General features: G+C 58.7%; 41 protein-coding genes and 3 pseudogenes (1 of these 44 running past the window's edge). 23 read left to right on the plus strand and 21 right to left on the minus strand.

Annotated elements, in window-relative coordinates:
• The first annotated feature begins 190 nt into the window (after nt 1-190).
• Nucleotides 191-1,066, plus strand: coding sequence for a carboxylate/amino acid/amine transporter (locus JZ00_RS20355; protein WP_039593158.1), 876 nt, complete (start codon nt 191-193; stop codon nt 1,064-1,066).
• Between the two features lie 59 nt (nt 1,067-1,125).
• Complete coding sequence (locus JZ00_RS20360; RefSeq protein ID WP_039593157.1) at nt 1,126-1,542, plus strand: Lrp/AsnC family transcriptional regulator; 417 nt, start codon at nt 1,126-1,128, stop codon at nt 1,540-1,542.
• Between the two features lie 18 nt (nt 1,543-1,560).
• On the opposite strand, the gene JZ00_RS20365 is transcribed toward JZ00_RS20360, so the two are convergent.
• The 6 genes from JZ00_RS20365 to JZ00_RS20390 form a co-directional block, all read right to left on the minus strand.
• Nucleotides 1,561-2,271, minus strand: coding sequence for a phenylalanine--tRNA ligase beta subunit-related protein (locus JZ00_RS20365; RefSeq protein WP_045155335.1), 711 nt, complete (start codon nt 2,269-2,271; stop codon nt 1,561-1,563).
• A gap of 4 nt (nt 2,272-2,275) precedes the next feature.
• Nucleotides 2,276-3,493, minus strand: coding sequence for an ATP-grasp domain-containing protein (locus tag JZ00_RS20370; protein ID WP_039593156.1), 1,218 nt, complete (start codon nt 3,491-3,493; stop codon nt 2,276-2,278).
• A 10-nt stretch (nt 3,494-3,503) separates the two neighbouring features.
• Nucleotides 3,504-4,685: an MFS transporter gene (locus JZ00_RS20375; protein ID WP_039593155.1), complete on the minus strand. Its 1,182-nt coding sequence runs from the start codon at nt 4,683-4,685 to the stop codon at nt 3,504-3,506.
• Nucleotides 4,682-5,008, minus strand: a complete 327-nt coding sequence (locus tag JZ00_RS20380; protein ID WP_039593154.1) for a Rieske 2Fe-2S domain-containing protein — start codon at nt 5,006-5,008, stop codon at nt 4,682-4,684. Before JZ00_RS20380 ends, JZ00_RS20375 begins: the two co-directional genes overlap by 4 nt.
• Nucleotides 5,009-5,018: 10 nt before the next feature.
• A complete protein-coding gene (locus JZ00_RS20385; protein ID WP_235433106.1) occupies nt 5,019-6,398 on the minus strand; it encodes an iron-containing redox enzyme family protein in 1,380 nt (459 codons plus the stop codon).
• A gap of 156 nt (nt 6,399-6,554) precedes the next feature.
• Nucleotides 6,555-7,844: a mechanosensitive ion channel family protein gene (locus JZ00_RS20390; RefSeq protein ID WP_046509959.1), complete on the minus strand. Its 1,290-nt coding sequence runs from the start codon at nt 7,842-7,844 to the stop codon at nt 6,555-6,557.
• A 192-nt stretch (nt 7,845-8,036) separates the two neighbouring features.
• On the opposite strand from JZ00_RS20390, the gene JZ00_RS20395 reads away from it, so the two are divergent.
• A complete protein-coding gene (locus JZ00_RS20395; protein WP_039593153.1) occupies nt 8,037-9,383 on the plus strand; it encodes a DEAD/DEAH box helicase in 1,347 nt (448 codons plus the stop codon).
• A 120-nt stretch (nt 9,384-9,503) separates the two neighbouring features.
• On the opposite strand, the gene JZ00_RS20400 is transcribed toward JZ00_RS20395, so the two are convergent.
• Entirely contained in the window at nt 9,504-9,779 is a 276-nt protein-coding gene (locus JZ00_RS20400) for a hypothetical protein (RefSeq protein WP_039593152.1), read from the minus strand.
• A 241-nt stretch (nt 9,780-10,020) separates the two neighbouring features.
• Here JZ00_RS20400 and JZ00_RS20405 point away from each other — a divergent pair, with 241 nt between their 5' ends.
• From JZ00_RS20405 to JZ00_RS30950, 12 genes and pseudogenes are all read left to right on the plus strand, one after another.
• The gene (locus JZ00_RS20405; RefSeq protein ID WP_039593151.1) at nt 10,021-11,727 is read left to right on the plus strand and encodes a ShlB/FhaC/HecB family hemolysin secretion/activation protein; all 1,707 of its coding nucleotides are present in this window, start codon (nt 10,021-10,023) and stop codon (nt 11,725-11,727) included.
• Between the two features lie 21 nt (nt 11,728-11,748).
• Nucleotides 11,749-22,395 (plus strand): two-partner secretion domain-containing protein, encoded by a 10,647-nt coding sequence (locus tag JZ00_RS20410; protein WP_052742364.1) that lies wholly within the window; start codon nt 11,749-11,751, stop codon nt 22,393-22,395.
• Nucleotides 22,396-22,405: 10 nt separating this feature from the next.
• The gene (locus JZ00_RS20415) at nt 22,406-22,603 is read left to right on the plus strand and encodes a DUF4926 domain-containing protein (RefSeq protein ID WP_039593150.1); all 198 of its coding nucleotides are present in this window, start codon (nt 22,406-22,408) and stop codon (nt 22,601-22,603) included.
• Nucleotides 22,604-22,962: 359 nt separating this feature from the next.
• A complete protein-coding gene (locus JZ00_RS20420; protein ID WP_039593149.1) occupies nt 22,963-23,346 on the plus strand; it encodes a hypothetical protein in 384 nt (127 codons plus the stop codon).
• Nucleotides 23,347-23,522: 176 nt separating this feature from the next.
• Nucleotides 23,523-24,136, plus strand: a pseudogene (locus JZ00_RS31570) (transposase).
• A 121-nt stretch (nt 24,137-24,257) separates the two neighbouring features.
• A complete protein-coding gene (locus JZ00_RS20430; RefSeq protein ID WP_152668458.1) occupies nt 24,258-24,632 on the plus strand; it encodes a hypothetical protein in 375 nt (124 codons plus the stop codon).
• Between the two features lie 93 nt (nt 24,633-24,725).
• Nucleotides 24,726-25,061, plus strand: coding sequence for a deaminase domain-containing protein (locus tag JZ00_RS30385; protein ID WP_082112115.1), 336 nt, complete (start codon nt 24,726-24,728; stop codon nt 25,059-25,061).
• A gap of 18 nt (nt 25,062-25,079) precedes the next feature.
• Nucleotides 25,080-25,442 carry a hypothetical protein gene (locus tag JZ00_RS20435; protein WP_039593148.1) on the plus strand — a complete coding sequence of 121 codons (363 nt, stop codon included), beginning with the start codon at nt 25,080-25,082 and terminating at the stop codon, nt 25,440-25,442.
• A gap of 246 nt (nt 25,443-25,688) precedes the next feature.
• Nucleotides 25,689-25,945, plus strand: a pseudogene (locus JZ00_RS20440) (BrnA antitoxin family protein).
• Nucleotides 25,946-26,184: 239 nt separating this feature from the next.
• Nucleotides 26,185-26,606 (plus strand): annotated as a pseudogene (locus JZ00_RS30390) (hypothetical protein).
• A gap of 564 nt (nt 26,607-27,170) precedes the next feature.
• Complete coding sequence (locus tag JZ00_RS20450) at nt 27,171-27,524, plus strand: DUF596 domain-containing protein (protein ID WP_039593147.1); 354 nt, start codon at nt 27,171-27,173, stop codon at nt 27,522-27,524.
• Nucleotides 27,525-28,291: 767 nt separating this feature from the next.
• Nucleotides 28,292-28,498: a hypothetical protein gene (locus tag JZ00_RS30950; RefSeq protein WP_152668459.1), complete on the plus strand. Its 207-nt coding sequence runs from the start codon at nt 28,292-28,294 to the stop codon at nt 28,496-28,498.
• Between the two features lie 215 nt (nt 28,499-28,713).
• On the opposite strand, the gene JZ00_RS20455 is transcribed toward JZ00_RS30950, so the two are convergent.
• Both JZ00_RS20455 and JZ00_RS20460 read right to left on the minus strand, forming a co-directional pair.
• Nucleotides 28,714-28,986, minus strand: a complete 273-nt coding sequence (locus JZ00_RS20455) for a hypothetical protein (protein ID WP_039593146.1) — start codon at nt 28,984-28,986, stop codon at nt 28,714-28,716.
• Between the two features lie 241 nt (nt 28,987-29,227).
• Nucleotides 29,228-29,959 (minus strand): DUF899 domain-containing protein, encoded by a 732-nt coding sequence (locus tag JZ00_RS20460; RefSeq protein WP_039593145.1) that lies wholly within the window; start codon nt 29,957-29,959, stop codon nt 29,228-29,230.
• Between the two features lie 187 nt (nt 29,960-30,146).
• Here JZ00_RS20460 and JZ00_RS20465 point away from each other — a divergent pair, with 187 nt between their 5' ends.
• Nucleotides 30,147-30,539, plus strand: coding sequence for a hypothetical protein (locus tag JZ00_RS20465; RefSeq protein WP_030141150.1), 393 nt, complete (start codon nt 30,147-30,149; stop codon nt 30,537-30,539).
• Between the two features lie 136 nt (nt 30,540-30,675).
• On the opposite strand, the gene JZ00_RS20470 is transcribed toward JZ00_RS20465, so the two are convergent.
• From JZ00_RS20470 to JZ00_RS20480, 3 genes are all read right to left on the minus strand, one after another.
• A complete protein-coding gene (locus JZ00_RS20470; protein ID WP_039593144.1) occupies nt 30,676-31,542 on the minus strand; it encodes a DUF6279 family lipoprotein in 867 nt (288 codons plus the stop codon).
• Between the two features lie 81 nt (nt 31,543-31,623).
• Nucleotides 31,624-32,334 (minus strand): TorF family putative porin, encoded by a 711-nt coding sequence (locus tag JZ00_RS20475; RefSeq protein WP_039593143.1) that lies wholly within the window; start codon nt 32,332-32,334, stop codon nt 31,624-31,626.
• A 196-nt stretch (nt 32,335-32,530) separates the two neighbouring features.
• A complete protein-coding gene (locus JZ00_RS20480) occupies nt 32,531-32,719 on the minus strand; it encodes a hypothetical protein (protein ID WP_018607615.1) in 189 nt (62 codons plus the stop codon).
• A 329-nt stretch (nt 32,720-33,048) separates the two neighbouring features.
• Here JZ00_RS20480 and JZ00_RS20485 point away from each other — a divergent pair, with 329 nt between their 5' ends.
• A complete protein-coding gene (locus JZ00_RS20485) occupies nt 33,049-33,885 on the plus strand; it encodes a CvfB family protein (protein ID WP_039593142.1) in 837 nt (278 codons plus the stop codon).
• A gap of 407 nt (nt 33,886-34,292) precedes the next feature.
• Complete coding sequence (locus JZ00_RS20490; RefSeq protein ID WP_039593141.1) at nt 34,293-35,747, plus strand: NCS1 family nucleobase:cation symporter-1; 1,455 nt, start codon at nt 34,293-34,295, stop codon at nt 35,745-35,747.
• On the opposite strand, the gene JZ00_RS20495 is transcribed toward JZ00_RS20490, so the two are convergent.
• A complete protein-coding gene (locus JZ00_RS20495; RefSeq protein WP_039593140.1) occupies nt 35,748-36,920 on the minus strand; it encodes an MFS transporter in 1,173 nt (390 codons plus the stop codon).
• A 103-nt stretch (nt 36,921-37,023) separates the two neighbouring features.
• Here JZ00_RS20495 and ptrR point away from each other — a divergent pair, with 103 nt between their 5' ends.
• Nucleotides 37,024-37,917: a putrescine utilization regulator PtrR gene (gene ptrR / locus JZ00_RS20500; RefSeq protein ID WP_039593165.1), complete on the plus strand. Its 894-nt coding sequence runs from the start codon at nt 37,024-37,026 to the stop codon at nt 37,915-37,917.
• A gap of 139 nt (nt 37,918-38,056) precedes the next feature.
• Nucleotides 38,057-38,185, plus strand: a complete 129-nt coding sequence (locus tag JZ00_RS31730) for a PA1414 family protein (protein WP_256222727.1) — start codon at nt 38,057-38,059, stop codon at nt 38,183-38,185.
• A 154-nt stretch (nt 38,186-38,339) separates the two neighbouring features.
• Here JZ00_RS31730 and JZ00_RS20505 read toward each other — a convergent pair whose 3' ends face one another.
• From JZ00_RS20505 to speB, 4 genes are all read right to left on the minus strand, one after another.
• Entirely contained in the window at nt 38,340-39,728 is a 1,389-nt protein-coding gene (locus JZ00_RS20505) for a sodium:solute symporter family protein (RefSeq protein ID WP_039593139.1), read from the minus strand.
• Nucleotides 39,729-39,800: 72 nt separating this feature from the next.
• Entirely contained in the window at nt 39,801-41,306 is a 1,506-nt protein-coding gene (locus JZ00_RS20510) for a purine-cytosine permease family protein (protein WP_162488973.1), read from the minus strand.
• Between the two features lie 49 nt (nt 41,307-41,355).
• Nucleotides 41,356-41,763, minus strand: a complete 408-nt coding sequence (locus JZ00_RS20515; RefSeq protein ID WP_039593137.1) for a YybH family protein — start codon at nt 41,761-41,763, stop codon at nt 41,356-41,358.
• Nucleotides 41,764-41,772: 9 nt separating this feature from the next.
• Entirely contained in the window at nt 41,773-42,723 is a 951-nt protein-coding gene (gene speB, locus JZ00_RS20520) for an agmatinase (protein WP_039593136.1), read from the minus strand.
• 207 nt (nt 42,724-42,930) lie between these two features.
• On the opposite strand from speB, the gene JZ00_RS20525 reads away from it, so the two are divergent.
• Together JZ00_RS20525 and JZ00_RS20530 are read left to right on the plus strand one after the other, a co-directional pair.
• A complete protein-coding gene (locus JZ00_RS20525) occupies nt 42,931-43,824 on the plus strand; it encodes a LysR family transcriptional regulator (protein ID WP_039593135.1) in 894 nt (297 codons plus the stop codon).
• 2 nt (nt 43,825-43,826) lie between these two features.
• Nucleotides 43,827-44,423 carry a tRNA-uridine aminocarboxypropyltransferase gene (locus JZ00_RS20530; RefSeq protein ID WP_039593134.1) on the plus strand — a complete coding sequence of 199 codons (597 nt, stop codon included), beginning with the start codon at nt 43,827-43,829 and terminating at the stop codon, nt 44,421-44,423.
• A 171-nt stretch (nt 44,424-44,594) separates the two neighbouring features.
• Here the strand turns inward: JZ00_RS20530 and JZ00_RS20535 are convergent, their stop codons facing one another.
• The 3 genes from JZ00_RS20535 to JZ00_RS20545 all read right to left on the minus strand — a co-directional run bounded on the left by JZ00_RS20535 (nt 44,595) and on the right by JZ00_RS20545 (nt 49,590).
• Complete coding sequence (locus JZ00_RS20535) at nt 44,595-45,959, minus strand: HlyD family type I secretion periplasmic adaptor subunit (protein ID WP_039593133.1); 1,365 nt, start codon at nt 45,957-45,959, stop codon at nt 44,595-44,597.
• A gap of 93 nt (nt 45,960-46,052) precedes the next feature.
• Complete coding sequence (locus JZ00_RS20540; protein WP_039593164.1) at nt 46,053-48,212, minus strand: type I secretion system permease/ATPase; 2,160 nt, start codon at nt 48,210-48,212, stop codon at nt 46,053-46,055.
• Between the two features lie 19 nt (nt 48,213-48,231).
• Complete coding sequence (locus JZ00_RS20545; protein WP_039593132.1) at nt 48,232-49,590, minus strand: TolC family outer membrane protein; 1,359 nt, start codon at nt 49,588-49,590, stop codon at nt 48,232-48,234.
• A gap of 450 nt (nt 49,591-50,040) precedes the next feature.
• On the opposite strand from JZ00_RS20545, the gene JZ00_RS20550 reads away from it, so the two are divergent.
• A complete protein-coding gene (locus JZ00_RS20550) occupies nt 50,041-56,406 on the plus strand; it encodes a retention module-containing protein (RefSeq protein WP_039593131.1) in 6,366 nt (2,121 codons plus the stop codon).
• A gap of 375 nt (nt 56,407-56,781) precedes the next feature.
• Here the strand turns inward: JZ00_RS20550 and JZ00_RS29775 are convergent, their stop codons facing one another.
• Nucleotides 56,782-57,671: the 3' portion of a hypothetical protein gene (locus tag JZ00_RS29775; protein ID WP_152668460.1), read on the minus strand. It continues 604 nt past the right edge of the window; only the last 890 of its 1,494 coding nucleotides appear in the window; the start codon falls outside the window, past its right edge; its stop codon occupies nt 56,782-56,784.

Raw genomic sequence — 57,671 nt, forward strand, 5'->3', positions numbered from 1 at the left:
GGGATTTGATGGGCGCCAAGGACCCTGTGGGAGCGAGCTTACTCGCGATAGCGGTGGATCAGCCATGTGGATGTCGACTGGCCGGCCGCCTTCGCGAGCAAGCCCGCTCCCACAGGGTTCCGTGTGTCGAGAGAGTCGCGACAACCACCAAAACCCGCTATCTTCGCCGCCATTCAAAATGAGAGGCGGTATGGGCTATCTACTGTTTGTGACTTTGATCCAGGCGTTTTCCTTCAGCCTGATCGGCGAGTACCTGGCGGGGCATGTCGACAGTTATTTCGCGGTGCTGGTGCGGGTCGTGCTGGCGGGACTGGTGTTCATCCCCCTGACGCGCTGGCGCCAGGTCGAGCCGTCGTTCATGCGCGGCATGTTGTTGATTGGTGCGTTGCAGTTCGGCGTGACCTACGTATGCCTGTACCTGAGTTTCCGGGTATTGACGGTGCCAGAAGTGCTGCTGTTCACCATCCTCACGCCGCTGCACGTGACCTTGATCGAAGACGCCCTCAATCGACGCTTCAACCCTTGGGCGTTGATCGCGGCACTGGTGGCCGTGGCCGGCGCGGCGGTGATTCGTTATGACAGGATCAACCCGGACTTCTTCATGGGCTTCTTGCTGCTGCAACTGGCCAACTTCACCTACGCGGCCGGCCAGGTGCTGTACAAGCACTTGGTGGCGCGTCACCCAAGCGACCTGCCGCATTACCGGCGTTTCGGTTATTTCTATCTCGGCGCGCTGATGGTGGCGTTGCCGGCGTTCCTGCTGTTCGGCAAGACAAATTTCTGGCCCGAAGCACCGTTGCAGTGGGGCGTGCTGGCCTTCCTCGGCCTGGTCTCCACCGCGCTGGGGCTGTACTGGTGGAACAAAGGTGCCTGCCTGGTCAACGGCGGCACGCTGGCGGTAATGAACAACCTGCACGTGCCGGTGGGGCTGCTGGTGAACCTGCTGATCTGGAACCAGCACGAGGCGTTGGGGCGACTGCTGCTGGGCGGGTCGGTGATATTGGCGGCGGTGTGGATCAGTCGGTTGGGTAACAGACCCGTGCCTGGCGTAAACTCCGCGGCATGATCAACATTGGCATCGGGCAAATGCCATGACGACGGAACGGATCAATAAGGGGTTGCGCAGTGGACAAGGTTGATGAGCTGATTATTGCTGCCTTGAAGGATGATTCCAGAGTCAGCCTGGCGCAGCTTGCCAGGCAAGTTCACAAATCCCGTACGGCGGTGGAATCGCGAGTTCAGAAGCTGATTGAAAAAGGCGTGATCCTGGGCTTTACGATCAACGTTGCCGAGGATGAGAAAGCCCAGCAGTCGGCATTCCTGATGTTGCGGCTTGACGGCAACAGTTGTCACCTGGTGTTCCCGAAGATCCACCACTACCCGGAAGTGATCCATGCCTACTCGCTCTTCGGCGATGTGGACATGATGCTCGAAGTCAAATACAGAAACTTCGAGGCGCTCATGGTGCTCAAGGACAGTTTCCTGAAAATCGAGCACGTCAACGAGGTAGTGGTCAATCCGGTGCTCAAGGCTTGGCGCTGAGATTATCAGTGAGCAGCGTCAATCGGCGCTGCTCACTAGGATCCCTTGCTGGAGGGGCTGGGCGAGCACGGTTTCAAGGAAGTAGTGGTCCAGGCTTGGCATTTTCTGACGAAGCAGTCCTACCAACTCCTCGATGACCGATTGATTGAACTTCCCTGGCGTTTCGTCGTGCCCCAGTACCACGACCAGCAGGCTGGACGAATCCTGGGTCAGACGAAAATCGTGGGCATCGGCGTCCACTTTGCCGATGCTCGCCAAAGGGACATCGCCGCAGCTGTAGATCAGGTCTCCGGTGGGGATGGTGATGTCTTTCTTGGCGAACAACGGGCGAAACTTCCTGGGCTCCTCCGAGCGCAATACGTGGATGTCCTCCCGACGATGGTAAGTGTGCACGCCGATGCTGACACCATGGCGAATCGCAACGGCGTTGTAAGCGTCGACGATGTTATTGATGGGTTGGGCACCCTTGGAAATGAATCGCCTGAGCAGTTTTTCGTTGGCACTCACGGTATTTTCATAGCCAAGCTTCTTGAGCTGTCGAGAGAACCCTTCGTAGACGCTGCTTGAGATCAGGCTGTTCAGGTGTGAGGCGACATGATTCAGGTTGTTTTGCAACACGCCCATGAAGCTTCGGTCGTCGGAAACGGTAATGTTGTCTATTACCGCCGCGCAGGCATTGTTGATGCCCAGGTCACTGGCTGATTTCTGGATAATCAAACGGGGTTTCATCAGATCATCCCCATAATTGCTTGCGTAGACTTTCAGTGCTGGCGTCCAGTTGGCTGATCTCGGGGTGATGCAGCCAGAACAAGCCAGGGCACGTGGCAAAGTCGATCGTCACCGGTGTGGTGTCGCCGGGGGTGATGAAGTATTTATGACCGCAATAGGCACTGTCCTGTGCGACGCTTTGCAGTGTCGACAAAGGAGGCGCATTGAACGTGCGGTTTTCGTTGGAGCAGAAAAAACCGATCCGTCCCTGGCTGATTGCGCCGGCTTCTGCTGTGTCAGGCCGCGAACGTCCCAGGTAGCTGTCGATGGACAGTGACAGCAAATCAGGCTGATAAACCTGTTGGAAGAGCTGCGGCGCGATCCCTCCGTGCAAGCGGCCTCCCGCCTCGATCATCACCGGGCCGGCGTCGGACCAGATGATTTCCATGTGGATCGGACCTACCCTGATATCCAACGCGGCGGCCGCTTTGCGAGCGTAGTCGATCAGCGGCTGCAAATCGGGCGAGCGGGGATCAAGGGTGTCCAGGCTTTCATAGACGAAATGGCTACCGTTCTTATGGATCTTGGCGTATCTGCACACCGAGGCAATGATGAATGTCCCCTCGAAAGCGACCATGTCGACCACGTATTCCGGACCGGATATGAACGGCTGGACAATAAAGCCCAGGTTGATCTCACCCAGGTCATTTCTTTGATTCCATGCCGCGTCGTCCAGTGCGGCCCGGACCGCTGCGCCGCCTTCGGCAAATACTACCCCCTGCGTGGCTGCCGAATTCAATGGCTTGATCACGTATTTCAGAGCCGGATCCAGCGTGGCCACGAAATCAGTGATTTGCGCTGGCGATTTCAAGGTGTTCGAAGGAATGTGGCGTAGACCCTGTTCCTCCAGCGCTTTCTGCATGGCGAACTTGTTGCGACGCAGGTCACTGGTTCTGCTGCTGTTACCGACGACCCCGAGGGATTCGGTCAGGTAGTCCGTCAGGTAGATCGCGGTCTCGCACCCAGCGATCACGGCCGTCACGGACAAGGCTTTCAGTGCGTCCAGCGGTTGATCGTCCCAGTAGAAAATATCTGCAAAGTTATCTTCCACCAAGTCGCAGGTGAAGTGCTGGGGCAAGTCGCGGGAGGACACCACGGCGATGCAGCGTACACCTTGGTTATTGAGCAACGGCGAATAGAGCTTGCCGGTGGAGAAGGGGTCGACGATCAGTACGGTTTTCAATTGGCGATTCCTATTCGGCAGTGACTGTGTGGGTGGCGGCAGGGCTGAGGTTCCACACCAGCACGGCACATCCCAGCAATGCGGCGGACACGATCATCAGCAGGCGCGCACCTTCGATACCCAACAAGCCCGACGTGGTGAAAAAGGTCAGGATCATGGGCGCCGAGCCACTGACCAGCAGGTAATAGAGCGAGCTTTTGGCGGCAATGACGTCGGCGGTCCGGGCATTGGGTGCTGACTCGATCAGCGTCTTGCGCAGCTGGATCCTCAAGCTGTTGATGCAAAAGCCCAGCAGGAACGCTGCGGCCATCATCACGTAGAGGTTCTGGAGATAAACGATCGCGACGTCGGCCAGGACCACCAGCAGTATGGCGCTGTAGCTGTTGAGCTTGATTCGCGGCAACACGGCAGCGCTGAAGGCACCCAGGCCGGCCAGGCCACTGGCAACGCCGAAGAGGGTTGCGTTCCACTCGTTGAGCTTCTGGAAAACAATGGGCACGAGGCTGTTGAACGCGCCAATGTGGAAGCCAATCATGCTGAGGACAATGATCAGGATGTACAGATTTGCCGGCAGGCTTCGGACAAGCGCCGCACTGGCTTGCGGTGCTTGTACCGGGTCGTCGCGAGTCGGCGTCGCGGCAACAAGCAGCATTGCTGCAAGCGACACGATAGCGGCCACGCTGATGATCTGCAGGGTCTGGTTGACCGAGAAGACATCCACGATCACTCCGCCCAGCAACGCACCGCCGAAGGCCCCGATCTGAATGGAGGTTTGCATCAGTCGCGCGGACGTGTCGCTGTTGGTCACGCCTGCCAGCACCAGCTTGGTGTTTTTCGACTCCAGGGTACTGATGGTGAAATAGTCGGTGACGCCCACAACGAACGCGATGCCCAAGAAGCCGATCGGCAGCAGGGCTGCATCGGTCAATGACAGCCCGAGAACGGCTCCGAACGCGATGAGCCGGATATAAAGCAGCCGTCGCATGCTCAGTTCGACGGTAAAGAACCTGCCGATGAACTGCTCGCAGAGATAAGGCACCACGGTTGCCACGCACAGCGTCGCGCCCACCAAAAAAGTCGAGCCGGTGGTTTCCAGGCCAAACCAGACCATGGCGATGACGATCGCCATGTCCAGGCCGGTGAAAAGGGTCACGATCGAATAGAACGCCCCTAAGGTTGATTTATGGGTCATTGGCTTAACTCAACGTGGCGAGAAAGTTTAAGCAGCGGCACGCACCGGTTGTTTTCGCCGACAACGGTGCTGATGACGTTACGCACACGTACCGTTGGCAGAGATTTCTTTTCCAGGTTGCACAGCTTGTAGGCGTTGTCATGCCAAGGGCAGATAACGCTTTGCCCATCCTGCGTGACGTCGCCCATGTGTAACGGGCCGCCTCGATGGGGACACTCAGTGGGCAGTAGTTGCGTTGAGTGAGAATGCCGCTTGAGGAAATAGGTTTTCTCATCCACGGCCACGTAATGAACATGGGCCAGGTTCAGACTGATAGCTTTCATGGCGGGACACTCAAATTGCCGTAACGGTGTAAGTGCAAGTCTTGCTGGTAACGCAAGTGCCATGAATCATCCCCTTGGGGATGACGATGCCTTCGCCAGCCTTCAATCGGACCGACAATTCGGGACTCATGACAAAGTCCAGCTCGCCTGACTCGACCCAGAACAATTCATCGTTGGAATGGGTGTGCAGCACCGACAGCTCGTTTTCCGACTCGGTGATGCGCATGTCCACATTGCGCTTGCCATGAAGTTCTGCGGCGCGGGCACGGTGTTCATCCAGCTCGTCATGCCATTTGATATGTGCATAGAGCTCTTCGTCGGCGATGTCCTGGAGCAGTTTGAATTCCTCGAAACCGCGGATCAGGTCTGGAATGATCGTGTTGCCGAACTGTTCGATCATCGGAATGATCAGGCGCTTCAAGGCCATCCGTCCGTGATGAACGTCGATATGCGAGTGCTCGTCGAAGTACTCGGTGGGTACGGTGTTGTCGAAGATTGTCCGGATGGCACGGGACTGGTGCTTGGTCGTCAAGGCCAGCGTGGCTTTGGTGTAATACATGGCGCCGATGTAGCGGAACAGCTCGCCATGGTTGGCTGACACATAGTGGAAGTAGTTGGTCAATGACAGCGAACTGGCGGTATAGAACTGCCAGTAGTAATGGACATGGTGCGACATGCCCATCGCCTTGAGCATGTCCTCGAAGATCGTGCTGTGTTTCTTCTTGTCCACGCCATAGCCGTACTCGTCGATCAGAATCTTGAACAACTCACTGGTATAGACGCCGCAGTTGCCCAGTACGTTGCGGGCCATGGCAGACGCTTCGCTGAGAAAGTCCCCCGCGCACTGGGTCATGAAAAACTTGGCCGCCCGTTGTGGGTCTCGGCTGGTGGTCAGTACTTGAAAGAGTCTCGAGTCGGATTGAGCGACGTCTTCCAACACTTTATCGGTATGAGCCAGGAACGATTCAAGTTCCCAGGGGCCATTGATGTGGACTTCTTCCTTGAGCCAGCCGTAGACATAGTTCTCCAGCACGGGACGGATCTTTTTACCGAACGCCACGTGTTGTGGCTCATAGAAGTCCTTGAACTCCTTCAGGTTGAACGCCATGGGCGGCTTGGGGAGGAAAACCAAGTCTTGCTCGTAGATGTTCAACAGCAACCGTTGCGCCAACAAATGGTGGCTGCTGGAAAGTTGGTTGCTTTTCAGGCTCTCGGTAAGCAGCGAGTCATTGATGTCTTGAGGTCGCGAGGGGCGCCGATACGGGCTGCTGGTATAAAAACTGCTGGGCTGGGCGAACGCATCGGCCTGAGCATAGAGGGCGAGTGCCTCGGCTGCTGCATTCGATCCATCGTAGGCAGACTCACGGGTGAGTTTTGTCGTCCATAACATGTTGTAGCGCCTTCGCTCAATGAATGAAGGCAAGATGCTAATGGTTTGAAACACTTGGAAATAGACGAGATATGTCCGCGCTCGTAGTGAAATCCACTAAAGGCATAGCGGTATTTCGGCTGATTCGATTCATGATCGATCTGCCAGTCGTAGCGTTCAGCTTTCCAAGCGTTCGACTGCCTTGACGTCCGGTTTGATGGCCAACAACCCCGCCCGCAAATCCGTGCCGCTCGGCTGCTGGTACAAGCCCAAGCCGAACTCAGGCATCACCGCCAGCAGGTAATCGAAAATATCCCCCTGGATGCGCTCGTAGTCGGCCCATACCGTGGTGCCGGTGAAGCAGTAGATTTCCAGCGGAATGCCCTGGGCGGTGGTCTGTAGCTGGCGGACCATGCAGGTCATGTTCGGCTGGATCTCGGGATGGCTTTTCAGATAGGCCAGGGCGTAGGCGCGGAATGTACCCAGGTTGGTCATGCGCCGACGGTTGGCCGACATCGCCGCAACGTTGCCCTGGGCTTCGTTCCAGGCCTTGAGCTCCGCCTGTTTGCGGCCGATGTAATCGGTCAGCAGGCGCACCTGGGACAGGCGCTGCTCTTCGTCGTCATGCAGGAAGCGCACGCCGCTGGCGTCGATAAACAGGCTGCGCTTGATCCGCCGTCCGCCGGATTGCTGCATGCCGCGCCAGTTCTTGAACGACTCGGACATCAACCGCCAGGTCGGGATCGAGACGATGGTCTTGTCGAAGTTCTGCACCTTCACCGTGTGCAACGTGATGTCCACCACATCACCGTCGGCGCCCACTTGCGGCATCTCGATCCAGTCGCCGACCCGTAGCATGTCGTTGCTGGTCAACTGCACGCTGGCGACGAACGACAGCAGCGTGTCCTTGTAGACCAACAGGATCACCGCCGACATCGCACCCAGGCCCGACAGCAGCAACAGGGGCGAGCGGTCGATCAGCGTGGCGACAATGATGATCGCGCCAAAGACGTAGAGCACCATTTTTGTCAGTTGCACATAGCCCTTGATCGAGCGGGTGCGCGCATGTTCGGTGCGAGCATAGACGTCCAGCAGGGCGCTGAGCAGCGCACTGATGGCGAGCAACATGAACAGGATGGTGAAGGACAGCGCGACGTTGCCGAGGAAAATCATGCTGGTCTTGCTCAAGCCCGGCACCAGGTGCAGGCCGAACTGAATGATCAGCGACGGCGTGGTCTGCGCCAGGCGGTGGAAGACTTTGTTCTGGCGCAGGTCGTTGACCCAATGCAGGGCCGGCTGGCGGCCGATCAGCTTGGCGCCGTGCAGGATCAGGTAGCGCGCCACGCGCCCGAGCACCAGGGCGATCGCCACCAGCAAAACCAGCGCAAGACCGGAATGCAGCAGCGGATGTTTATCCAAGGCGCCCCAGAAATCCTGGAGGTTGAGCCAGAGTTGTTTGATATCCATGGGCGAGACGGTTCTTCTGTGAGCGCGATGGGGCGAATTAGAGCATTTAAGCGCCGCGAAGTGACCGTTGATCGCGAATCCAATCATTAAAACACGCTGATTTGCTGCCGTTTGCACAAAGAAACTCGGCCTTCGCGCTCGAAACCGTTACCCTATGCAGCTGTTTTTTTGCATTTCTTCGAGGTAGCACCCGTGTTTTCCCAATTCGCCCTGCACGAACGCCTGCTCAAAGCCGTGGCCGAGCTTAAATTTGTCGAGCCAACGCCGGTGCAGGCAGCGGCTATTCCGCTCGCGCTCCAAGGGCGTGACCTGCGGGTGACGGCGCAAACCGGCAGCGGCAAGACCGCCGCGTTCGTGCTGCCGATCCTCAATCGCCTGATCGGCCCGGCCAAGGTCCGTGTCAGCATCAAGACGCTGATCCTGCTGCCAACCCGCGAGCTGGCCCAGCAGACCTTGAAGGAAGTGGAGCGCTTCTCGCAGTTCACCTTCATCAAGTCGGGCCTGATCACTGGCGGCGAAGATTTCAAGGTCCAGGCCGCCATGCTGCGCAAGGTGCCGGACATCCTGATCGGCACACCGGGACGGATGATCGAACAACTGAACGCCGGCAACCTCGACCTCAAGGAAGTCGAAGTGCTGGTACTCGACGAAGCCGACCGCATGCTCGACATGGGCTTTGCCGAAGACGTGCAGCGCTTGGTGGACGAATGCGTGAACCGTCAGCAGACCATGCTGTTCTCCGCCACTACCGGCGGTTCGGGCTTGCGCGAGATGATCGCCAAGGTGCTGAACAACCCTGAGCACCTGCAGCTCAACGCGGTCAGCCAACTGAACTCCACCACCCGCCAGCAGATCATCACGGCTGACCACAACCAGCACAAAGAGCAGATCGTGAATTGGTTGCTGGCCAACGAGACCTACGAAAAGGCCATCGTCTTCACCAATACCCGGGCCATGGCCGACCGCATATACGGCCGCCTCGTCGCCCAGGAATACAAAGCGTTCGTGCTGCACGGCGAGAAAGACCAGAAAGACCGCAAGCTGGCCATCGACCGCCTCAAGCAGGGCGGCGTGAAGATCCTCGTCGCCACCGACGTTGCCGCACGTGGCCTGGACGTGGATGGCCTGGACATGGTCATCAACTTCGACATGCCTCGCAGCGGCGACGAATATGTGCACCGCATCGGTCGTACTGGCCGTGCCGGCAATGACGGCCTGGCGATCTCGTTGATCTGCCACGGCGACTGGAACCTGATGTCGAGCATCGAGCGCTACCTCAAGCAGAGCTTCGAGCGCCGCACCATCAAGGAAGTCAAAGGTGCCTACAGCGGACCGAAAAAGGTCAAGGCGTCGGGCAAGGCCGTTGGCGTGAAGAAGAAAAAGGTCGACGGCAAGGGCGACAAGAAAAAGACCGGCGCCAAGGCCCCGACCAAGCGCAAGACCGCCAACCGTCCGAAGACCGACGCCCCGTCGCTGGTCAGCAAGGACGGCATGGCCCCGCTCAAGCGCCGCAAGCCAGAGGCGCCGGCGGCTGAGTGAGTTGGCGTTAGCGCTGCATGAAAAGACCGGACCTTGAGTCCGGTTTTTTTATGCGTAACTGACCCGTGGCGAGGGAGCAAGCTCCCTCGCCACAGAAGCCCGCTGTCCTGAGTTCAGCAATCACTCCGCCTTCTTCTGCGCCTCTTCCATTTCCTTCAAGCGCTTGTCGATCAACTGGCACTTGTCCGGCACATCCTTGCTGGATGTCTCCATGTTCATGGCCTGCAGTTCGTCATTCATCTCTTTTGCTTTGGAGGGGTCCTGCTCGGTGAGCTTGGCAACCTTATCCGCCAGTTGCTCGCGTTTGATGGTCGCCTCCTCAGGTGTGCAAGTGGCCCAGGCGGGCAGGGCGCAGGCGAGAGTGGCGGCGAGGGTGAGTTTGATGAGGGTCTTCATGGCTGGGCCTCGTACTTCTTGTTGGGCTGTTATTCGGTTGAGGCCGGGGTGCACGGGGAAGTTCATTTGATCGTTATGGCGTCGACCTTGGACGTGGCGGATTTCGCGTTCCAGTACCGGTTCATTCCAGACGTACGGCTAGGCCAATCACCTCGAAATATGCACGTTTGGTTGACGTCAAAATGATGGCTCATTAATATCGCGCCACTATTTTGATGTCATTTCTGTCGAGGGATCGAACATGTTCTCACCCGCCCCTTGGGCGAGGTTGTGCGTGGCTTTGCTGTGCCTTTCTCCGCTTTCCCTTGCTAACGCCGCCCCGACTCCTGGTGACACTGACCTGATCCGCGAACGCCAGAATCGCTTGCTCGAAGAGCAGCGTCGGCGCCTCGAAGAACTCAAGGACCTGCCGGGCAAGGAGGCGAAGCCTACCCAACCGACAGCGCCTGCCGATACCCGTTGCTTCCCCATCAAGTCCATCGAACTCAAAGGCGCCGACAGTTTGTCCGCCAGCGATCGGGAACGTTTGCTCAAGCCCTACATCGGCCAATGCCTGGGCGTGCCGCAGCTCAACGAACTGCTTAAAGTCATCACCGATCACTACATCGAAAAAGGCCTGGTCACCAGCCGGGCGTATTTGCCGCAACAGTATCTTTCCAGCGGCCATTTGCAGGTGCTGGTGGTCGAGGGGCGACTGGAAGGCCTGAAGGGCGCCGAAAACAGCGGGTTGTCCGAGCGGGAATTGGCGATGGCGTTTCCCGGCGAGACCGGGGAGTTGGTCAACCTGCGGGAAATCGAGCAACTGGTGGACCAGCTCAACCGCCTGCCGTCCAACCAGGCCAAAATGGAGCTGACCCCCGGCCAGAACGTCGGCGGCAGCCAAGTATTGGTCACCAACGATCCGCAAAAGCCGTGGCGCGCCGGTTTGTCCCGCAGCAACGACGGCCAGCGCAGCACCGGCGAACAACAGTGGGGCACCAGTTTCGAATGGGACAGCCCGTTGGGGCTGGCCGATCAGTTGATGTTGCGCGGCGGTCACGATGCCATGACCGACCACCAGCACACCTCCAACAACGCCATGCTGTATTACAACCTGCCCTGGGGCTGGTGGAACTTTAGCTACACCTACAGCCAGAGCGAATACCGCTCGCAGATCCCGGCCAACGGCTTCAACTTCAAGCAGACCGGCGACAGCCAGAACCATCAGCTGCGCGTCGAGCGGGTGATCCACCGCGACGCCGTGAGCAAAACCTCACTCAACACCGGCCTGGCCTACCTGCGTACCAACAGCTACATCGAGGACAGCAAACTCGATGTCAGCAGCAATCGCCTCAGTGAGGGCCAGTTCGGCATCAACCACGGTCGCCGGGTCGGCAACGCTTTCGTCAACCTGGACTTGGGCGTGCAGCAAGGCATCGGCGCTTTCGATGCCCAGGGCGACAACGATCCGGGTCCCGGCCAGGCCGATGCCCGCTACCGCAAATACACCGCCACCGCCAGCTATCTGCAACCGTTCAAGGTGTGGGGCGAGTCCTTCAGCTTCAGCAGCCTGATGACCGGCCAGCGCAGTGAAGACGTGTTGTTCAGCCCGCAACGCATGAGCCTGGGCGGACAGTCTTCGATCCGTGGCTACAAGGATCAGTCGCTGTCCGGCGACAGCGGCGGCTACTGGCGCAACGACCTGCGCTGGAGCCGCCCGGTGACCCTGGAATGGCTGCGCCCGGTGTTCGCCGAGTACGGCACCAGCCTCGGTTACGACCAGGGCGTCATTCGGGGCGATCGCTACAACGGCGATCAGCACGGACGCATGTCGAGCAACTCGTTGGAGCTGTTTGCCCGCGGCCAACACCTGAGCGCCAGCGTCACCTTCGCCCATTCCCTGGAACGTCCGGACGCCCTGACCGAGCGCGAAGCGCCGATCTACTTCCGCCTCGACCTATCCATCTAATTCGCTGCACGAGACCCGATCATGGACGACCGCCAATACGCCTTCCTGGCCCGCCAACCTTCTGCTGCCCTGAAAAACCGCGAGCGGTTCCTCGGCATGCCCAAGCGCGGCCTGGCGTTCCTCTTGGCCAACGTCATGTTCTGGCAACCAATGTGGGCCCAGGCCGAGGGCATCGTCGTCAGCGCGCCTGGCACCGGCCTCGACCGCGCGGGCAACGGCGTGCCCATCGTCAACATCGCCAAGCCCAATGCCAACGGCCTGTCCCACAACCAGTTCAAGGACTACAACGTCGACAGCAACGGCGTGATCCTCAACAACGCCACGTCCCGTACGCAGTCCACGCAACTGGGCGGGATCATCCTCGGCAACCCGAATCTCAAAGGCTCAGCCGCGCAAACCATCCTCAACGAAGTCAACGGCGGCAACCCCAGCCAACTGCGCGGCTACACCGAAGTGGCGGGGCAATCGGCCCACGTCATCGTCGCCAACCCGTATGGCATCACCTGCAACGGCTGCGGCTTCATCAACAGTCCGAAAGTGACCTTGAGCACCGGCAAACCGGTGGTGGAAAACGGTCGGTTGGACCGCTACCAAGTGGATCAGGGCAGCGTCGCCATCGAAGGCGCGGGCCTCAATGCCAGCAACGTTGATCACTTCGAAATCATCACCCGCAGCGCCAAGATCAACGCCGAGATCCAGGCCAAGAACCTGACGATCGTGGCCGGGCGCAACGACGTCAATGCAGAGACTTTGAGCGCCACCGCTCGCGCTGATGACGGCAGCGCCAAGCCGGAGCTGGCGATCGACTCTTCGGCGTTGGGTGGGATGTATGCCGGGGCGATCAAGTTGGTCGGCACCGAGGCTGGGGTTGGGGTGAAGTTGGATGGCAAGTTGATTGCCAGTGGTGGTGATATTCAGCTCGATGCCAATGGGCATTTGAGCATGGTTGATACCTCGGCCAGCGGGGCGGTCAACGTCAGGGCTGCGAGTCTTGACGCGAAGGGGCCGGTTTATGCCGGGACGACGTTGAATGCGCAGGTTCAGGGTGACTTGGTCAACCGGCAGACATTGGCGGCGCGCGATGGCATCAGCCTCAGTGCCGGTGGGCAGTTGAGCAACAACGGGATTATTGAAGCGGGGGTGAATGCGGATAACACCCGTAATGCTTCGGGGAATGTGAGCCTCACGGCGCAGAATCTGAACAACAACGGCAAGAGCATCGTCGCCAGCCGTAACCTCACAACCAACATTGCACAGACGCTGTACAACCAGGCCGGCACCCTCAGCGCCGGGCAAACCGCCACGGTAAAAGCCGGGACGCTGGATAACCAGAACAAGGGCCGGGTGCTGAGCAGCGGCGCGCTGGGCGTTACTGCCGACAAGCTGCTCAATACCCAGGGCATCGTCAGCAGCAATGGCAACCTGACGGCCAATGTCGGGCAGTTGATCAACAGCGCCGGCGAACTCAGCAGCCTGAGCAACGCCACGTTGCGCGTTGCCTCGCTGGATAACGTCGCGGGACTGGTGGCGGCAGGGCAGATGCTCGACATCACTGCCAGCAGCCAGATAAACAACCAGGGCGGACGCCTGACCGCGAGCACCAACGCTCAATTGAACGCCGGGTCGCTGGATAACCGCCAGGGCTCGCTTTCGGCCCAAGGGCTGAACCTGAACCTGGCAGGCCAACTGCTCAACGCTCAGGGCAGCGTGATCAGCAGCGACACGCTGCAACTGAAGGCCGGCCAGGTGAATAACACTGCCGGCCGCATTGCCAGTGCCAAGGCCCTGGATGCCAATGTTACCGGCCTGGATCAACAGGACGGCGAGCTCTTCAGCAACACCAGCCTCAGCCTGGACATGAACCAGGGTCAGTTGAACAACCAGGGCGGTCTGATCAATGCCTCAGGTACGTTGTTGTTGAACAACCTCAAGGACGTGAACAACCAGAACGGCGAAATTTCCAGCAAACAAGCGTTCATCCTGGCGGCACGGAATCTGGATAACAGCAGCGGTAAGTTGCTGAGCAATCAAGGCCTGATGCTCAGCATCGCCCAAGTGCTTAACAACGCCCGCGGCGCCATCTCGGCGGCATCGCTGGACAGTCGTAGCAACAGCCTGGACAACAGCGATGGCCTGATCAGCAGCCGCGGCCGACTCGATCTGACGGTCGACACGCTGCTCGACAACCAACGCGGCTCACTGATCGCCGACGGCGTGCTGCTATTGGCTGCTGATCGCCTGGACAACCGTGTCGGGGAGATCGTCGGCAAGACCGGACTCAACGCTACCGTCAACACCGTGGACAACCGCCAAGGCACGCTGATCAGCACCGATGCCCTGGAGCTCACGGCGACCAGCCTCGACAACCGCCAGGCCGGTTTGATCGGCGCGACAAAAGCGCTGGATCTCGATGTCGACGACCTCGACAACCGTGGCGGTGAGCTGTCGAGCAACGCAGACGTCACGCTGGTCAGCCAGAACCTCGACAACAGCGATGGCGGCCAGGTGTTCGCCGGCCAGGCGCTGAAGCTGACGGTCGATAAACTGCTCAACCGCACCAAAGGCCTGCTCAGTGCCAAGGCTGGATTGGAACTGGACGGCGGCTTCCTCGACAACAGCGGCGGCTACTTGATCAGCCAGCAGAACCAGCGCATCGATCTGAGCCGCGACCTGCTCAACAGCCAAGGCCAGCTCAGCAGCGAAGGTTCGCTGGATGTCACCGCCGCCAACCTGACCAACACCGGCGGCAGCCTGTCCAGCGCCAAGGACCTGACCGTGCATAGCCTGGGAGGGCTCGACAACCAGGGCGGCGAACTGGTCACCGACGGCGCGTTGCTGCTGACCAGCGCCGCGCTGGACAACCGCGAGCAGGGCCACATCAGCGCCAAGGGCGCGGTGGACGTCACCACCGGTGCTTTCGATAACAGCCAGAATGGCCGCCTCAACAGCGCCAGCACGCTGAACCTCGTCGCGGGCCAGGTCACCAACCAGGATGGCGGAAGCATCGGCAGCCAAGGTGCGCTGACGGCGTCGGTTACCGGACTGGATCAGCAGGGCGGCACGCTGTTCAGCAATGCCTCGCTGAGCCTGGACATGAACAACGGCCAGCTCAACAACCAGAGCGGTCTGATCAACGCCCCGGGCACGCTGCTGCTGAAAAACCTCAACGGCGTGAACAACAAGGGCGGCGAAATCTCCAGCGCTGAAGCCTTTACCCTGGCGGCGCAAAACCTCACCAACGACAACGGCAAACTGCTGAGCAGCCAAGGCCTGACCCTGCGCATCGCCCAAGCGTTGAACAACGTCAAAGGCATGATCGGCGCGGCCACCGTCGATACCCACGCACAAAGCTTGAACAACAACGGCGGCACAATCACCAGCCGTGCCAACCTCGTCCTGACCGTCGATCAACAACTGGATAACCAGGCCCAAGGCCTGATCAGCGCCGCGCAACTGCTCACCCTCAACAGCGGCAATCTGAACAACCAGGGCGGCAGCGTATTGGCCGGCGGCGCGGTGGTCCTCAACGCCATGGCCCTGAACAACAGCGCCAACGGCCTGATCAACGCCCAAGGCGACCTCACCCTCAACGCCGACTCCCTGGACTCCAGCGATGGCGGCGAAGTGTCGGCCAAGGGCGACATCAACCTGACCCTGGCATCGCTGACGCAAGACGGCGGCCGCCTGCTCGGCGAAAAAGCCGTCACCCTGAACCTCGGCAATGGCGACCTGAACAATCGCAACGGTTTGATCACCGCCAAAGGTCCGCTGACCTTCAACGCCCTGCGCGACCTAAACAACCAGGGCGGCGAAATCTCCAGCAGCCAGAGTTTCGACCTCAAAGGCCGCACGCTGGACAACAGCGGCGGCAAGCTGATCAGCAGCCAGAACCTGGGCCTCGACGGCCAGGCGTTGATCAACCAGAACGGTTTGATTTCCGGCTGGCAAGGACTGCTGGTCAAAGGCACGAGCCTGGACAACCGCAACAACGGCACACTGTCCAGCCGCAACGGCAACGTGAACCTCAACCTGCTGGGCAACTTGCTCAACGGCAACGGTGGTGCGCTGGTCAGTCAGGGCAGCCTCGGCGTGACAGCCGCTTCGGTGGATAACACCAAAGGCATCCTCAGCAGTGGCGGTGCGCAGAACCTCAACCTCAGCGGCGCGCTCGATAACGGCCAGGGCGGTCTGATCGACAGCGGCGCCGGCCTGACCATCAAGGCCACCTCCGTGGCGAACGTCAGTGGCGCGGTCAACGCGCAGCAAACGCTGACCCTCCATGCCAACAATGTAAACAACCGCCAGGGCACGCTGGTGGGTAACGCCGAAGTCAACCTGAACCTCAATGGTGCACTCGACAACAGCGCCGCCAAGCTCGCCAGCGCCGGCCCGCTGACCATCAAAGGCGCGACGGCGATCAACAACCAGGGCGGTCAGATCGCCAGCCAGGATCAGATGAGCCTGCTCACCGGTTCCCTGGACAACAGCAACACCGGGACCGTCGCGGCAAAAAATGCGCTGACGATCACCGCCACCGGCGCCGTGCAGAACCATAGCAACGGCCTGATCTACAGCCAGACGGCGAATATCGAACTCGATGCCGCGAGCCTCGCCAATGGCAAGGGCGAGATGCAGGGGCAGACCGGCCTCGATCTTCAGTTAAGCGGTGATCTCGATAACCAGGGCGGCAAACTCATCGCCCAGACCGGCGACGTCAGCCTCACCGCAGCCAACATCGACAACCGCGGCGGCACCCTCGCCGCAATCAAGGGCGCCCTTGAAGCGCGCACCGTGGGCGTGTTGCGTAACGGCTTCGATGTGAACAACAAGGGCGGCGTGATCCAGGCCCAGCGCCTCAACCTCCGCGCCTTGGCCGGGCTGAACAACAACGGCGGGCGGATCGCGGCTCAGGCTGGGGATGTCATCATCAACACGGCTGGCCTGAACAACCGCAGCGGTGGGCTCTATGCCACTGGGTTGATCAACGCCAACGGCGCCAGCCTGGACAACAGCGCCGGCCAGATCGCCGGCAACCGCATTGAACTGGGGCTGAGCGGCATCCTGGTCAACACCGGCGGCATCCTGGAAAGCGACAGCACCCTGGCGGTGCGCGCGGCGAGCGTTAATAACCAGAGCGGCAAGCTGCGTGCATTGGGAACCAGTGGGAAAACCGACTTCCAAATTGGCGGCCTGTTCGATAACCGCAATGGCGTCTTGGAAACCGCCAACAACGAGCTGACCCTCAACGTCGCTGGCTTCCAGAACCTCGGCGGCAGCGTGCTGCACACCGGCAGCGGCATCTTTGATGTCTCCACCGCCAACCTCACCAACGCAGGCGGCAGCCTTGTCACCCGCGGCGGCCTGACGCTCAACGCCGATACCTGGATCAACAGCAGTGTGATCCAGGCTGGCCGGCTGACGGTCAATGTCAACAACCTGACCCAGACGGAGACGGGGCAGTTACTGGCTTCGACGCGGTTGGAGGGTAAGGGCGGAAACTGGGTTAACAATGGATTGATTGCCAGCGATGGGAGCTTGGCATTGCAGTTGACCGGGCGGTACAGCGGCAATGGCCGTGTCACCAGCCTGGGCGACATGGCGGTGGACGCCGCAGCTATCGACCTGAGCAGCATGGCAAGCATTACCGGCGGCGCGACCACGACGATTGGTGGGCTCGGTGGTTTGGGCAGCCTGAACAATTACGGGCGCCTGACATCGGCGGGTTCGTTGAACATCAATGCGGGCATCGTCAATAACTATGGAACGGTTGCTGGCGCGAGCGGATTAAAACTGACGGCTTCGACATTGCTGAACGACCAGGGCGGCTTTCTGTTCAGCGGTGGAGATATGAAGTTACGGGTGGGAAGTCTGACCAACCGTAAGTCGGACGTTTATGCGTTAGGGAACATTGATGTAGCGCGCAATGAACAGGGTGGTCGGTCGGCGTTGATGGAGAATGATTCGGGCACGATGGAGAGTGGGCTGGATTTTTCTATTAATGCGGATTCTATTGTTAACAAGCGGGGGGAGTTTAGGACTGAGGCGGAGTTGTATTCTTCGGCATTGGGATTTCGTTGTTATAGTTGTGATTCGCTTCCTTACTCGATGGATAGGCAGCCCTCCTCGCATTTGGTTTATCAGCAACAATACCGAGTTGTGGTGTCTGGGGACTCGACAGCTAAAGCAGCCTCGTTGATCGCAGGAAGAGACCTGAGCATTAAAGGGGGTTCTTTATTGAACTCAATGTCATCCGTTACCGCTGGTCATGATATCGCAGTGTCGGTAGATGACTTTGAAAATTCAGGCGCGGCGTTGGGCGATTATGCTAGTCACTACTACTATAGTGCCAATAATCTGACGTTGGAGCAGATGAGGCAGGTCATAAACTACAATATATATAATGACGCTGGCTATACTGAGGGGGGAGTGCGTTTTTGGAACTCGGCGGGTGTTGAAACGGTAGAATATTCTCGTATTCAACAAATAGGTTTTAAGCCTCCGGATAGAGAGAGCTATCAATTGATTGGGCCGGTTGTTCTTTGGCTTGGAATGACTTGGAGTCGTACGTCGTCAGTTGTATTGGGGGAGTCCAAGTATTCAACTGGTGTTCGGGCCGAGTTGCCTGATTTCATAAAAAATTCTACTCCATTCAGTCGAGTCGTCGTCTCGTCTACCTCGTCCGACAGCTTGGTGCCCGCCATCATCCAAGCCGGCGGCAACGTCTCCATTACCGCAACAAACAAAATCACCAACGGCGTGGAGCGCCCCTTCTCCACAGGCATATCTACTTCATCCCGTAACACCACAACCGCCGCGTCAGGTTCAGGCAAGACCACAGTCGTAACCCTGAACAGCCAACTCCCACCGGACCTGGCCCAACAACAGATAAACCCGCTGACGCTCCCCGGTTTCACCCTACCCAGCGGGCAAAACGGCCTGTTCCGTTTGAGCGGTCAAGGCACCAGCAACGCATCGGCATCCCAAGCTCCGATCGCACCACAGAACTGGACAATCGGTAGCAGCGCTGTAAGCGCATTGGATCGATCCGTTGGCGTGCCAATAACCGATGTACGCCCTATCGAGATTGCCGATCAAAGCCAGCTTTCGACCATTGATCGCCAAGTGCAACCATTGAACGGTGGTCAAACATCAGCCCCGCCACCTGCATCTATCGCGGGCCAGTCATTGGCCCGAGTGACGGGCCTGCCGAGCGCGACCGTCTCCTCCAAGCCACACAAGTACCTGATCGAGACCAACCCGGTCCTTACCGACCTCAAGTCATTCACCAGCTCGGATTATCTGCTGACAAAACTCGGCTACGACGCGGACACCAGCGCCAAGCGGTTGGGCGACGGCCTGTTCGAACAACGTCTGATACAGCAGGCCGTCGTTGCCCGCACGGGCCAACGCTTCATCGACGGCCAGACCTCCGACGAAGGCATGTTCAAGTATCTGATGAACAACGCCATCGCCAGCAAAGACGCCCTCAACCTGTCGGTTGGCGTTACCCTCACCGCCCAACAAGTCGCTGCCTTGACCCACGACATCGTCTGGCTTGAGGAGCATGAAGTGAATGGCGAGAAGGTGCTGGTGCCGGTGTTGTATATGGCACAGGCCAATAACCGGCTGGCACCTAATGGTGCGTTGATTGCCGGCCAGAACGTCACGTTGATCGCCGGCAAGGATCTGGAAAATGCCGGCACACTCCGGGCCACCAATAACCTCTCCGCGACCGCCAGCCAGAACCTCGCCAACAGCGGATTGATCGAAGCTGGAAACCGTCTCGATATGCTGGGCGGCAACGACATCGTTAACAAATCCGGTGGCATCATCGCCGGGCGTGACATCAACATGAATGCTATATCGGGAGATGTGACCAACGAGCGCACGTTGACCACGGCAGGCTTCAGCAACAGAGGCTACACCCATCGACAGGACTATGCGGACAGCGCCTCACGTATCGAGGCGACCAACGATCTGACCATGGGGGCCGGTCGGGACGTCAACAGCGTTGGCAGCGTTATGGCCAGCGGTCGTGATACGCAAATCGACGCAGGGCGGGACGTCAATATCATCTCGGCTCAACAGCAAAGCTCCAGTACGGGAGGAGTTCGCAGAAGCTCGATCACTCAACTGAGTTCGAACGTCGACGCCGGTCGTGACGTTATTGTGAATGCTGGCCGAGACTTCAACGCCGTTGCCAGCCAGATCAGCGCCGATCGCAACGTAGCCCTGGCCGCCAACGAGAATATGACGGTCTCTTCCGGCGCTGACGAATCACACTATTACTACAAGTCGAAAAAGGTCACGTCCCAGAAAGATCACGTCAAACAGATCGGCAGCACCGTCAGCGCTGGGGGTGATGTGTCGATGAGTGCCGGAAAAGACATGGCGCTTATTTCCAGCCGCGTCAACGCCGGCGATGAAGCTTACTTGGTGGCCGGCGAAAATCTTGACTTGTTGGCTGCGCAAGACAGCGATTACTCGTTGTATGAGAAAAAGAAAAAGGGCAGTTGGGGGAAGAAAAAGAGCCGGCGTGACGAGCTGACCAAGGTGACTCATATAGGGAGTCAAATTATTACTGGCGGTGACCTGACGTTGGTAAGCGGTGGAGATCAGCGGTATCAAGTAGCGAAGCTGAACAGTGGCAACGATGCAGCGTTGCTAAGTGGCGGAGCAATTACTTTTGAGGGCGTCAAGGACCTGCGCCAGGAGAGTCATACCAAGAGCAACACCAGCCTTGCCTGGAATTCCATGAAGGGCAAGGGCCACACCGATGAGACCCTGCGCCAGAGCCAACTGGTGGCGAAAGGTGATTTGGTCATCAAGGCCGTTGAGGGCTTGAATATCGATATAAAGCACATCAATCAGAAGTCTGTCAGCCAGACCATTGATGCGATGGTAAAGGCCGATCCTGAGCTGGCGTGGTTGAAGGAGGCAGAAAAACGAGGCGATGTCGATTGGCGTCGTGTGGAGGAAATCCACCAAAGCTTCAAGTATTCAAACTCGGGGCTTGGCGTCGCAGCTCAGATGGTCTTGGCAATTGTGCTGGCGGTGGTGACGGGCGGAGCTGGGGCGGGGCTGGTGGGGGCTACGGCTGGGACCTTCTCGGCAGGATTTGCCAATGCCGTGTTGATTGCTGTGGAAAACAAGGCTATCAACAGCGCAATTAGTAATAAAGGAGACTTAGGTGCAGTCCTAAAGGACACCACCAGCAGCGAAAGCCTCAAAGGCTATGTGGTTTCAGGGATGCTGGGTGGTATCGGGAACAGCCTTGGCTACGACCCGACTACATTGGGCTTCGATTGGAATAGCGCTGGCCAAATCGTCCTGAAGACGAGTGCAGACACCTTGGTCCAAACGGCCTTACAAGGTGGCAGCCTGGGCGATAACTTCGTCGATAACTTGCTCGGTGCCGTTATTGATATTGGCGGCGCTGTTGCCGCCAACAAAGTGGGCAACCTGACCCTAGCCGAAGGAAGCCCCACCAAAATCGCCGCCCATGCCTTGGTCGGTGGTCTGAAGTCGATGGCCATGGGCGGTGATTTCAAGGCAGGAGCCTTGGCCGGAGGCGCCAACGAAGCGCTCGTTGGGTATCTGGCGGAACTGGCGCTGCCTGAAGGTTACGATCCCAACCGCCCCGGATCTGAGCAAGCTAAAGCGAACCTGTTGGCAATGTCGCAGTTGCTTGGTGTGCTTACGGCGGTTGTTTCTGGAAGCGACCCGCGCATTGCAGCAGATATCGCGGCCAATGCCACCCAGTACAACTACTTGACGCATTCTGATCTGGAGCGGGCAGCTAAGAAATTGCAGGGCTGCGGGAATGATGGTCAATGCATAGGAGAGGCCTACACCATTTACCATGAGTTAAGCGAGCGTCAGACCTTGGAGGCGCTGGTTGGCTGTGGTCAGAATAAAGGCCTCTGCGCAGGCTTCTCGAAGCTGGATGCGGAGGTACAAGCCAGGAAAGAACAGCTCCGTGATTTGATGGACTCTGCATCACCCAAAGCTCGTGAGGTCTATGAGCTTTTAATCTCTGAAAATAACGAGTTTCAGAACCTGTTGGCAGGAGTGACCACAGAGCACGCGACAAAGAACGCGACGGACATTTTGATTTCGAAATGGGGTGTAAGTCCGGAATATGCTAGGGCTATTATTGACGGCACGGTGACGCTTGCGGTTGGGATGGCTGCTGGTCGAGCTGCAGGTGGGGGTTCAAAAGGTGTAGCAGGGGATGCAGAGACTACTACTCCGCGTACTCCATTATCTGGTCCAACGGATAACTGGAAAAAATACACTCACGCAGAGGCTGTAATTCAGACCCAAGCATCGGGTCGGTTAGCTAATGCAGAAAAGGCAGTTATTGACCCGACAAAAGTAACATCTTATGCGTTAAACTCGGAGCATCCAATTGGAGGCAATAAAGCAAAAGTCTTTGAGTCAGCTTTGGGCTACAATCAAACGAATGCTGGAGAATTGATAGCGAAAGTGCAGGAAGGTGCGCGGTTATATCCTGCGAAGTTAGGTGTTGCTGATAAGTTTGGTCAGAGAATAACCATAGATATGCCTATAGCCGGACCGAATGGTAATACGGCAACTGTTCGTACTGGTTGGATATATGATTCAGGTTCGTCTACGCCTAGAATGACGACTCTTTATGTCAAGTAAGGAATGTTATATGGTTTACTCGCTTTTTGATGTTGTTGTATTGACTGAGGATATCCCAAGCGAAGGGCTGCGAGCTGGTATGCAGGGAGCGATAGTTGAGGTTTATAGTCTGCCAATTGAAGGCTATGAAGTGGAATTTTGTGATGCGGAAGGACATACTATTGCGCAATTAGCACTATCCTCCGATCAATTTCAGGCCAAGAGATAACAAAGGGGGATAGGATGGATAAAACTGCAAAAAAGGGGACAGATTCGGAGAAAAGGGGACAGATTTATTTTCTGAGCCTGTGATGATGCGGAGCGATCCGGACCTGGTTGATCCCGTGGGAGGCAAAAGCCGATCGGAAAATAAATCTGTCCCCTTTTCTACATACTCCTGAAGCAGTACGGTTAACGAGCCAAGTCCAGTTGGAAAGCTTCCAATCTGCGGTGAATACGGCTACCAAAACCAAAATGCCGTATGGCGAAAGAATTAGTGTGGATGGGTGGCAATTAGAGTTCAAGCCTCCGAGGGCAGAAGGCGAGCTACCCGCCATCATACACGCGAGATATACCGGGGCTTACTAAATGGACATTAAAATAGACAACCCGATTCGGGTTGGTATGAGTTTGATTGAGTTTGATGATCGTATTCCATCGATAAAATTTTCTGTAGAGTTATGTGTTGAAAAATTTGAGTTTTCTTTCTCAGTAAATATGACCTGCTGGATTGAGTGTGCTGTGCTCGATACGTTTGTTGACATGCTTAAGAGGGGAAGGATCGCGCGGATACAGGATATGAATAATGACTTCTCCCTCGTGTTTGACTGTGAGAATAATAAGTTGGTTTGGTCTTGTGTCAAAAGGGATGTCTCTGGCAATGCGATAAACACAGGTGGGGAAGAAGCTCTAGCTGATGGCGCAATGGCTACGGTTCTACAGGAGTTTGAAAACTATCCGAAATGGTGGTGATTTGAGGAACAGAACCGGGGACAGACCCTGCAAAAAAGAAAAGGGGGTGTCTAGTCCTGAAATAGGTTTACACCTGTTTCACCCTAACGCCCGATGCATCGCATCGGAAAAAAGCGGACAGATTTATTTTCTGAGCCTTTGCTACGCTGAAAGCTTCCACGGAGGAGAGGTCAGATATGCCCAGGATGGGACGTATTATTTTGCCGAATTACCCTCACCATATTGCGCAACGCGGTCATAACCCTCAGGTGGTTTTTGCGGTTCCCGAGGATTATCAACGCTATCTAGCGGATCTGCGCGAGCTCAAGGATGCGTTTGGGGTTAGGGTCTACGCCTAATGTCTGATGACCAATCACGTCCACCTGTTACTCGCTCCGGTACGCTATGGGAAAGCCGATACAAATCCAGTGTCGTGCAGTCAGATGCTTATCTCCTTGCCTGTTGCCGTTACATAGAATTGAATCCTGTACGCGCTCAGATGGTGGCTGACATAGCAGACTACCGTTGGTCGAGCTAGCGAAGCCGGGCAGGTGATTGTCCTGACAGCGGATGGCTGGATGTCGATCCCTGCTTCGTTGCGTTAGGCGCTACGGCGATGGAGCGGCGTCGCAAGTATGATGCTTTCGTGCGCGAGGCCATACCAACAGAGCAGGTCCGTTTGATTCGTGATGCATTGCAGCGCGGTCAGTAGACGGGGACAGGGCGCTTCGTTGATGAGGTAGAGCGGATTATTGGTATCCGGGTAGAACAACGAGGTCAGGGGCGGCCAAGGGGGAGGACGGGAAAATAAATCCGTCCCCTTTTTTGGGAGGCAAAAGCCGATCGGAAAATAAATCTGTCCCCTTTTCTTTTTGTGATAAGGGAGACAATAAACGGGTATTTGAGGTCCAGCGATGACGATCACTATGTTCATGGAAATCGAAGCCGGCGCCTCGCTGGAAACTATTCGGCATGCTGTGGAAAAAAATGCAAGTGTTGTAACGCTGGAGAAAACTTCCTTAGAAGGTTATTTTTCCGATTCGAATGGCTTCTTTTATTTCGAATTGGTTGATCCCCCCAGTGTTGTGTTTGCTGAGGGGTGGGAGGTTGATTGGCTAGTAGGTGTCATGGGAGCATTCCATTGCCCTTTACATAAACTGGAGCAGAGTTGGAGGGAGATAAAATGTGTCATGGAGGAATTATCCTTGCGCTCTTCGATGCGATTTGTTCTATCTTTTCAATACGATAGCGTCTATGCGTTCAATGAGGGCGAGGGTGTTGTGTACAAGAAGAGTATGGTCATTTAATCAATAAAAAGGGGGGCTGGACAGACCACGTTTTCTGTGTGGAACGTGGTCTGTCCCTGAGGGGGCCTTAGTGTTTTTCGGTAAGTGGGGGGTATGGATAGGAAACCGTTTCAGCTCAGTGACATGGAAATATGGGCTCGTGGGGATCGATTTTTTGTACGATACGATGCTGGATCACATCAGATCGCTATGCGCGAGGATGAGATATCAGAGAAATACATAGGTGGACCGGGTGCATATTTGAGAGATGCGGATACTGAATTTAAGATCCTGGAAACAGTTGCGCAAAGGCTTGGTCAAAATACTAGCGCAACGGGGCGCATAAACTTGCTTTCTGAAAAAGCAGTTTGTCCTAGCTGTACAGGGATGGTCTTACAATTTAGGGAGCATTATCCAAATATTCAATTGAATGTATTTACACGTGATTGAGTTTGAGTTGGAGGTCCTTTGAATTATTCCGATGTGTTGTATGAGACGCAGGTTTCGTATGGTGAAGCTACTCATAATAAAGGTCTAGCAATCTATCAGGCCTTTGCTTACGCTTATGATGAGATGGATGCTTTTTTGCATTCAAAGTCCTATAAAGTAAAGGTTCAGGCCCTTACCGCTTTGTTTTTCGTAGCGATAAAGGGTGGAGTGATATTTGCTAAGAACGATCCTTTTACAGATGATGTTTTTGAAGAGCTCGGCGCTGCGTACTCTAAGCTGTCTGAATTTGCGTTAGGTAGTGCTGAAGACGACAAGCTGATGCTTGAGCATATACGCTTAGTTGCTAGCTATACTGGTGTCATTGATGCTTCAGGAATCTGAAAATCTGCAGGGACACTAAGTATCGCCATGTAAAAAAGAGAAAAAAGGGGACAGATTTATTTTCTGAGCCTTTGCTACGCTGATTTCAGAAGGACGGTTTCGACAGTAGTCTCTTTGGTCAGAGGTGCGCCGCGTCGAACCATTGGCCGGATCAGTATGTGGCTGGCGCGGTTGGCTACACCGAACGGCGAGGCGATGAGATCCGCATGCCTCCGCCCGATAGCTACGAAATAGGGGGCATACGTTATGTCGAAACCATCGAAAACCGACTGGGAGCGCTTGGCCAAGTTGGATGACGCGGACATCGATACCAATGATATCCCCGAACTGGATGATGACTTCTTCCGTCGCGCCGAGCTGCGTGTGCCGGTAAAGCAGGCGGTGACTATTCGCTTGATGCCGATGTGGTTGAGTGGTTCAAGGGGCAGGGCGCGGGCTATCAGACACGCATCAATCAGCTTCTTCGCCAATACATGCAGGCCCAGCAGGGCCAGCGGCGATGAGCATATTAATGCTATGAAGCGGGCAACTGAGAGGCCGCCCGTTGTCATTAATTCTGTTACGTGTGTCCGCAGCTCTCCGATTACATCAAACGCTATCGCGTAGCGCTGTGGTTAAGGCAAAACAGGCGACCGCTGCGCAGTCGAGCGGGAGCAAGCTCCCTCGCCACGTGAAAAAAGGGGACAGATTTATTTTCTGAGCCTTTGCTACGCTGAAAGCTTCCACGGAGGAGAGGTCAGATATGCCCAGGATGGGACGTATTATTTTGCCGAATTACCCACACCATATTGTGCAACGCGGTCATAACCGTCAGGTGGTTTTTGCGGTTCCCGAGGATTATCAACGCTATCTAGCGGATCTGCGCGAGCTCAAGGATGCGTTTGGGGCTACCGAAGCCGGGCAGGTGATTGTCCTGACAGCGGATGGCTGGATGTCGATCCCTGCTTCGTTGCGTTAGGCGCTACGGCGATGGAGCGGCGTCGCAAGTATGATGTTTTCGTGCGCGAGGCCATACCAACAGAGCAGGTCCGTTTGATTCGTGATGCATTGCAGTGCGGTCAGTTGACGGGGACAGGGCGCTTCGTTGATGAGGTAGAGCGGATTATTGGTATCCGGGTAGAACAACGAGGTCAGGGGCGGCCAAGGGGGAAGACGGGAAAATAAATCCGCCCCCTTTTTTGCTTTTTTGTCGGGATAAAATTATTGACGGGGTTTTATAATGTTTTTAAGACCAAGAGTTGTGATTGATGCTTTGTTTAGGTACCGGAATTGTGTCGCGATTGCGCTGTTATTTGCTTCGGTCTTGAATTCTGTTCTAAGATTTAATGGTGGATGGGGCCGTTTTTTTTAATGATTGTAGTTCAGCTATTATTTGTGCAAGCTGTCTGGAATTATTTGAGAGGGGCTAGGATCGCTATCGGACCTAGCAGCTTGGGCAAAGATGCTAATCCTGAGTGGCGAGCTGCTTTAGCGGTATTCTCTTTTATTCTATACGTAATCATTTTTTTTCTAGATTTTGAACGCGGCCTGTGAAAAAAACAAAAAAAGCGCGCGAGAAAGGGGACAGATTTATTTTCTGAAAGGGAAAATGGGGCGGATTTATTGTCCTCTGGTGACTAGCGGAGTGTTCCGTATCTGATTTTTGATTTGCGGCGGGTGAAAATAAATCCGTCCCCTTTTTTTAAATCCATCAATTAATGCTGGAAAACGAATTGAGGTCAAATTCAAATGAACGTCGATTTTTTATGTTCCACTATCTTGAGTAGTTCATTCGGTTTGTCGATGGGCTCAATCTGGCAGCACTTAAGTATGGAGCTTTGTAAGTTAGAGACGGGTAATGAAGAAAGAACAGCGATTTTTCTCGAGGTGCTGAGGCGCCTAATGCTGGGTGGGCATCTTAAATTGGGTTCGAATGGAAAATTTCTCTCTGGTGATGTTGACGAGCAGATCGATGCGCTCAGGAGCGCGTGGCCTATTTGCCCCGAAGAAGACGACCTTGATGGTTTCGGATTTTGGTTTTTAACTACCGCTCCGGCGGGCGTAGTATGGCTTACCGCTGAGGGCCAAGAGGTATGGACATGATCCAACTAGGCGAGAAAAAGAAAGGGGACAGATTTGAGTGGCACTTACTTAACCTTCTTCGGATGCCTATTCTGAACACAGAACCGGGGACAGACCACGTTATATGTGTGCGAAAAAGGGAAAAAGGGGACAGATTTATTTTCTGAAAGGGAAAATGGGACGGATTTATTTTCCTCTGGTTACTAGGGGAGTGCTCCGTATCTGATTATTGATTTGCGGCGGGTGAAAATAAATCCGTCCCCTTTTTTGTCAGTTTCAAAATCTGTTGGCGGGTGTTACAACAGAGCATTCGGCCAAGGCGGTGACGGATGTCCTGATTTCGAAATGGGGTATAAGTCCGGAATATGCTAGGGCTATCATCGAAGACAGTGTGACGCTTGCGGTTGGGATGGCTGCTGGGCGGGCTGGAGGTGGAGGAAAAAAAGGTAGCTCTGGAGCTGAGAGCGCAATCAATCAGGGTAGGCTCAACTCTCAGCTCTTAGCTGAAGAGGTTGCGAGTGGACATGCCTGTCAAAAGCATGTAATTGAAAGGCGAGAGTTTGCAGACCTTGGTATCAGTACCAAAAATCAGTTCCAAGATTTTATCGAAAAAATCGTTTCGACCCAGCAATAGACCGGCGACAGTCAGTTGATGGGACGATGTACTATCTCGACAACTCAACGAAGACCATTGTTATTCGGGGGCAGAGAGGTGAAGCTACTGCTTTCAGGCCAGACCAGGGCGGCGTTGGTTGGGATAACTATATTAAATCTCAGGTGCCAAAGAAATGAGTGAAAAACTCGAAGATTCTAATTACGTTGATTTGAAGGTTTCGTTAAGGGAGTTAAGGTACTTTATATCTTGTGGGATGGCTCTGATTCAGAATGTTCCGAATGATTCCTTGCCAACCTATTGTGGTTTAAATAAGGATGAAATCGTTGAGGTTTCACTACGGCTAAGGGAGGTGGCTGAAAGAGAAGGTATGGATATGTAATTTGCATGCGGCAGAACCGGGGACAGACCAAGTTATCTGTGTCTAGTCCTGAAATAGGTTTACAGCCGTTTCAGGACCAGACAAATACAAACCTTAAATGAGAGCACAGATGGAGCTGAGCAGAACCGGGGACAGACTACGTTATCTGTGTCCCTGGTTTTCTTTAGCTTTCCGCACATGTGAAAAACGGGCGACCCAAAGATCGCCCGTTTTCGTTACTCAGCAGCTTGCGCCCGCAACCGTCTCCCAATCACATCCAACACATCACACCCATCGCGCAGCGATATCGTTAGCAGTTTGCAAAAATCAGAAAGCACCACCGTATCGGAACTGATATCCGAACGGAACGCGATATTTTCCAGCAGCTGGGTCACGGTGCGGATGCGGTAGTCGGCGGTTTCGAAGAGGACGTCGAGTGGGGCTTCGGTGTCGATGAGCAGAGTGGCGGGCGTGCAGTCGACGCCAGTGATGGGCATGAATCTGGTCATAGCAAGAGCCTCGTAAGTTAATGAGCCTCTCTGTTGATTCGGGTCGCCAACCCCGGTCGTCTTTTTGAACGACGAGGGACTATAGGCTGGTCCACTCTGGAGCCACAAGACACCGCTTTCCGAGCTTTATGTAGGACGTTTGGCCTAGCATTTGTCGGCTTAAAGCAAGCGACTGCTACCCAGCCGAGCGCGAGCAAGCTCCCTCGCCACGAGATCGCGCTCGACTGGGCGGGCTGACGCATCAACTGTGGCAGCATCCACGCGGCCAGGCCTCTTCATACTTATCATGATGCCGCACCCAATCCATGATCTCGTCTTCATTGCGGCCCTTGGGCGTGAGGTCGAGGTAGTTGTAGGTGCCGACGAGGATGTCGAGGCCGCGGGCGTAGGTGGAGTAGGTGTGGAAGGTGTCACCGGCTTCGTTGCGATAGAAGACGCTCAGGCCTGGGAGTTCGCCTTCGGCGGTGTCGGTTTTTTCGTAGTTGTAGGTGGCTGTTCCGGCAGCGACGTCTTCGGTTTTGAAGCTGACGCCGAAGTCGTAATTGAAGTCGCAGCCTTGCGACGAGACCCAGTCGAAGGCCCAGCCCATGCGGCGTTTGAAGGGTTGGAATTCGGCATAGGGCGCGCGGGAGACGGCGACGACGGCGACGTCGTGGTGGGCCAGGTGTTGGTTGGCGCCGTCGATGTGGTCGGACAGGAACGAGCAGCCTTGGCAGCCTTCGGTCCAGCCGGGGCCGAACATGAAGTGGTAGATGATCAGTTGGCTGCGGCCGCCGAACAGGTCGGCGAGGCTGAGTTCGCCGTGGGGGCCTTGGAAGCGGTAGGGTTTTTCTATCTTTACCCAGGGCAGGGCGCGGCGTTCGGCGCTGAGCTTGTCTCGTTCGCGGGTGAAGGCTTTTTCATGGGCCAAATGCTCACGGCGGGCGGCGAGCCATTCTTCCCGCGAGACGACTGGAGGGTGCTCGATGTTCATGGGGCTTCTCCTGGGATTGATTTGCCGACGGTTGCAATGCCTAGTCGTTTGGTCGGCGTCGGATTCGACAAGCCGCTGGTCGGTTTGGAGAAAAGGGCGGTCAAAAACCGGGCTGAACGGCGCTGATCCGCCCCGGTCACACCTTAAGTAGGCATCTCACTCTTTAAGCATTAGAGGATGGACCAGGATGACGACTTATAACTGGGACTTGATCGAACGGTTGCTGCACGAAGTGCAGAACGGCGCCGGCCACAGTTTTACCCCTCGGCCTTACGCGGAGCAGCACGCGGCGGAGAAGGCGGCTCAGGGCGAGGAAATCGAGAACCTCGATCATCTGAAAGCGGTCGCCGGAGAGTATGAAAAGTTACTGCTGGAGCGTGGGTATATCGAGCCTCGGCCGGAGGAAGAGGGCGGCAATGGCGAGAATTTTGTGCTGACACCACGCGGCTCGCGGTTGTTGAGCCTGATCGACAGCAGCATTCCGGGCAATGATCATCCGCGTCAGGTGTTGGATGAGCAGGAAGATGCGCTGGATGAGTTTACGTTTGATGATTTGGCTTCGAAGGCGCAGATTGCCTGACAGGCTGGCACTGAACCCTGTGGGAGCGAGCTTGCTCGCGATAGCGATTAAACAGGCAAAACACCTGTTGAATGTCAGGCCGCTATCGCGAGCAAGCTCGCTCCCACATTGGATCTCCCACATGGATCTCAGTGGTTTATGAGCGTGCTGCCTTCAAGCATTTCAGATCGCTGAAATCCTTCTTCACCCCATCGATTTTCTGCAATAGCCGTTCACGCTGTGCCGGGGTGCTGTCGGCCATCAGGTCCACCATCAGGCTGCGGGCCTGGGCTTCGGTTTTGTTGTAGGCCTCGCGATAAGCGGGCGTCCACAGGCTCTCGCGGTTGACCAGCAGTTGCTCGATGCGTTTCGGGAAGTCCGGGCTGTGGCGCTGGGCGACGGCTTCGCTGAATTGGTTTTGCCAGTGGGCGCGGTTGGCGATCCATTGTTGGTTTTGATCGCCAAGGGCGGAGGACCACGTCATTACTCTTTGACGCTGGGCATCGTTGAGCGGGCCGATCCAGTCATTGAGGCGTTTTTCCATGCGCTCGGCACGTTCCTTGATCTGCTGTTGCAAGGTCGGCTTGAGGTAGTCGCGCTGGCGCTTGCGCTGGTCCTTGACGAACGCGGCGTCCATGTCGTCGACCTGTTCGTCGCTGAGGCGCTGCAGCAGTTCGATGGCCGACGGGGTGATTGCTCGGGCGGTTTCGGCGATGGCGGCCTTGGCTTCGCGGGTGCGTTGCTGCAGGGCTTCGTCGGTCACGGTGTTGGTTTGCACCATGGTCTTCAGGCGATCGAGCCAGTCCAGGTAGCCGGGCAATTGCGTGGTGCAATGCCAACTCAAGTGTTCCTTGAGGCGATCGTCGAACCAGTCTTTTTGTTGACCGTTGATCTCCAAGTAATCGTTGAGGGTCCAGGGGATGATCAGGTCGAGGTTGCGGTAGGCCAATCCGATACGGCTGCAAGCGGTGAGTGTCAGCAGCAGGGCGATGAACATGGCGGTGCGTGTTAACCAGCGCGACATGAGCGGGTCCTTGCGAAGGCGGAGGTGCTTTGTTTGAGCATCGCAGACACGCGGCAGTTCAGCCGGTTGAATACGTAACGCTTAGTAAAAAGGATGGGCCATCTTCAAGGTCAACAGGCTGTCGCATTCGCTGTTGTGGCCGGAGTAGGCCGAGCAGCTGCTGCCGCTGAGGCTTGAGTCGCTGTAGATCAGGTCCAGGTCGATGCCTCTCCACGGACGGGAAATTTTCAACGACCAGTCACTGAAACTGCCTACGTAACCATCCTCCACCGAGACTGGAGTATTGAGTTGGTGGGTGGTGTATTTGGCGCTGATGCCGATGCCGAAGGGCACGTTGCCACCGAGGTCGGCGAACAGGGTGCTGTTCTGTTTGTCCGGGTCGTTGCTCAACGCCGCACCGAAGCGGCTGCCGAGAATGGTCAGGCCGCCATAGAATTCCTGGCTGTCGACGGTATCGACGGTGGGGTAACTGTAGTGGATCAAGCCGACTTCGTAACCCAGAGTCTGGTCGAAGGGTTGTTTGAAACCCATGTAGGAATCGACTTCCAGGTCGGCGGAGAAGCCGACGCTGGGTGACCATTGTCCGATATACCAGCCGCTGTCATGGCTCAGGTCCAGGCCACCGTGGAAAGAGCCGATGCTCGATGGCGTTACCAGGCCCTGGGCCATGCTGCGGCTGGGGGTGGTGCCGAGTTTAAGGTCGAAGTCACCGAGCTCGCGCTGAAACACCTGCCCATAAGAAGCGGGGCAAGCGAGCAGACTGAACGACATCAGGACAACAGGGATGCGCATGCTTCACTCCATGAATAGCGAGGAGCAGGGAATCGTAAACAAGCTGAAACACTTGAGCTAGAGAGGTGCAAGCATACCGGCGAATGTTCGGCAGCGATGGCCGTTCGTCGATTTATGTGCAGATGGGTGTGAGGGGAGGGGTTCCAGTCCAAGCGCTTCGAGAGTCAAAGCGCTTAGGGACCAGGTGACGCGGGGATTACTTTTTGCCCAGGCTGATCTGCTTGGACGGGCCGAAGGTCTGGCCGCTGACACCTTTTGCAATCTGCTGGATTTCACCGCCGGACTTGAGGAACGCAGCGATCTGGTCGTTGATCGACTCGCTGGTTTCAACGGCTGGAGCGGGCTTTGCTTTGCTGTTGGATGCTTTTACGCGCATGACGGCCATTAACCTATGGATAATTAATTGGGCCAGGCATCGTACAGGAAATACTTGACAATTGCTTGGCAAATATCCCCGTGGATTATTTGCGCCAAGGCAAGAATATTGAACCATTCGTGCCTGATAATTGCCCCTAAGCCACTGTTTTAAATAACAACGTTTCATTTTATTCAACGCTGAAGCGGGGCGATTCGAACCTTGCACAGTCTGACGAATGGCCCTCTCAAGGGAGAAAACCCTTGCGAATCAAGGCTTGCGCGGTAAGCCCCCTCAGCGGCACGAATCGCGCCGCAAAACCGGGTAGAATGCCGCCCACGCAACGAGGGTATTTGGAAATGGCTTTAGTCGGGCGCTACAACAGTTTGCAAGTGGTTAAACACACCAACTTCGGTTTATATCTGGACGGCGGGGCGGACGGTGAAATCCTGCTGCCCAACCGTTATATCCCCAAGGATATTCCCAGTGAAGACGAAGATTGGCTGAATGTTTTCATTTATCTGGACAGCGACGACAAACTGATCGCTACCACGGAAAAACCGAAGGTCCAGGTTGGCGAATTCGCCAGCCTGAAAGTGGTTGAAGTCAACAGCATCGGCGTATTCCTGGATTGGGGCTTGCCCAAGGATTTGCTACTGCCGTACTCCGAAGAAAAACGCCAATTGACTGCGGGCGAATACTGCGTGGTGCACGTCTATCTCGACAAGCACACCCGCCGTATCACTGCCACGGCGCGGTTGGACCGTTATCTGGACAAGACACCGGCCAACTATACGCCTGGGCAGGAAGTCGACTTGCTGGTCGCCGAAGCCACCGACATGGGCTTCAAGGCGATCATCAACAACAAGCACTGGGGCTTGATCCACAAGAACGAAATCTTCAAGTTCATGCGCGCCGGCAAGCAGGAAAAGGGTTTCATCAAGGAAATCCGCCCGGACGGCAAGATCAGTTTGAGTTTGCAGCCGGTGGGCCAGGAAGCGGCCACCAGCCTCAACGCGAAGATCCTTGCCAAGTTGCGCGAGAACAACGGCACGCTACCGGTCAGTGACAAGAGCGACCCGGCATTGATCAGCAGTCTGTTTGGCGTGAGCAAGGGCAACTTCAAGAAGGCCATTGGTGCGCTTTACAAGAATGGGCAGATTGTCATTCATGCTGATCGTATTGAGCTGACCTGATCGAACACAGGATCCTAGCCTTGTGGGCCTTTGATCCTGTGGCGAGGGCGCTTGCTCCCGCTGGCCTGCGCAGCGGGCTCCGGCGTCCTTCGGATCTGATTTTTCGTGGCGATACAGACATTTCTTGGGGCTGCTTCGCACCCCAGCGGGAGCAAGCTCCCTCGCCACGGTGATCATCGCTGTATACAAAATCCTTGCACCTTAAGCATGCATCCGCGCCCCGTTCGTGGGCGTTCTGCCGTGCCCGTTTGGTTTTTACCTGCGCTAAAAACCACGGTTTGTCTCGCATCCAGCGCCTATGGCACGCATTCTGCGTAGTAACCCGTATACAAACCACGCCGGCTCCCGTGCGCAGTGTGGTGGACAATCAAACTCGGGGGCACGGCGGCACCTTAAGGAGCCCCGCAATGTCCGAGCAATTGCCCAACGGCTACAGCCCTCGTCTCTATAACGAAGACCTGGGCCCGCTGCCGCAAAAATGGAATTGGTACAACATTTTCGCGTTCTGGATGAGTGATGTGCACAGCGTTGGCGGCTACGTGTTTGCCGCCAGCCTGTTCGCGTTGGGCCTGGCGAGTTGGCAGGTGTTGATCGCCTTGCTCGGCGGGATTTGCATCGTGCAGTTGATTGCTAATCTAGTCGCCAAGCCGAGCCAACAGGCGGCGGTGCCTTATCCGGTGATTTGCAGGCTGGCATTTGGCGTGTTCGGGGCGAATATCCCGGCGGTCATCCGGGGGCTTATCGCCGTGGCCTGGTATGGAATACAGACGTACCTGGCGTCCAGCGCACTGATCATCGTGGTCCTGCGGTTTTTTCCTTCGATGGAAGCCTACGCGACGCCAAGTTTTGCAGGTTTGTCCTACCTGGGCTGGTTCGGTTTCCTTGGGTTGTGGTTCGTCCAGGCGTTGGTGTTCTGGACGGGCATGGAGTCGATCCGTCGCTTCATCGACTGGGCCGGGCCGGTGGTGTATGCCGTGATGTTCCTGCTGGCGGGTTGGATCGTGTGGAAGGCCGGTTGGAGCAACATCAGTTTTACCCTGGCGGAAAAATCCTTGTCGGGCTGGCAGGCATTCGGGCAAGTGATCGTGGCGACGGCCCTGGTGGTGTCGTACTTTTCCGGCCCAACCTTGAATTTCGGTGATTTCAGCCGCTACTGTCGGAGCATGTCTGACGTACGTCGTGGCAATTTCTGGGGGTTGCCGGTGAATTTCCTGGCGTTCTCTCTGGTCACCGTGGTGATTGTTTCCGGGACGTTGCCGGTGTTCGGGGAAATGCTCCACGACCCGATCGCCACCGTGGCACGCATCGATAACGACGTAGCCGTCTTGCTCGGCGCTTTCGCCTTCGTCACCGCGACCATTGGCATCAATATCGTTGCCAACTTCGTTTCCCCGGCCTTTGACTTTGCCAACGTCGCGCCGAGCAAGATCAGCTGGCGCGCCGGAGGCATGATCGCGGCGGTGGCATCGATTTTCATCACACCGTGGAACCTGTTCAACAACCCTGAAGTGATCCATTACACCCTGGACGTACTGGCGGCGTTTATCGGCCCGCTGTTCGGCATCCTGCTGGTGGACTATTACCTGATCAAGAAGCAGCAGATCGACGTCGATTCGCTGTTCAACGATGGCCCGACTGGGCGCTACTACTACAGTGGGGGCATTAACTGGACAGCGGTCGAGGCATTGATCCCGGCGACGCTGATGGGCGTGGCGATCACGTTCACGCCGTTTCTCCAACCGATGGCCAACTTTGCCTGGTTCACCGGTTGCTTCCTCGGCGGCGTGTTGTATTTCGCCTTGGCGCGACGCCAATCCGTCCTACAACTGAACACGTCGCTGAACGCGGCCGGCCAAGCCTGATCAACGCAGGGCGGTCTGTGCGCAAGGCTTCACCGCGCTTGCGTTGGCGGGGCGCAGCAGGAGGCCGCCCGCCAGCACCAGACCGCTGCCAGCGATGACCAGCGCGGGTTGCAAGCCACCGCTGAAGTGGCTGCTCAGCGCTGCCAGCAAGGGGCCGCTGAGCTGGCCGATGGCAAAACACGCCGTCAGCAGTCCGATGTTGCGCTGCGTCGCGTGGGGCGCCAGTTCTCGGGCACGCATCACCACGAGTTGCATGCAGGCCAGAAACGGTGAGCCACACAGGACTACGCCCAACGCCAGCCCCGCACCGCTGCCCAGCAGGCACGCAAACACGCCAGCGGCTTGCAGCCACAACGTCGCCATCAGCCACCGGCTGGTGGTGTTCGGGTTGGGCTTGCGCAGGCTCACCAGCAACACACCAATGGCGGCGGCCAGGCCGAAGCAGGGCCAAAACAGATCCGCCTGCCATTGCCCTTTGAATTGTGCGGATGCCATCTGCGACAGGAACGTCGCCGGAATGATGTAGCCCACGCCATACAAGGCGTAGACCACGCAGAGTCGGGCGATACCGCTGTTACCGGACACAACGACGGGCGCTGTATGGGTGGCCGCCGCCGTGGGTTTCGGCAGGGCCGGCAGGATCACCAGCAACATAATCAATGCCGCACCGGCATACACCAACCACAAGACATCGGAGGTCTGGCCCAGCAGGTTCGAGCCAAGGGCCAACAAGCCTGTCAGGAAAATTCCCAGTCCCGGTCCGGCAAATACCAGCGCCCCAAGCCGTGGCCGTCCTGCCGCCGCGGCCAAGGGCTGGCTCAGGGCCGTGATCATCACCATCACCCAGGCGCTCGCCACACCGGTGCCGAAGCGCAATGCCAGGTGCGGCCAGAAGCCCCAGGCCCAGAACGACGCCAGGGTCAGCAGCACGCACAGCCACAGGCCGCCGAGCAACCGTCGCTGCACTTGTTCCGGGCGACGGGCGAACATCGCGTCCAGCGCGCCGAGGAAATACCCCAGGTAGTTGGCGGCGGCAATCAGACCGGCGGCGGTCAAGTCCACCTGACCTTCGCCGATCAAATGAGGTAACTGGGGCGTAAGGGCGAAGCGGCCGATGCCCATGGCCACCATCAGGGCTATGAAGCTGGCAAGCAGGCGAATCAAGGGCGACATGGTCGTTCTCCAGCGTTGAGGCGAATGACCGTCAGGCTAGGACTGATTGACTTTCATTAAAAATGAATAATAGTGAGCAACTTGTTCTTTTTTGGAGATGGTCGTGGAGTTCAGCCAGTTACGGATTTTCCAGGCCGTGGCCGAGGAAGGTTCCATCACCCGGGCAGCGGAGCGCTTGCACCGGGTGCCATCGAACCTGTCGACCCGGCTCAAGCAGCTCGAAGAGCAGTTGGGCGTGGATCTTTTCCTACGGGAGCGTCAGCGTTTGCAGTTGTCGCCTGCAGGAAAAGTCTTGTTGGATTATGCGACCAAGCTGTTCGCCCTGCATGACGAAGCCCACGCGGCGGTGCAGGGCGGTCAGCCGGCCGGGGATTTCCTGCTGGGCACGATGTACAGCACGGCGGCGACGCATTTGCCGGACCTGCTGGCGGCATATCACCGGGCTTACCCGGCGGTGAACCTGCAGGTGCAATCGGGGCCAAGTGGTGAATTGCTCGAAGGCCTGCTTACCAATCGCCTCGATGCGGCGCTGGTGGACGGCCCGCTGGAACTGGCGGGATTGGATGGCGTGCCATTGTGCGACGAACGGTTGGTGCTGATCACCGAGGCGGACCACGCGCCGGTACGCAGTGCGCTGGACGTGGAAGGCCGCGCGGTATTCACCTTCCGCCGGGGCTGTTCGTACCGGATGCGCCTGGAGGCCTGGTTTGCCCATGATCACGCAACCATGGGCCGGGCGATGGAGATCGAGTCGTACCAGGGGATGCTGGCGTGTGTCATCGCCGGGTCCGGGGTAGCGTTGATGTCGGAGTCGATGCTCGCCAGCCTGCCGGGCCGCGAGCGTGTGGTGGCGCATCCACTGGCCGAACCATTTGCCAGCGCGACGACGTGGTTGATGTGGCGCAAAGGCATGGTCGGCGCCAACCTGAACGCCTGGATCGAGTTGCAACAACAAGCGTGGCCGCGGGCGCCCATGATCACGGCGCAATCGGCTTGAACTCACAGCCTGGGATTTGGATCAATTCAGTAACAGATCATTGCAATCTGTAACGAGCATTGCGTAGGACTTCGGACTATTATCAGTGCGAAGGGGCCACAGAAATCTGCCGCTCGCACCACCCTGAGGGGGCACCACGATGAAAGAGAAAATCCAGAACTGGCTTCACGACTTGGGGGTCGCGCTCGGCCTCATTGAGCCGCCCATGCAGCCGATACCGATCCGCACTGACGATGAGCAACGCCGCCGCCAGCCGCGCCGCCGGTAAACCCACCCGTTTTTGGAGAGATCGCAGTTCCAGAGCCTTTCGATTGAAAGACTCTGGAACTGCGATCTTTTTATTTGCGATGTGAATTCCTATGGCAAAAAAAGGGCATGGCCACCGACGCCATGCCCATCGAAGAAACCTTTCTGCTATTTGATCAAGCCGCCTTAGGCACCACATTCGACCGCGGCGACAACAAGCTCACCACCACGAAACTCACCAACGCGACGCTCAAGCTGTAATAGATCGGCGTGTTCGCATCCAAACCATCCTTGAACATGAAGAACAGCGCGGTCACGAAGCCCAGCGACATGCTGGTGATCGCTCCGGCCGTGGTGGCGCGTTTCCAGTAGATGGCGCCGATCAGCGGGATCAGCATGCCGCCCACCAATAGGTTGTAGGCCAGGGTCAGGGCACTGATGACATCGCTGACCACCAGGGCGATTGCCAGGACCACCGCACCGAGCAGCAAGGTTGCGATGCGGTTTTCATGGACGTCGCCGTTGCCGCTTTCACGACCCTGGCGCAGACGCGGCAACAAATCCTGGACCACCGTAGTGGAAGCCGCGAGCAGCCCCGCCGCCGCCGTGGACATCAGCGCCGCAAGTGCGGCGGCGATCACCAGGCCGCGTATCCCGTTGGGCAAGCTGTGTTGCACCACGCTTGCAAAGGCGTTGTTGACGTTTTCCAGGTCCGGCAGCAGTACCTTGGCGGCCATGCCGATCAGCGCACCGGCCAGGCCGTAGAGCACGCAATACAGGCCGGCGGCGGTTCCGGCGACTTTCGCCACGCCTTCGCTGCGGGCGGTGAACACTCGCTGCCAGATGTCCTGACCGATGAAGATGCCGAAGAAGTAGATCAGGAAATACGTGATGATGGTGTCCCAGCCAATGGCGGTGAAATCGAAATAGCGCGCCGGCAAGGCCGCCACCATTGCGTCCCAGCCTCCGGCATCACTGATGGACATCGGCATCAGCAAAAACACCAGGCCGATGGTCATGATGAGGAACTGCACGATGTCGGTCAGGGTCAGCGACCACATCCCGCCGATGGTTGAATACAGCACCACCACGCCGCCGCCCACCAGGATCGAGACCCAGAAGGGCAGGCCGAACAGCACCTGCATGACGGTGCCGATGGCGATGGTCGACGTGGCGCCGATCATCAGCGCGTAGACCAGCATGATCAGCGCGCTGGCATGCCGCGCAGCCGGGTTGTAGCGGCGCTCCAGCACTTGGGTCACGGTATAGATCTTCAGTTTGAGCAACGGTTTGGCGAGAAACAGACTCAGCCCGACGATGCCCAGGCCGATAGCGCCGCACAGCCAGAATCCGGAAATGCCATGGACGTAGCCCAGGCGCACAGTGCCGATGGTCGATGCACCGCCCAGGACGGTGGCGGCCATGGTGCCCAGGTAAAAGCCCGGGCCGAGGTTGCGCCCGGCGACGAGATAGTCGTCACGGGTCTTGGCGCGGCGCATGCCGTACCAGCCCAGGGCGATCATGCCGGCGGCGTAGATGAGAACGACGATTAAATCCAAGGCCATGATGGCGTGTCTCCGATTGTATTTTTTATGTGGGGCGAGGCTGCTGGCGCTGACGCCATGGGAATTGGTCAGTCAGGCGGCCTGTCGCAGTTCTGACGGGTTGAGCGGATCAGTGCTACGCGGATCCCGCGGCCCATACACCGCCGCCGGTTCCGGAAACAGCCCCAGCAATGCCAGGTACACCACCGACGCCAGCCCCAAGGTCACCGGCAGGCTGATGTCGATACCACCGGCCAATTCCCCCAATGGTCCGACGAACTGCCCCGGCAGGTTGACGAAGCACAGCCCCACCAACGCGCTGGGAATCCAAGCCCCCAGGCCGCGCCAGTTCCAGCCGTGGCTGAACCAGTAGCGCCCGCCGGTTTCGCCGCGGGTGAACACTTGCAAGTCATCCGGGCAGTAGAAGCCACGACGCACCACCAGACCGATGATCATGATCACCATCCAGGGTGTGGTGCAGGTGATGATCAGCACGGCGAAGGTCGAGACGCTCTGCACCAGGTTTGCCGCGAACCGCCCTATGAAGATGAAGGCGATCGACAGCACGCCGATCAGCAGCGTCGCCTTGACCCGCGACAGCACCCTTGGGAATACGCTGGACATGTCCAACCCGGTGCCATACAGCGACGTGGTGCCGGTGGACATGCCACCGATCACCGCGATCAGGCACACCGGCAGGAAGAACCACCCCGGCGACACCGCCAGCAACCCGCCTACATAGTTATTGGCCGCGATGTAGTCTGGCGCCTTGATCGCCACGATGGTGGCGGTGGCGAGGCCGAACAGGAACGGGATCAGCGTCGCCAGTTGCGCGGCGATCACCGCCAGCATGATGCGCGGCTTGGGCGTGTTGCGTGGGATGTAGCGCGACCAGTCACCCAGGAACGCGCCGAAGGAAATCGGGTTGCTCATGGCCACCAGCGCCGCGCCGATGAAGGCCGCGTAGAAGCCCGGCTGGCCGAGGGCGACCGTGCCGGCGAACTGGCTGTCGAAACTCGGCGCGAAGGCAAAGATGCCCAACAAGAACAACAGGCTCGCGGCCCATACGGCGATGCGGTTGACCCACAGCATGAAGCGGAAGCCGTAGATGCAAACCGTCAGTACCAGCAAGGCAAACAGGCCGTAGGCCAGGCCCAGGCTCAGGTCGGTTTCCGGCACGCCGATCAATCGCTTGGCACCGCCGATCAACGCATCGCCCGAACTCCACACCGACAGCGAGAAAAACGCGATGGCGGTCAGCAGCGACAGGAATGAACCGACGATGCGTCCGTGCACACCGAAATGCGCACCGGAAGACACCGCGTTGTTGGTGCCGTTGAGCGGACCGAACAGGCCCATCGGCGCGAGAATGATCGAACCGACCAATACCCCCAGCACAATCGCCCAGACACCGGCCTGGAACGACAGGCCGAACAGCACCGGGAAACTGCCGAGCACGGCGGTGGCAAAGGTATTGGCGCCGCCGAAGATCAGCCGAAACAGATCGCCCGGGCCGGCGGTTCGTTCATGGTCCGGGATCTGCTCGACCCCGTTGGTTTCAATCTGCGTAAGGCTTTTATCGTTATTGTTATTCATGATCTGCTCCGATCATCGAGGCGCATTCATCGGCTGTGAATGTCGCCTGTGGCTAAGGGGGTGGCAGCCCTTCCGGCATTGCGGACAAATGTTCATGACAGGCCAGCCATAGGCCTTGTTGTTCTTGGCGAAACACAATGGTTTCGCGCTCCTGGCTAAAGTGAAGCTCCCCTTGCATGCGCAGCTGGGTGGCCACGTCATGGATGAAAATCGCCACGTCTCCTTGCAGGCTGACGTAGGCGTTGCTCGAGGTGCAGCTCAGCACCTCGAAGCCATCCTCGGCCCGCCAGCGATCCCACAACACCTGGTAGGCGTCGCGGGACAGCAGGGGGTGTTCGAGGGTATGGAACACGAAACTCGCGTCGGCCGTGAACGCGCCAAAATAGGCGTCGCGGTCATTGCGGGCGAAGGCGGACACCAGTTTGGCAGCGGCCTCGAGGACTTGGTCTCGATCGTTCATGGCCGGGCCTCAGCGATGGACCACGCCGGGCAGTACGCAGAGCATCTCGTACAGCAGGTTGGCGCCCAGCAGCGAGGTGTTGCCGGTGGTGTCGTACGGCGGCGAAACTTCTACCAGATCGCAACCGACCAGGTCGAGGCCTTGGCAGCCACGGACGATTTCAATCGCTTGGATAGTGGTCAATCCACCGATTTCCGGGGTGCCGGTGCCGGGCGCCCAGGCTGGGTCGATGCCGTCGATGTCGAAGCTCAGGTACACCGGGCCGCCGCCGACTTTTTCACGCACTTCAGCCATCAACGGCGCCAGGGATTTGTGCCAGCACTCCTCGGCCTGGACCACGCGGAAACCCTGGTTGCGGCTCCAATTGAAGTCATCGGCGGTGTAGCCCTGGGCGCGCAGGCCGATCTGCACCACGCGGTCACAATCGAGCAAGCCTTCTTCCACGGCGCGGCGGAAGGTGGTGCCGTGGGCGATTTTCTCGCCGAACATGTGGTCGTTCACATCGGCATGGGCGTCGATGTGCACCAGGCCGACCTTGCCGTGTTTCTTGTGGATCGCCCGCAGGATCGGCAGGGTGATGGTGTGGTCACCGCCCAGGGTCAGGGGGATGACATTGTGTTCGAGGATCTTGTGGTACGACTCTTCGATGATTCGTACCGCGTCCAGCAGGTTGAAGGTGTTGATCGCCACGTCACCGATGTCCGCCACCGACAATGAGTCGAACGGCGCGGCACCGGTGGCCATGTTGTAGGGGCGGATCATCACGGATTCGGCGCGGATTTCGCGCGGGCCGAAGCGGGTGCCGGCGCGCAGGGAGGTGCCGATGTCCAGCGGCACGCCGACAAAGGCAGCGTCCAGGCCGGCAGCGGTGGGAAGGTGGGGGAGTCGCATCATGGTGGCGATGCCGCCGAAGCGCGGCATTTCGTTGCCGCCCAGTGGTTGATGAAGAATCTTGTCCACGGGTAGGGCCTCATCGTTGTTTTATTTATCAGGGGCCGATTCTGCGAAAAGCTTTTGCCGTGAAGAATCGCTGGCGGCAAATACTTAGTTCAGATTTTTCTAAACTAATGACGGGCGGGGCGATAGACTCCGCAGCAACGCAATCCCAGCGGGCATGATGCCCCTCGCCACAAAGTTGCAGAGACCCGCCTCTATGGAGACGCCCCAATGGCCCACCCTCTACCCGACCTGAAACTGCTGCGCATTTTTGTCAGCGTGGTCCGGCACCAGGGGTTCGCCAATGCCCAGCACGAGCTCAATCTCTCCACGTCCGCCATCAGCACCTACATGAGCCAGCTCGAATCGACCCTGGGCCTGGTGCTCTGTCATCGCGGACGGGGCGGGTTCAGCCTGACCAGCAAGGGCGAGTTGTTCCATCAGGAAACCCTGCGCCTGATGGGCGAGCTGGAAGGGTTCGAGCAATACGCCGCGGCGCTCAAGGGCGAGCTGCGCGGCACGCTCAACCTGGGAGTGATCGACTCCACCGTCAGCGACAAGGCCCTACCGTTCGCCGAAGCCATCGGTGCCTATAGCCAGGAACATCCGGCGGTGCATTTGCATCTGTCGGTCCTGAGCCCTTACGAATTGCAACTCGGCGTACAGGACAACCGCCTGGACCTGGCCATCGGCGCGTTTTCCACGCGCATGAGCGGGTTGGTCTACATGCCGCTGTACCGCGAGCAGCACTGGCTGTATTGCAGCAACCGCCACCCGTTGTTCACCGAGCGACGTATCCCGGAACAACTCATCACCCAGCAACGCATGGTCGGACGCGGTTACTGGAGCCAGGCCGAACTGGCTCGCCATGGCTTCAAGCACAGCGCGGCGACAGTGGAGAGCATGGAAGCGCAGTTGATCCTGGTGCTGTCAGGCGCCTACATCGGCTACCTGCCCGAGCATTACGCCCAGGCCTGGGTCGACAAGGGCGACTTGCGCGTGCTGCTGCCGGCGACATTCGGCTATCAGGCGCCGTTCTCGATGATCGTGCGCCGGGGTCGCAGCCGCGAGCCGCTGATCCAGACCTTTCGTGATCTACTCAAAGCTCAACTGAACCAGGCCTGACCATGTCCAGACTCCAGTGCCCACGTTGCCTCAGGCCCCAAAGCCATTGCCTGTGCCCGTTGATCCCCAGCCTCGACAGCCGCACGCGCGTCTTGTTGTTACAGCATCCCAGCGAAGTGAACCACGCGTTGAACACCGCCCGGCTGGCGGCGTTGGGGCTGAAGAATGCCGAGCTGATCGTGGGCGAGGTGTTCGAGGATCTGCCGCGGTTGCTCGATCAACCGGGCTATCGGGCGCGGTTGCTGTTTCCCGCTGACGATGCGCAGCCGCTGCAAGCCTACGCTTCTTGCGATGAGCCGCTGCTGTTGGTCGTTCCCGACGGCACCTGGCGCAAGGCGCGCAAACTGTTGCATCTCAACCCGCTGCTGGCGGCGCTGCCGAGGGTGACGTTGGCCGACGGCGGCGTGTCTCGCTACCGCTTGCGCAAGGCTCCAGGGCCGGGGGCGTTGTCGACGGTGGAGGCGATTGTCCAGGCCTTGCAGGTTCTGGAGGCGCCGGTGAGTTTCGAGCCGTTGCTAAAACCGTTCGAAGCGTTGATCGAGGGGCAGATCGCGGCGATGGGGGAGGAGACCTATCAGAAGAACCATGGAGGAGAATAAAGGTCCCTTTGGCAAGGGAGCTTGCTCCCGCTCGGCCGGTCCGACGCCTCGGGCGCAGCCGTCGTAAAACCTGCCGCGTGGTCTTCCTGATACAACGCGGTGAATGGTCTTGGGGCCGCTTCAGCCCAGCGGTAGCAAGCGCCCTCGCCACAGGGTTGAGTGAAGTCCGGATCAACGCTCGCGCATCGCCTCGGTCCGCGCCTTCAACACCGGTTTCAGCAGGTAATCCAGCACGCTTTTCTCGCCAGTGATGATGTCCACCGTCGCCACCATCCCTGGAATGATCAGCAACGGTTTCGCATCCCCACCCAAATGGTTCCTGTCGGTGCGCACCTGGATCAGGTAAAAACTGTTGCCCTTGTCATCGGTGATGGTGTCGGCGCCGATCAATTCGAGCTTGGCGCTCAGCCCGCCATAGATCGTGTAGTCGTAGGCGCTGAACTTGACCATGGCTTTCTGGCCCGGATGCAGGAACGCCACGTCCTGGGGACGGACCTTGGCTTCGATCAGCAGGTTGTCTTCCAGGGGCACGATCTCGATCATGTCGCTGCCCGGCTGGACCACGCCGCCGATGGTGTTGACCTTCAGTTGCTTGATCACCCCATGCACCGGAGAGACCACGGTGGTGCGCGTCACGCGGTCATCGATGGCGATGCTCGAGGCGGTGATTTTCGACAGTTCCGTGCGTTTCTCGTTGAGCTCCTTGGCCGCGTCGGAACGGAAGGACTGTTCTGACTCGTCGATCTTGCTCTTGATTTCATTGATCGCCGATTCAGCCCGCGGAATCGCCAGGGTCGTGGCATTGAGCGAGCCACGAATTTCCACCGCGCTACGCTTGAGCCGCAGGATCTCCACCGGTGAAACCGCCCCGGTGCGCACCAGCGGGGCCGACATGTTCATCTCTTCTTGCAGCAGGGCCAGCGCCGAGCTGAACTGCCCTTGCTTGGAACGAAACTCCGCCAGTTCCTGGGTTTTCTGCCGCAGTTGTTCGGTCAGGGTCCGTTGCTCGCTGGCCAGGCGCCGCTGGCGTTGTTCATACAGTGCGCGCTCATCCTCGGCCACTTGTGGCGCCTTGCCGGTGACTTCGGTGGATAACTGCAGCGGCCGTCCTTCCGCTTCCGCCGACAAGCGTTCGACCTGGGCCATCAACGCATAACGATCGGCCTCGCTCTCACCCTTGTTTGACAGGAAGCGCGTGTCATCCAGGCGCAGCAAGGTGTCGCCCTTGTTCACCATCTGGCCTTCGCGCACGAAAATCTCGGTGACGATGCCACCCTCCAGGTTCTGGATCACCTGGATCTTGCTCGACGGAATCGCCTTGCCTTCGCCAGTGGTGACTTCTTCCAGGACTGCCAGTTTCGCCCAGACCAGCCCACTGACAATCAGCCCAGCCGCCAGCCACACGGTGACGCGCGAGCGCCGGGGCGAATCTTGTAGCGTCGCGCCGGCGGTTTCCGGCATGAATTCGCTTTCAGCGCTTTTGCTGAAGCTGCCGAAATAGCTTCGGGCGGCTTGATCGGGTGTTTGAGCAGACATGGGGCGGTACCCGTTGGCTAAATGTAATGATCCGGTGTGCAGCTTTTGTGGCGAGGAAGCTTGCTCCCTCGCCACAGTGGTATGTGTTGGCAGCTATACCGCCGCAGAGCCCACCCGTCCCTTGCGCAGCGCATCGATCACCGCGTCCTTCGGCCCGTCCGCGACGATCCGGCCGTTATCCAGCACCACCAAACGGTCTACCAGGCTCAGCATCGAGGTGCGGTGGGTGACCAGCAGCACGGTCTTGCCTTGCACGTGGGTGTGAAGCTTTTGCCGCAGGGCGTCTTCGCTGCTGTTGTCCATCGCGCTGGTGGGTTCGTCCAGCAGCAGGATCGGCGGGTCCAGCAACAGGGCCCGGGCCAGCAGCACGGCCTGGCGCTGGCCACCGGACAGCAACTGCCCGCGCTCGCCCACCGGACGGTCGAACCCCTGGGGATGCTGGCGCGCCAGTTCGGTGACGCCGGTCAGTTCGGCCACTTCGAGCATGCGTGCGTCGCTGATATAGCGAGCGCCGAGTGTGAGATTGTCCCGCAGGCTGCCGGCCAGCAGTGGCAGGTCATGGGCGACGTAGCCGATCTGTTGGCGCAGGTCGGCGACGTCCAGCTGTCGCAGGTCCAGGCCGTCCAGCAGCAACTGGCCTTGCTCCGGTGCATAGAACCCCATCACCAGCCGCGCCAGGGTGCTTTTGCCCGAGCCGCTGCGGCCGATGATCCCGACCCGTTCGCCAGGCTTGAGGCTGAAGCTGATGTTGGCCAGCGCCGGGGCGTCCTGGCCGTTGTAGTGGAAGGTCACGCCGTTGACGTCCAGCGCGCCCTGCAATTGGGTGCGATCCAGTGGGCGTTGCTTGGCGTCACGCTCCTGGGGCAACGCCATCAGCGCATCGGTGCTGCGCATGGTGAGCTGGGCTTGCTGGTAACGAGTGATCAGCCCGGCGATCTGCCCGAGCGGGGCCAGTACACGGCTGCCGAGCATGTAGGTCGCCACCAGTGCGCCGACGCTGAGGTTGCCGGCGATGATGCTGTAGACCCCGGCAACGATGGTGGCCATGCCCGCCAGTTGTTGCAGGAACAGCGTGCCGTTGGTTGCCAGGGCCGAGAGGTTGCGCGCATGGCTGTCCAGGCGGGTGAGGGCGCCGTGGGTGCTTTCCCATTGATGCTGGCGCTCGCTTTCGGCACTGCAAGCCTTGAGGGTTTCCAGGCCACCGAGGGTTTCGATCAGCAGGGCCTGCCGTTGGGCGCCCAAGGCCAGGCTCTTTTGCACGGTGTCGCGCAGGCGCGCCTGGATGATCATCGCGAAGACGATGGTGATCGGGAACGCGACCACGGGAATCACCACCAGCCAGCCGCCCAACAGGCCGATCACCACCAGCATCAGCAGGGCGAAGGGCAGATCGATCAGGCTGGTGAGGGTCACCGCCGTGAGAAATTCCCGCAGGCCCTGGAAGTCATGGATGCTCTGGGCAAATCCGCCGATGGTCACCGGCTTGGCTTTCATCGCCATGCCGGTGATGCGCTCGAACAGTGTGGCGGAAAGGATTACGTCGGTCTTCTTGCCGGCGGTGTCCAGCAGATGAGCGCGCACCACCCGCAACACCAGTTCGAAACCGGTGCCGATCAACAGCCCTACGGCCAGCACCCACAACGTTGAGGTGGCTTGGTTCGGTACCACGCGGTCGTAGGTCTGCATGACGAACAGCGGCACCATCAACCCCAGCAGGTTGATCAGGAAACTCGCCAGGATCGCGTCGCTGTACAGCCAGCGCGACAGTTTCAAGGTGTCGCGAAACCAGGCTTCGACCCGCGGCACCAAGGGCGCGCGCAAGTCTTCGAGTTCGTGGCGCGGCCGGGCGAAAAGTGCCTGGCCGCTGTAGTCGGTGGTCAGTTCCTCACGGCTGACCCATTGTTCGCCGCCGTCGGCCTCGCTGGGCAGGATCAGCGCGCGACCGTCCTCGCCCCAGCGCCGCAATATTGCACAGCGGCCCCCGGCGAGGATCAGCATCACCGGCAAATTAAGCGCCGAAATGTCCGCCAGGTCGCGACGCAACAGTCGCGCCTGCAAACTGGCCCGGGCCGCTGCGCGGGGCAGCAGGTCCAGGCTCAAGCGTTGGTGCGCCATAGGAAGCCCGGCGCTGAGGCTGGCGCGGCTGACGGTCGCGCCATGGAGTTTGCAGAGGATCAACAAGCCGTCCAGCAAGGGATCATCGAAATTCAAGCGCGGGTCGGCGCTCGGGTTTGTGGGTTCCATGCTGGTCACATCGATCGCTCCCACAGGATTACTTCAGTTCCGGCAGGCGTGCCTGGTTCTTGACTTCGGTCTGCGCGACCGCATCGGCCGGTAGCACGATCCGTTGTTTTTGCAGCAGCAGGCCCATGTTCGCCAGCACCCGGTACATCGAATACTCCTCGGTATAACGCACCTCGGTGTAGCGGCGGTTGGCGTTGTACAGCTCGTTTTCGCTGTCGAGCAGGTCGAGCAGGGTACGTTGGCCGAGGCCGAACTGATCCTGGTACGCGGCGCGCACGCGGGAAGTGGTTTCGGCGTACTCGCGGGCGGTCGGGGTCTGTTTGCGGGCGTTGAGCATGGCGTTCCAGGCCAGGCGCGTGTCTTCGTTGAGCTGGCGCAGGGCGTTGTTGCGGATGTCCATGGCCTGGTTGATCTGGTGGGCGTTGGACGCCAGCCGTGCCTTGTCGCTGCCGCCACGGAACAGGTTGTAGTTCATGACCACGCCCAGCCGCCAGTTGTTGTCATGGCCTTCCTCGCCGCCGAGATTGTTGTTGGCGCCCACCGCTGCTTCGGCATCGAAGCGCGGATAGAACGGCGACTTCGCCACTTCGTACTGGCTCTCGGCGGACTGGATGTCGGCCTGGGCCGATTTCAGGTACGGGTTGTTATCCACCATGCTTTGCTGGGCTTCGCGCAGGTCGGCGGGGATTTCACCTTTGGTGGACGCTGGGGTTTCCAACTCATCGGGCATGCGCCCGACCACGCTGTAGAAGTTCGCTTCGGCGTCGGCCAGGTCGACCTGGGCGGTGTCGTAGTTGTTTTCCGCCAAGGCCCGACGGGCATTGGACTGGTCGGAGTCGGCGGTACTGCCCACGCCACGCTCGGTGCGCAGGCCGATCTGGTCGTTGACCCGCAGGTGCGCTTGCAGGTTGTTCTTGGCCAGGGTCACCAATTCCCGACGCTTGAGCACTTCCAGGTAGACCTCGATGGTCCGCAGCGCCAGATCCTGGGCGGTGCCCTGGGCGTAATAGGCCCGGGAATTGACCACGCCCTGGGTGCGCTGCACTTCATTGGCGGTGTTGAACCCGTCGAAGATCATTTGCCGCAGGCGCAGCTCCGACTGGGTGTAGGTCAGGATGTTGGTGTGATGGTTTCCCAGTGCGCGGGTATTGGTGTTGTCGCTGTAGCCGCGGCCATAACCCGCGTTCAAATCCACCGATGGGAAAAAGCCCCCCCTGGCGACCTTGACGTCTTCGTTGGCCGACAAACGGCTGTCCACCCGTTGCGCGAGTTCAGGGTGAGTGGCGATGGTGCTTTGGATCGCCTCGGTCAGGGACATCGCCTGTACCTGAGAGGAGCAGGCCATGGCCAGTAAAACCGCGCTGCAGAGGGGGGTAAGAACGCGCATGGGGTGCTTCTCCTGAGGTCTGTTGTGCTTCGTTGTCGCCAGAATATTGACGTTTAAAAGATCAAAACCGTTTCAACCTTGTAACAACACAGCTAAGAACATCCTAGAGAAAACCTAAGAAGAATTTCTCATAAGCGTTATTCCAAAAAAAACTTATGTACTTCGAAAAATCCAGCACATTGTTCAAAGCGAAAGCCTCGCCGTATAAGGCTTCTGACGACTTTTGGGCGTCAATAAAAAGTTCCGGATAATTTTTTAAGCGAAGTGAAGAAACGCTGAATGGTTCAAAAACGAGACAGTTTGAGTGACGTTTTTTTGTCGTTGTGACAATTTGATCGTGCCTTCTACCGTCCCGAAAGCTGGCAGATTTTCCAAATTCTGGCGGCGACCTCAGCATCGATTCTTCACCCAGACAGGTGCCGACTGTGGTTGGCAGCGGAGGGAAGGCACATGGCAGCGCTCATCGGTACCGTCAGCAAGGTGGTAGGGCAGGTTTTCGCACAGGATGCCGGTGGGCTGCGGCGCCCCCTGGTCGAAGGTGATCGGCTGTATGCCGGCGAGCATCTGGTCACCGGGGCTGAAGGCGCTGTCGCGGTGCATCTGCAAAACGGCCATGAGCTGACCCTGGGGCGCGGCAGCGATTTGACCTTGACCCCGCAATTGCTTGCCGACCAGCAGGCGCCACGGGTGGACACGCCGCAAACGCCGACGCCGAGCGAGGCCCAGCTCACTGACGTGCAGCAACTGCAGCAAGCCATCGCCGCTGGCGCCGACCCGACCCAGGCTGGCGAGGCCACGGCTGCCGGGGCCGAGGGCGGCAACCCGGGCGCGGTAGGCGGCGGGCACAGTTTTGTGTTGCTGGAAGAAGTCGGTGGGCAGGTCGACCCACTGATCGGCTTCCCGACCGCCGGGTTCAATGGCATACCGGAGTTCCCGCAACTGGAGCTGGCGGCCGACCCGGATGGCGACGGCGACGACGCAAGCGTACCTCCGGTGATTCCTGAAACCCCCGACAACCCCGTCACCCTCGGTGGCCTGACCGTGGACGACGGTGAACTGACCGCCAACGAATCCAACCTTGCCGACGGCACCGCCAGCAATCCCGGTGCGTTGGTGCGAAGCGGCACCTTCAGCGTGTCGGCGCCCGACGGCCTGAGCAGCTTGAGCATCGGCGGCATCGGCGTTATCACCGGTGGCGTGCCCGCAGGGTTCCCGCAGTCCATCACGTCGCCCTTGGGCAATACGCTGACGATCACCGGATACGACCCGGCCACCGGCGTCGTCAGCTACAACTACACCCTGACCGACAACGAAACGCATCCGGCGGGCGGCGGTGCCAACACCATCAGCGAACAATTTCCGGTGGTGGCCATCGACAGCGACGGTGATACCGCGAACGCAAGCCTGGACGTCAACATCACCGACGACGTTCCCGAGGCGATCGACGACAGCCACGCCAGCACAGCGTCGCAAACCCTTGTCACGCTCACCGGCAATGTCTTGCCCAACGATCACCAAGGCGCCGACCGCATTCCCACCGGCCCTGACAGCGGGCCGATCATTGGCGGCACGTTCACTGGCACCTACGGCACCCTGGTCCTCAATCCCAACGGCACCTACACCTACACGCTGAACACCAGCGATCCACAGTTCGTCGCGTTGCACGGCGGCGGCAACGGCACGGAAACCTTCACCTACACCCTGACCGACGCCGATGGCGACACCAGCACCGCGAACCTGGTATTGCAGGTCCACAACAACGACGACCCGGTGATCATCGACGGCCTGGACACCGAAGGCGGTGAACTCACCGTCCAGGAAAAAAACCTCGACGACGGCAGCAGCCCGGACGCCTCCGCGCTGACGCAAAGCGGCACCTTCACCGTGACCGCGCTGGACGGCGTGCAGACCCTGAGCGTCGGCGGCATTACCGTGGTCAGCGGTGGGGTGACGGCAGGTTTTCCACAATCGATCACCACGGCGCTGGGCAACACCCTGACCGTGACCGGCTTCAACGCCGCCACGGGCGTGGTCAGCTACAGCTACACCTTGCTCGACAACGAAGCTCATCCCAACGCCAATGGCGCCAACAGCCTGGGCGAGCAATTCGCCGTAGTGGTCACCGACGATAACGGCACCACGGCCAACGGCAATCTGGATGTGAGCATTGTCGATGACGTGCCCAACGCCGTGGACGACAGCAACGCCGGCACCGCGTCGGAAAGCAACCTGACCCTCACCGGCAGCGTGCTGCCCAACGACAGCCAAGGCGCCGATCAGGTGGCGTCCGGTCCGATCACTCCCGGCACGTTCACCGGCACCTACGGCACCCTGGTGCTCAACGCCGACGGTTCCTACACCTACACGCTCAACGCGTCCGATACCGATTTCAAAGGCCTGAACGGCGGCGGCAACGGCACGGAAACCTTCACCTACACCCTGACCGACGCCGATGGCGACACCAGCACCGCGAACCTGGTGTTGCAGGTTCATAACAATGACGACCCGGTGATCATCGACGGCCTGGACACCGAAGGCGGTGAACTCACCGTCCAGGAAAAAAACCTCGACGACGGCAGCAGCCCGGACACCTCGGCGCAGATGCAAAGCGGCACCTTCACCGTGACCGCGCTGGACGGCGTGCAGACCCTGAGCGTCGGCGGTATTACCGTGGTCAGCGGCGGGGTGACGGCAGGTTTTCCACAATCGATCACCACGGCGCTGGGCAACACCCTCACCGTGACCGGCTTCAACGCCGCCACGGGCGTGGTCAGCTACAGCTACACCTTGCTCGACAACGAAGCTCATCCCAACGCCAATGGCGCCAACAGCCTGGGCGAGCAATTCGCCGTAGTGGTCACTGACGATAACGGCACCACGGCCAACGGCAATCTGGACGTGAACATCGTTGATGACCTGCCTACTGCCCGCGCTGACTCCGCCTCGGTGGAAGAGGGCGGGACGGTCAGCGGAAACGTCCTCAATAATGATGAGGGCGGTGCCGATGGACCTGCGGCGAGCGGCGCGGTGATAGGTGTTCGCGCCGGCAGCGATACCTCGACCTCGGCCATCGGCGGCCTCAATAGCCAGATCAACGGCACCTACGGCTACCTGACCCTGGACGCCAACGGCAACGCTGTCTACCACAGCAACCCGAACGCCGTCAGCGCACCGGGCGCCACCGACGTGTTCACCTACACCGTGCGCGACGCCGATGGGGATGAAAGCACCACCACCATCACCATTGATGTGCACAACTGCCGCCTGGTCGCCGCACCGGACGATGAAATCAGCGTGCACGAAAGCGCGCTCGACCTGAACCAGGATGGCCAGGACCTGGCGCCTGGCACCGTCGTCGGCAGCCTGCCGGACGCCACTCGCGAAACCGCCAGCGGCAGCCTGCTCGACTCGGTGACCGGTGCCGTCGGCGCCGTCACCTTCGCCCTGGTCGGCAATGCCACCGGCGCCCACGGTCAATTGCTGCTCAACCCGGACGGCTCCTACACTTACACGCTGACGTCGCCCGCCACGACAACGCCCGCCGCCAACGACGGCCCGAATGAGCTGAGCGAAAGCTTCACCTACCAAGCCACGGATTCACTCGGCAACACCGTCACCAGCACCATCGTCATCACGATCGTCGACGACGTACCCAAGGCACATTGCGATACCGCCGCAGTGGTGGAGGGCGGGACGGTCAGCGGCAACGTGTTGCACAACGACGTGCTCGGCGCCGACGGTGGCACTGTGATTGGCGTGCGTGCCGGCAATGACACCTCAAGTTCGGCCAATGGCGGCTTGAATACGCAGATCAACGGCACTTATGGCTACCTGACCCTGGATGCCAGCGGCAACGCGGTTTACCACAGCTATCCAGGTTCCGTCGGCGAGGCGGGTGCCACTGACGTGTTCACCTACACCGTGCGCGACGGTGACGGTGATGAAAGCACCACCACCATCACCATCGATGTGCACAACAGCTGCCTGGTTGCCGAGACCGACCATGACATCACCGTTTACGAAAAGGCCCTGGACCTGAAACAGGACGGCCAGGACCTGGCGCCCGGCACCGCGACCGGCAGCGAGCCGGGTTCCACCAGCGAAACCGCCAGCGGCTCCCTGGTCGGCTCGGTCACTGGTGCAACCGGAGCCGTCACGTTCGCCTTGGTGGGTGACGCCACTGGCGCCCATGGTCAACTGCTGCTCAATCCCGACGGGTCCTACACCTATACGCTGACTTCTCCTGCGACAACCTCACCCCATGCCAACGATGGCCCGAACGTATTGACGGAGAGCTTCACTTACCAGGCCACTGACGCCCTGGGCAACAGCACCACGGGCAACCTGGTGGTGAGCATCGTCGATGACGTACCCAAGGCTGTCGCGTCCGAGCGTTCGGTGACGGCGACCGAGATCGATTCGAACCTGCTCATCGTGCTCGACGTCTCCGGCAGCATGAAAGACCCCTCCGGCGTGCCTGGGCTCTCGCGAATGGACCTGGCCAAGCAGGCAATCAACGCCTTGCTCGACAAATACGACGACATGGGCGATGTGAAGGTCCAGCTCGTGACCTTCAGCGGCAGCGCCACCGCCCAGAGCCCCGTGTGGGTGGACGTGGCAACTGCCAAGACCTTGATCGCCGCGCTGAATGCCCACGGTGACACCAACTACGACGCGGCCGTGGCGATGGCCCAGACATCGTTCGCAACCTCGGGCAAACTGACCGACGCCCAGAACGTCGGTTATTTCTTCTCCGACGGCAAACCGACCTTGGGCGAGATCGACTCGGCGGACGAAGCCGCGTGGAAAGCTTTCCTCGAAGCCAATGACATCAAGAACTATGCGATCGGCCTGGGCAGCGGCGCGAGAAACATCAACCTCGATCCGCTGGCCTACGACGGCAGCACGCATACCGACACCAACGCGGTGGTGGTCACCGACTTGAACCAACTCAACTCGGTGCTTTCCGGCACTGTGCAGGGCGTGCCGGTCACCGGCAGCCTGTTCGGCGAGGGAGGTTCGTTCGGCGCCGACGGTGGATTTGTCAAAAGCCTTGTGGTGGATGGCACGACCTACAGCTACAACCCGGACGCCAACGGTGGTCACGGCGCGCTGACTGCCAGCGGCGGGGTCAACCATGGCTCGTTCAACACGGCGACCAACACGGTGAGCATCGCCACCGGCCACGATGGCACGCTGCTGGTGAATCTCGATACCGGCGCGTTCAGCTACACCTCCCAGACCAACACGGGTACGTTGATCACCGAAAACATCGGCTACACCCTCAGCGACAACGACGGCGACCTGGCCAGCTCCAACCTGGTCATCAAGGTCCAACCCAACACCCCTCCCGTGGCGGTCGATGACAACATCATCACCAACGTCCTGTCGGGCAACATTGTCGTCCCCGGTGAGCTGCTGCTGGGCAACGACAGCGACGCCAATGGCGACCCGCTCACCGCCTCGCCGACCAGCTTCAATACCGGCTGGATTGCCAAGGGGGCGGACTTCACCGGCAGCACCGGCACTGCTAGTTTCGCCGGCAATAACGTCCAGTCGATCAACCTCAACCGCAGCGCCTTCGTCGCCAACGCCGCGAGCATGACCGCAGTGCTGGTGGTCAGTGGCGCGCTGGGGTCCGTGTCGAACAGCAACACGAACGATGAAGACCGGCTAAACATCAGCCTGAAGCAGGGCGAAACCCTCACGCTGGACCACAACCTGGCGGCGGGTCGCATCGCCATGGAGTACTCCTTCAACGGCGGGCCGTTCATCGCGATCAGCGACGGCGCCTCGTTCACGGCGGCGGCGACCGGCAACTACCAGATTCATGTGATCAATATCCCGAATCCTGGCAATGGCTCGGAAAACTACCAACTGACCATGACCGTCAACTACGCGGGCGCCCAGGACAGCACGGCGGATTTCCACGGCACCTACACCGCCAGCGACAACCACGGCGGCAGCGACAGCGCCGGGGTAGGCATCAGCTATCAAGCAGGCCACACCCTCACGGGGACGGCGGGCGACGATGTGCTGCTGGCCGGCAACGGCGACAACGTGCTCAACGCTGGCGACGGCGATGACATTCTTGCCACCGGCACGGGCAACAACACCCTGCATGGCGAAGCGGGCAATGACTTGCTCTATAGCGGCGCCGGCAATGACCTGCTCGATGGCGGCACTGGCAACGACACCGCCAGCTACGCCCATGCCACTGCTGGCGTCACCGTGAACCTCGGCCTGCTCGCCGCGCAAAATACCCTGGGCGCCGGTATCGATACCCTGGCGGGCATCGAAAACCTCGTCGGCTCGAACTTCAACGACACGCTCACCGGCGACAGCGCGGGCAATCGCATTGACGGCGGGCTTGGCCATGACGTGCTTAACGGCGGGGGAGGCGACGACCTCCTGATCGGTGGCCTGGGCAACAACACCCTCACCGGTGGCAGTGGCGCCGACACCTTCCAATGGCAGGCGGGCAACAGCGGCCACGACGTCATCACTGACTTCACCCCGGGCCTCGACAAACTCGACTTGTCCCAACTGCTATTGGGCGAAAACGGCAGCGCCGCGTCCCTGGACGACTACCTGCACTTCACCGTCACGGGGACCGGTGCATCGGTCATTACCAGCATTGACGTCAGCAGCACCGCCGGCGCGACGCCGAACCAGACCATCGACCTGGCGGGCGTCGATCTTGCCAGCCATTACGGCGTCACGCCGGGATCGGGTGGGATGATTGGAGGGGCTGATACCGCGACGATCATCATTGGGATGTTGAATGATCATTCGTTGAAAGTGGATACGGTATGAGGTGAGCTGGAATGACGAAACACGGCCTGTCCATTTGGACAGGCCGGGTTTTGTTCGTTTTGCCGGCAAAGGCGTGCGCGCCCTTATCAGGTTCTGGGGGTTATGGTTGCCCGCTCAATCGCGTTCGCGTCGCGTCGATGAGATTGGAGACCGAGCACAGCGCCCCATGAAGCCGGGGTTGCGTTACAGGAGACCTGGCCTCGGAGCTCATGCTGAACGGCTTCGCTGTTGCCGCCGGCATTCGCCAATCCCCCGGTGACGACTCGCCCGTTCGTCAGCGCGGCAAACGCCTGGCATGAGGAGCCTACGCCCGTCGGTAAGGTGCTCAGTGCCCGATACGTCGGACGAGTTGGAATTGGCATCAGAAAATTGTCGTTAACCCTGCTCTTTTTTAACTCCCATATTGTCGACGGTCCGGGCGCTTGCCTCGACCAGAGCGCTGTAGATTTCTGAGGTGTCTGCACCAAGCAGCGACTGAGGCATATCACGAGGGCGAAAGCCCCATCCTGCCGCCGCACGGATTTTTGAGGCAGGTCGCGTGGTCAGACCGATTGAGCCATCCGAGTTATAAAAGTGCACCGCGACTTCGCCATCATCCGCTGGCCAATCGGCGTGACCACATACTCGACCATAAGTGATGACCTCCAGATCGGGTCCCCAGACGGGATGACAATATTCTGATGGATCCGGTAGCCTGCGAATGATTGCTTCGCGCAGCCCCGATACAAACGATGGCCTTGGTTCCACAGGGGGCATCTGCGCTGCCGACCACCCCCACAGCGTTTGACCGTGGGCGTAGTCACTCCGTGCTTCAATGTCCCATTTGTTTGATACCTGCACCTGATAGCAGGCCACCTGGCCAGTCGCGTCAGTCACCGAGATCAAGGTTTGCCCATTGCGTTGCCCAGTCACAACTCCGTCGGCACTGCCTACTGTCGCTATCTGGGAATTAGCCGATAAATACCGATAAGGTGGGGTCCCGCTGGTTGGGGTCCGTGAGCGTCTGTTCCCCGGACCATGACCATCGGTCTGCGTCCACGGGGAGGACGCCGGGACGAACACTTCCGTCCCATCAAGCACCATTGTGGCGGTATCGATGATCAACGGATGCCCCGGAGGAGCCTCGCCCAAGTGGATGTCCAGGTATTTGATCGGCGACAAGGTGGAATTACCCAATTGATCCGTCACCCTGAACTGGAGCTCCGTCCTGGGGTTGTCCCCGGCCTGTTCGAAGGTTTCAATGAAGAGCGTATGCTCCACCGGTG

This window comes from Pseudomonas frederiksbergensis, from assembly GCF_000802155.2.
GTDB classification, from domain to species: domain Bacteria; phylum Pseudomonadota; class Gammaproteobacteria; order Pseudomonadales; family Pseudomonadaceae; genus Aquipseudomonas; species Aquipseudomonas frederiksbergensis_A.

Bases quoted from the DNA above. Each gene is read 5' to 3' on its own strand.
- JZ00_RS20355 (WP_039593158.1), top strand. From the start codon at position 191: ATGGGCTATCTACTGTTTGTGACTTTGATCCAGGCGTTTTCCTTCAGC.
- JZ00_RS20365 (WP_045155335.1), bottom strand. From the start codon at position 2,271: ATGAAACCCCGTTTGATTATCCAGAAATCAGCCAGTGACCTGGGCATC.
- JZ00_RS20375 (WP_039593155.1), bottom strand. From the start codon at position 4,685: ATGACCCATAAATCAACCTTAGGGGCGTTCTATTCGATCGTGACCCTT.
- JZ00_RS20380 (WP_039593154.1), bottom strand. From the start codon at position 5,008: ATGAAAGCTATCAGTCTGAACCTGGCCCATGTTCATTACGTGGCCGTG.
- JZ00_RS20385 (WP_235433106.1), bottom strand. From the start codon at position 6,398: ATGTTATGGACGACAAAACTCACCCGTGAGTCTGCCTACGATGGATCG.
- JZ00_RS20390 (WP_046509959.1), bottom strand. From the start codon at position 7,844: ATGGATATCAAACAACTCTGGCTCAACCTCCAGGATTTCTGGGGCGCC.
- JZ00_RS20400 (WP_039593152.1), bottom strand. From the start codon at position 9,779: ATGAAGACCCTCATCAAACTCACCCTCGCCGCCACTCTCGCCTGCGCC.
- JZ00_RS20405 (WP_039593151.1), top strand. From the start codon at position 10,021: ATGTTCTCACCCGCCCCTTGGGCGAGGTTGTGCGTGGCTTTGCTGTGC.
- JZ00_RS20410 (WP_052742364.1), top strand. From the start codon at position 11,749: ATGGACGACCGCCAATACGCCTTCCTGGCCCGCCAACCTTCTGCTGCC.
- JZ00_RS20415 (WP_039593150.1), top strand. From the start codon at position 22,406: ATGGTTTACTCGCTTTTTGATGTTGTTGTATTGACTGAGGATATCCCA.
- JZ00_RS20420 (WP_039593149.1), top strand. From the start codon at position 22,963: ATGGACATTAAAATAGACAACCCGATTCGGGTTGGTATGAGTTTGATT.
- JZ00_RS20430 (WP_152668458.1), top strand. From the start codon at position 24,258: ATGGAAATCGAAGCCGGCGCCTCGCTGGAAACTATTCGGCATGCTGTG.
- JZ00_RS30385 (WP_082112115.1), top strand. From the start codon at position 24,726: ATGGATAGGAAACCGTTTCAGCTCAGTGACATGGAAATATGGGCTCGT.
- JZ00_RS20450 (WP_039593147.1), top strand. From the start codon at position 27,171: ATGAACGTCGATTTTTTATGTTCCACTATCTTGAGTAGTTCATTCGGT.
- JZ00_RS30950 (WP_152668459.1), top strand. From the start codon at position 28,292: ATGAGTGAAAAACTCGAAGATTCTAATTACGTTGATTTGAAGGTTTCG.
- JZ00_RS20455 (WP_039593146.1), bottom strand. From the start codon at position 28,986: ATGACCAGATTCATGCCCATCACTGGCGTCGACTGCACGCCCGCCACT.
- JZ00_RS20460 (WP_039593145.1), bottom strand. From the start codon at position 29,959: ATGAACATCGAGCACCCTCCAGTCGTCTCGCGGGAAGAATGGCTCGCC.
- JZ00_RS20465 (WP_030141150.1), top strand. From the start codon at position 30,147: ATGACGACTTATAACTGGGACTTGATCGAACGGTTGCTGCACGAAGTG.
- JZ00_RS20470 (WP_039593144.1), bottom strand. From the start codon at position 31,542: ATGTCGCGCTGGTTAACACGCACCGCCATGTTCATCGCCCTGCTGCTG.
- JZ00_RS20475 (WP_039593143.1), bottom strand. From the start codon at position 32,334: ATGCGCATCCCTGTTGTCCTGATGTCGTTCAGTCTGCTCGCTTGCCCC.
- JZ00_RS20480 (WP_018607615.1), bottom strand. From the start codon at position 32,719: ATGGCCGTCATGCGCGTAAAAGCATCCAACAGCAAAGCAAAGCCCGCT.
- JZ00_RS20485 (WP_039593142.1), top strand. From the start codon at position 33,049: ATGGCTTTAGTCGGGCGCTACAACAGTTTGCAAGTGGTTAAACACACC.
- JZ00_RS20490 (WP_039593141.1), top strand. From the start codon at position 34,293: ATGTCCGAGCAATTGCCCAACGGCTACAGCCCTCGTCTCTATAACGAA.
- JZ00_RS20495 (WP_039593140.1), bottom strand. From the start codon at position 36,920: ATGTCGCCCTTGATTCGCCTGCTTGCCAGCTTCATAGCCCTGATGGTG.
- JZ00_RS31730 (WP_256222727.1), top strand. From the start codon at position 38,057: ATGAAAGAGAAAATCCAGAACTGGCTTCACGACTTGGGGGTCGCGCTC.
- JZ00_RS20505 (WP_039593139.1), bottom strand. From the start codon at position 39,728: ATGGCCTTGGATTTAATCGTCGTTCTCATCTACGCCGCCGGCATGATC.
- JZ00_RS20515 (WP_039593137.1), bottom strand. From the start codon at position 41,763: ATGAACGATCGAGACCAAGTCCTCGAGGCCGCTGCCAAACTGGTGTCC.
- JZ00_RS20525 (WP_039593135.1), top strand. From the start codon at position 42,931: ATGGCCCACCCTCTACCCGACCTGAAACTGCTGCGCATTTTTGTCAGC.
- JZ00_RS20530 (WP_039593134.1), top strand. From the start codon at position 43,827: ATGTCCAGACTCCAGTGCCCACGTTGCCTCAGGCCCCAAAGCCATTGC.
- JZ00_RS20535 (WP_039593133.1), bottom strand. From the start codon at position 45,959: ATGTCTGCTCAAACACCCGATCAAGCCGCCCGAAGCTATTTCGGCAGC.
- JZ00_RS20545 (WP_039593132.1), bottom strand. From the start codon at position 49,590: ATGCGCGTTCTTACCCCCCTCTGCAGCGCGGTTTTACTGGCCATGGCC.
- JZ00_RS20550 (WP_039593131.1), top strand. From the start codon at position 50,041: ATGGCAGCGCTCATCGGTACCGTCAGCAAGGTGGTAGGGCAGGTTTTC.